Below are 57,671 nucleotides of genomic sequence, written 5' to 3' on the forward strand. Positions count from 1 at the left end.
GCAGCATGTCGCTGGTGTTGTTGGCAATGTTGCGTACCATTTCATAGTGACTGACGGTCACCGCGCCGCGCGCGTGCAGCTGCTTGGCGGTGCGGGCGATCTTGGTGGCCTCGTCGCCGATGCGCTCCAGGTCGGTGATGACCTTGATCGTCGCCATGATGGTGCGCAGGTCGTTGGCGGCCGGCTGGCGGCGCACGATCAGGTGGCTGCATTGGTCGTCCAGCTGCACTTCCAGCTGGTTGACGGCGTCGTCCTCGCGCATCACGCGCTCAGCGCGCTCGGCGTTGCCGATGCGGAAGCAGGTCATGGCGTCGAGGAATTGGGTCTCGACGATACCGCCCATCAGCAACACCTTGCTGCGAATGGCTTCCAGTTCGTTGTCGTACTGTTTGGATGAATGCTCACCGATCATGCTGCTCTCCAGTTGCGAATTTGTATTATAAGGTCGATCAGCCGAAACGGCCGGTGATGTAATCCTGGGTCTCTTTACGAGCCGGATTCATGAAGATCTGGTCGGTCTCGCCGAATTCCACCAGCTCGCCCAGGTACATATACGCGGTGTAGTCCGAACAACGGGCCGCCTGCTGCATGTTGTGGGTGACGATGGCGATGGTGTAGTCCTGCTTCAACTCGGAGATCAGTTCCTCCACTTTCGAGGTCGAGATCGGGTCCAGCGCCGAGGTCGGCTCATCCAGCAGCAGCACGTCCGGCTTGACGGCGACGCCGCGGGCGATGCACAGACGCTGCTGCTGGCCGCCGGACAGCGACAGGCCACTCTTGCTCAGCTTGTCCTTGACCTCGGTCCACAGCGCGGCCTTCTTCAGCGCCCATTCGACGCGCTCGTCCATCTCACCTTTCGACAGGTCTTCGTACAGGCGCACGCCGAAGGCGATGTTGTCGTAGATCGACATCGGGAACGGGGTCGGCTTCTGGAACACCATGCCCACCTTGGCGCGCAGCATGTTCAAGTCCTGGCCTTGCTCCAGGATGTTGCGGCCGCGGTACATGATCGAGCCCTCGGCGCGCTGGCCCGGGTACAGGTCGTACATGCGGTTCAGCGTGCGCAGCAGCGTCGACTTGCCACAGCCCGACGGGCCGATGAAGGCGGTCACCTGGCGCTCGTGAATGTCGAGGTTGACGTTGTGCAGGCTCTGGGTTTTACCGTAGAAGAAATTGAGGCCCGAAATTTCGATGGTTTTGCGTTTGCCTTGTGGCATGGTGGCGACGTTCTCTTGGCTCAGTTGCGTGTTCATGTAGGGATTCGCTTTGTCTAATTAGTTCGGGGCTTTTTGGGCAAATACGGTGCGTGCGATGATGTTCAGTGCCAGCACGCTGAAGGTCACCAGCAGCGCGCCGCCCCAGGCCAGTTCGCGCCAGTTGTCATACGGGCTCATGGCAAAGCCGTAGATCACCACCGGCAGGTTGGCCATCGGCGCGTTCATGTCCGAGCTGAAGAACTGGTTGTTCAGCGCGGTGAACAGCAGCGGCGCGGTTTCACCCGACACGCGGGCCACCGCCAGCAGCACGCCGGTGATGACGCCGGCCTTGACCGCGCGCAGACGCACCATCATCGCCACTTTCCAGCGCGGCGCGCCCAGCGCGAAGGCGGCTTCCAGCAAGCTGTTCGGCACCAGGCGCAGCATGTTGTCGGTGGTGCGCACCACCACCGGGATGGCGATCAGCGCCAGCGCGATCGAGCCGGCATAGCCCGAATAGTGTTTGGAGGTGGCCACATACATGGCCCAGACGAACATGCCGATGACGATCGACGGCGCCGACAACATGATGTCGGTGACGAAGCGGGTCACCGCCGCGATCTTGTTTTCTTCGCCGTACTCGGCCAGGTACATGCCGGCCAGGATGCCGATCGGGGTCGAGATCAGCGTCGACAGCGACACGATCAGGAAGCTGCCGAAAATCGCATTCAGCAGGCCGCCGCCCTCGCTGCCCGGCGCCGGCGTGTTCTGCGTGAACATATTGATGCTCAGCGCGCCGAAGCCCTTGATGATCAGCGTGACCAGAATCCAGGCCAGCGCGATCAGGCCGATCGACATGGCCAGCACCGACAGCGCGATGCCGACACGGTGCATCAACAGGCGTTTGCGATAAACCGGGTTCATCGCCGCTTTTTCCAGAGTTGCGCTCATTATTTGACGCCTTCCTTGCGAGACATGCCGGCCAGCATCAGCTTGGCGGCGGACAGAACGATAAAGGTGATGACGAACAGGATCAGCGCCAGCGCGAACAGCGACGAGGTGTGCAGCGCGGTATCCGATTCGGCGAATTCATTGGCCAGCGTCGAGGCGATCGAGTTGCCCGCCGCGAACAGCGACCACGACAGCTTGTTGGCGTTGCCGATGACGAAGGTCACGGCCATCGTCTCGCCCAGCGCGCGGCCGAGGCCCAGCATGACGCCGCCGACCACGCCGGTCTTGGTGTACGGCAGCACGATCTTGCGCACCACTTCCCAGCGGGTGCAGCCGAGGCCGTAAGCGGATTCCTTCAGCACGGCCGGCACGATCTCGAACACGTCGCGCATCACCGAGGAGATGAAGGGGATGATCATCACCGCCAGGATCAGCGCGGCGGTGATCAGGCCCAGACCCATGGTCGGGCCGGTGAAGAACTGGCCGATCACCGGCATCTGGCCAAGGGTGGCTTTGAGGAAGGGCTGCACATAGTCGCCGAACAGCGGCGCGAACACGAACAGGCCCCACATGCCGTAGATAATCGACGGAATGCCGGCCAGCAGCTCGACCGCCGTGCCCAGCGGACGGCGCAGCGCGGCCGGGCAGATTTCGGTCAGGAACAGCGCGATGCCGAACGAGATCGGGAAGGCGATCAGCAGCGCGATGCCGGAGGTGGCCAGCGTGCCGACGATGGCGATCAGCGCGCCATACTGGTCATTGACCGGGTCCCATTCGACGCGGGTGATGAAGGCCGGGCCGAATTCCTTGAAGGCCGGCCAGGCGCCGACCATCAGCGAAAAGATAATCCCCAGCAGCACCGCCAGCACGGACAGCGCGAAGATCATCGTGGTTTTGTGGAAGAAGAAATCCTGAATGCGCTGCTTGCGCATGGTGCGGAGCATCGACTGCATGGCAGCCTGTTCCCCGGCGGACTGTGGTGCGGTGCTGGGCTGCATGGCCGGCTCTGTCTTGGATAGTGGCGTGGAAGTGATATCTGCGCTCATATTTTTTCTCGGTGGATGATAGCTAGCCTGCGGCGTCCGACTGGGCACCGCAGGCTAACCCCCTCGCCGCCCGACGGCGGCGGCGAAGGGAAGGTCCGGCTTAGTAGATCGCCTTGCCCGAAGCGTCTTTCAGGTTGGCTTTCCAGGATTCCTGCACCAGCTTGACGACGTTGGCCGGCATCGGCACGTAGTCCAGTTCGGTGGCAGCCTGGCCGCCGTTTTTAAAGGCCCAGTCGAAGAACTTGACGACTTCCTTGCCTTTGTTGGCATCTTGCTGCACTTTGTGCATCAGGATGAAGGACACACCGGTGATCGGCCACGAGTTTTTACCCGCCTGGTCGGTCAGTACCACGCCGAAGCCTGGGGTCTTGGTCCATTCGGCGTTGGCGGCGGCGGCTTTGAAGAACTCGTCGTCAGGCTGCAAGAAGTTGCCGTCCTTGTTTTTCAGCTGGGTGTGCGCCATTTTGTTCTTTTTGGCGTAGGCCCACTCGACGTAGCCGATCGAACCCTTGATACGCTGCACGTTGGCGGCGACGCCTTCGTTACCCTTGCCACCGACACCAACCACCCACTTCACGGCGGTAGCGGCGCCAACCTTGGTTTTGAATTCAGGGCTGGTTTTCGACAGGAAGTCGGTGAACAGGAACGAGGTGCCCGAACCGTCGGCGCGGTGCACCACGGTGATTTCTTCGGCTGGCAGCTTGACGCCTGGGTTCACAACGGCGATGGCCTGGTCATTCCACTTGGTGATCTTGCCCAGGTAGATGTCCGCCACGATCGGGCCGGTCAGTTTCAGTTGGCCTGGAGCGATGCCGTCCAGGTTGACCACCGTCACCACGCCGCCCATGATGGCCGGGAACTGCATCAGGCCTTCGGCGTCCAGGTCGGCGGCGCTCAACGGCGCGTCCGATGCGCCGAAGTCGACGGTCTTGGCCTTGATCTGCTTGATGCCAGCGCCGGAGCCGACGGACTGATAGTTCAGGCCGTTGCCGGTGGTGGCTTTGTACTGCTCTGCCCATTTAGCGTAGATTGGGTATGGGAAGGTGGCGCCGGCGCCGGTCATATCGGCGGCGTGAGCGGCCGACGAGAAAGCCATTACGGCCGCTGCGCCAACCATCAGGGAAGAGATCAATTGTTTCAGTCGCATTTCAAGTCCTTTGTTATGACAGGTTAGGATGCTGCGCAGTCTATCGGGCCAATATGACAGCTTTATGACATGGCCAAAATATTTCAAAAATAGCCGGCACACTACATCGCCCTATGAAACCAGGCCAAGTCGCGCCCGACTGTGACGCCCGTCTGTCATAATTGGCGGTCATTTATGACAGGATTTGTCACGAAGATGTCATATTTCTTCTTTACACTGTTGCAATCATTCTTGGCTTAAACACGCTAGAATGACCACAACTGCAAAGTGATTTAAAAGACATGAAGCCTGACTTGCATGCGGACGCAAATAAGAACTCGGCCTTTCTGGACCGGGAATTGTCTCAACTGATGTTCAACCGCCGCGTACTGGCGCAGGCGGAAGACCGCAACATCCCCTTATTGGAACGATTGCGCTACCTGTGCATCGCCAGCAGCAACCTCGATGAATTTTTTGAAGTGCGGGTGGCCAGCCTGCTGGCGGCCGGCGCCGCCGACGGCTCGCTGGCGCACCACCCCGCCCTGGTCGCCACGCTGTCGCGTATCAGTAATGAGTGCCACCTGCTGGTGGCGCATCAATATGACATCCTGAATAACGACATCCTGCCCCAGATGGCCGCCCATGGCATCCATCTGGTGCGCCACAACGAGCGCAACGACGCGCAGCGCGCCTGGGTCAAGGAATATTTCGACACCGAGGTGCGGCCGCTGCTGACGCCGATCGGCCTCGATCCGGCGCACCCGTTCCCGCAGGTGGTCAACAAGAGCCTGAACTTCATCGTCCAGCTGGGCGGCAAGGACGCCTTCGGCCGCGGCACCGGCATCGCCATCGTCAAGGCGCCGCGCGTGCTGCCGCGGGTGATCCGCCTGCCCGACCATCTGGCCGGCCATGGCGGCATTTCCTTCTGCCTGCTGTCGTCGGTGATACACGCCCACGTTTCCGATTTGTTCGCCGGCCGCGAGGTGATTGGCTATTCGCAGTTCCGCGTCACCCGCGACAGCGATCTGTGGGTTGACGAGGACGAGGTGAAGAACCTGCGCCAGGCCCTCAAGGGCGAGCTGGTCGGCCGTCAGTTCGGCGCCTCGGTGCGGCTGGAGGTGGCGATGAATTGCCCGCCGGAGCTGTCGCAATTCCTGCTCGACCAGTTTGGCCTGCACCAGAGCCGCCTGTACGCCGTCAACGGCCCGGTCAACCTGGTCCGTCTGAACGAGATCATGGACCATGTGCACAATCCGGAACTGCGTTTCCCGCCATTCTTCCCCGGCCTGGCGCACAAGCCGGGCAACCAGGACATTTTCGCCGCGCTGCGCAAGAACGACATCCTGCTGCACCACCCCTACCAGTCGTTCCAGACGGTGATCGATTTTGTCCGCAGCGCCGCGCTCGACCCGAATGTGGTGGCGATCAAGCAGACGATTTACCGTACCGGCATGAACTCGGACCTGATGGAATCGCTGATCGCCGCCGCCCGCGCCGGCAAGGAAGTCACCGTCATCGTTGAACTGAAGGCGCGCTTCGACGAGGAGGCCAACATCAACTGGGCGGACAAGCTGGAGCAGGCCGGCGCGCAGGTGGTGTACGGCGTGGTCGGCCTGAAGACGCACGCCAAGGTGGCGCTGGTGATCCGCCGCGAGGACAACAAGCTGCGCTATTACGCCCACCTCGGCACCGGCAACTATCACCCGACCACCACCAAGTTCTACACCGACTTCGGTCTGCTGACCTGCCATCCCGGCATCAGCCAGGAAGTCAACGAGGTGTTCATCCACCTGACCTCGCTGACCAAGCCGCACCGGCTGACCCATCTGTGGCTGGCGCCGTTCGCGCTGCAGAACGAAATCATCAAGGCCATCCGCAACGAGGCGCGCATCGCGCGCGCCGGGCGGCCCGGCCGGATTATTGTTAAAATCAATGCACTGGTGGACGAGTCGGTGATCCGCGCGCTGTACGCGGCGTCCAAGGACGGCGTCAAGATCGACCTGATCGTGCGCGGCGCCTGCATGCTGCGGCCGGGCGTGCCGGGGCTGTCGGAAAACATCAAGGTGCGCTCGATCATCGGCCGCTTCCTGGAGCACAGCCGCATCTACTACTTCCGCAACGACCTGGCGCACGACACCTATCTGGCCAGCGCCGACTGGATGAGCCGTAATCTGTTCCGCCGCATCGAAGTCGCCTTCCCGATTTTGGACAAGGTGCTGAAACGCCGGGTCATGACCGAAGGTCTAAGCCCGTACCTGAAGGACAATACCAATGCCTGGGAACTGGAGCCGGACGGCCACTACCAGCGCCGCCGGGCGCGCGGCAAGCAAGTCAGCTTCAGCGCCCAGCAACACCTGATGGACACGCTGGGCACGCCCAACGCGCATCTGGGGGATTGACGGCCGCTGTAGACACACATCACTGGGGAGAACGGCATGGATCTGATTTTATGGCGACACGCCGAGGCCGAAGAGGCGGCGCCCGGCATGACCGATCTGGAACGGGCGCTGACCGGCAAGGGGCAGAAGCAGGCGCGCCGCATGGGGCAATGGCTGAACTCGCAATTGCCGGACAGTTGCCGGATTCTATCCAGCCCCGCCGTGCGCACCTTGCAGACGGTCGAGGCGCTGGGACGCAAATTCAAGATCCACACCGACCTGGCCCCGGGCGCCGATCCGGCCGACATTCTGAAGGCGGTCAACTGGCCGGGCAACAAGGATTCGGTACTGGTGGTCGGCCATCAGCCCACGCTGGGCCAAGTGGCCTCGCTGCTGCTGACCGGCGACGACCTCGAATGGGACATCCGCAAAGCCAGCGCGTGGTGGTTCGCGCAGCGCGAACCGGGTGAGCCGATGAGTGTGTATCTCAAAGCGGTGATGGCGGCGGACCTGGTGGTGAAATAGCTTGTAAAGCGAAGGCCTTCTGCTAGAGTTTAATTGTGTCAACTCGGAGGGGGAGTCCATCATGATGTTCACCTTGCTCACCATGGGGATTTTTGGCGGCATGATCACCCTGGTCGTCTACGAACTGGTCCAGGAAATGCGGGGCAGCAAACAGAAGCTCATCGATCGCTATCACGAATAGCGTCATGCCGGCGGACGCCGGCATCCATACTTGGCAAACGCTCCCGCTGACGCGGGAGCGGCATGCATCAGCATCAAACGCCGGTTTTAAACTTCGTATAGATGCGCGTGATGTGACGGCGAATATCGGCCGGCACCGCCTCCGGCGGCGTCATGCGTTTCTTGTCCTCTTCCGACAGGAACACCGATTTGTTGCCGGCGATATCCTTGCGCACGAACTTGATGCTGGCCGCGTTCGGGTTGGCGTAGAACACCTTGTTGGTCAGGCTGGCGTGCACTTCCGGACGCAGGATGTAGTTGATCCACAGGTGCGCGTTGTTCGGGTGCGGCGCGTCGGCCGGAATGGCCATGGTGTCGAACACCAGCGCGGCCGAGGTCTTCGGCACCAGCGCCTCGATCACATTGCCGTTCTTGGCGTCGATCGCGCGCTGACGGGCGATGTTGATGTCGCCCGACCAGCCCAGCGCCACGCAGACGGCGCCATTGGCCAGGTCATTGATGTAGCCCGACGAGCTGAACAGCGTGACGTAAGGACGGATCGCTTGCAGCACCTTGCCGGCCTCGGCATAGTCGGCGGCGTTCTTCGAGAAGGCCGGCTTGCCGGCGTAGATCAGCGCCGGCGGCAGCACTTCCGATGGCGAATCGAGGAAGGACACACCGCACGATTTGAGCTTGGACGCGTACTTCGGATTGAAGATCAGCTCCCACGCGTTGTCCGGCATCGGCAGATTGCCCAAGGCGGCCTTGACCTTGTTCACATTGATGCCGACCGTGGTGTAGCCCCACATCCAGTCGACCAGGTAGTCGTTGCCCGGATCGATGGCGGCCAGCTTGGCCTGGATGGCCGGGTCGAGGTTTTTCAGGTTCGGCAGCTTGGACTTGTCCAGCTTGCGCAGCAGCTTGCCATCGATCTGCAACCGCGCCCACTGGGCGGTCGGCACCACGATGTCATAGCCGGACTTGCCGGCCACCAGCTTGGAATTCAGGATTTCGTTGTTATCGAACAGGTCGTAGCGGACCTTGATACCGGTTTCTTTTTCAAAATTCTTAACCGTATCCTCGGCGATATAGTCCGACCAGTTGTAGATATTGAGGACTTTTTCCTCTTGCGCCGCAGCTCCCTGCACCGCGCCTACCATCAAACCAGCAGCCAACAGCGCCGCGCCAACGAACTTACCTGCCATAACACCTCCAGAATGTGGATTTCAGACACAAGCCGTGATGATCGGGCATCCATCGCCCGGATGCAAGGGATTCGTTGAGAAATCTCAGCCCAGCATGTCGAACAAAGTGCCGGTGCCGCCCTTGCCATTGAGGGCGCTGCCGGCGCCGGTCTGGGCCTGGGCGGTGTACAGCGCGGCCAGGGCCGTGGCTTGCGCGGTCATGGCCTTGGTCATGCTGGCCTTCTTGGTGTTCAGGCTGGCGATTTCGTTGGTGGTCAGCGAGGTTTGCTTGTTCAGCACGCTGTTGGTCGAGGTCAGCGACGCGGCTTTCGCCGACAGCAGGTCGGCCAGACCGCGCTTGTCGTCCGTGGTGAACAGCTTGGCCACGGCGGATGAATCGGCGCTCAGGGCGGCTTGCAGTTTTTTGTCGTCCAGTTGCAGATTGCCGTCCTTGTCCTGGCTCAGGCCAATCGCCGCCATCTTGGTCACCGACACGCTGCCGCCACCGGTTTTCAGCAGCAATCCCATCTGGCCGATCGCCTGGTTGAGCGCGGTGTCGGACTTCAGTTCGCCCTTTTGCAGCTTTTGCATCTTGGCGTTGAGATCGTTGTAGGCGGAGACGAAGGCCTTCAGGTTGTCGCCGATCTGGCTGGACGACTGGGTGATGGCGATATCGCTCTTGCCCTTGCCCACCAGGTTCAGCGTGGCGCCGCCGATGGCGGTGTCCTTGATGCTGTTGTTGCTGCTTTTGATTTCCTTGCCGTCCACCAGCAGGATGGCGTCCTGCGCGGCGGTGGTCTGCTTGAGCTTTTGCGTGCCGGCCGGATCGTAGGTCAGCAGGTTCTTCAGCGTGGCGTCGCCGCTGACGCTGATGCGCATGCTGTTGTCCGCGCCCGCCTTGCCGGAAAGCGACAGCGCATACTGGCCGTTGTCACCGTTGACCACGGTAACGTCCACGCCGGCGGCCTTGAACGCGGCGGCGATGCCTTCCGGCGTGTTGTTGCTGCCGTCGATGGTGACGCTCTTGCTGCTGCCAACGGTATTGAAGGACTTGCCGTCGGTATTGCCAAAGTCGATCTTGATGGTGGTGGTGGCGCCGGCGCCAACCTTGCCATCCTTGCCGGGGATGAATTCGTCACTGGTCAGGAACTGCCCCTGCGCCAGTTGCTTGACGTCGATGGCGTAGGTGCCGGCCTTGGCCGCGCCGGTCGAACTGGCGGTCAGCACGGTCTTGGCCGAGCTGGCGGCGCTGGTGCTCAGGCCGTCGCCGGTGAGGCTGGCGGCGATCTGCTGGAAGTTGGCCAGCGCGCTTTGCAATTGCCCCAGCGCCGACAGCTTGGTCTGGTCCTTGGTGATGGACGCGTTGAGCTTGGCCGCCGCGTTGGCTTGCGGGGTCATGGTTTGCAGGACGCGGTTGTAGACGTCCGTCGAAACGCCCTGGCTGGTCGAGCCGGTCGTGGAAGTGATTGTCGCCATAATGATGATTCCGCCCTGTTGGTACTTACATAGTATGCAACATGGATGCTTGCACCAAAGCCGTGAATAAAGGGGGATTCTACCCCTTATCCGCCGGCCAGCACGCCGGCGAGGCGCCGAGGCTGCCTGCCGGGCGGTCCCAGCACATCGGCGCGCCGTCTATGGTCGCCGGTGGACGGTAGCGACGCGCAGGGCCCCACTCGGTGGATTCCCGTGGCGCAGCGAAGTCCGCCGGGCCCGCCGGCGCCAGTCCGCCATCATCGGCTACCGAGTCGCCCGCGCCGGCATCCATCAGCAGCTTCGCGGTGCGCGCCAGCGACAGCCGGGCGCGCAGCGTGCGGCCTTCCGTCAGCCGGGCGATCAGCGCGCGCACCACGGCGGCCGCCATCAGGTAGCCGGTGGCGTGGTCGAGCGCCTGCACCGGCAGCGGCAGCGGCTTGTCCGCACTCCGCATCCGCATGCCGTGATCGGCGATGCCACAACTCATTTGCACCAGGCTGTCGAAGCCGCGCCGCCCGGCCAGCGGGCCGCTCCAGCCGTAGGCGTTCAGCGCAACGTCGATCAGCGATGGATTGCGCTGGCGCCGGAAGGCTTCGCCATACCCCAGCCGCTCAAGCGCGTCCGGCCGGTAGCCGTGGACCAGCACATCGGCCTGCGCCAGCAGGTTTTCAAAGACCAGGCGATCGGCGGCGACCGTCAGATCGAGCCGCGCGCAGCGCTTGCCCAGCGACACTTCCGGAATCACACCCGGCTCGTTCCAGCTGGGCGGATCGATGCGCAGCACGTCGGCGCCATAGCCGGCCAGCAAGCGCGTGGCCACCGGGCCGGCCAGCACCCGCGTCAGGTCCAGCACCTTGAGGCCGGCCAGCGGCCGTCCGGCCCGCCATGCCCAGTCGCCGCCGCTGAGCGCCGCGTCCGCCGCCGGCATGAACGCCATCAACGGCTCGGCGGCAACGCTTAATCCTTGCGGGTGCGCGTGCCACTCGGCGATTGAACGCATCGCCGCCGCGCAACCGCCGTGCGCGACCACCGCCTCTTCCAGCGCAAGCCCGCGCCAGCCGGCCACGGCACGCGCCACCGCCGCGCGATGATCGGCGCAGCCGAGCGCCGCCAGCGCGGCCGCGCGGTGATGCGGCGCGTTGGTGTGCAGACGTATCCAGCCATCGGCGGTGGCGTAGTCGCCCGCCATCGCATCCCACAGCGGTGGCCGCTCCCAGCCCACCGGATGGATCGACCAGCTGAACCACAGCGACGCCAGCCGGCGATCCACCTGCACGGACGCCGGCGGATGGCCCTGCGCCGCCATCAACTCACGCACCGCCAGCGCCGCCGCAGCGACCGAGGCCGTCGCCAGATCGGTGACCGCGAAATACGACGGCAACGCGCCCTCGCCCACGACCGTCACGGCATCCAGCGCCGCCTCCGGCAATCCCAACGCAGACCACACAGCGTTCAACATACCGACTCCAGATCAGTTAAGCTTGACCCTAGCTTAGGACTGCCGGTCCACGCTCGTCAATCTTGACTTGAAGTGTCAATATAGGAAATGGAAATGGTCTGGATGACCGCGGCAGAGGCCCTGCAAGTGCTCAACGTCCGCCCGCAAACGCTGTACGCCAACGTCAGCCGAGGAAAAATCCGCACCCGGCCCGATGATGACGATCCGCGCCGCAGCCGCTACCACGGCGACGACGTGCTGCGCATGGCTCGGCGCGCCAACGGGCGGCGCAAGGTCGAAGCGGTCAGCGCGCAGGCGATGCAGTATGGCGACCCGGTGCTGCCATCCGCCGTCTCCACCGCGCTCAACGGCCGCCTGCTCTATCGCGGCCACGACGCCGCCACGTTGGCCGAAACCGCCAGCCTTGAAGACATCGCCGCCCTGCTGTGGGAATGCTCGCCCGCCGAGGCCGGCGCCATCTGGCCGGCCGGCGCCAGCGGCGTCTCGCCCGTCGCCACGCACGACGGCGCGCTGACCGCCGCTCTGGTCGCCCTCGCCCGCCGCAGCGCGCTGGACCCGCCATCGCTGGGCCGCCCCGCCGCGGAACTCAGGGCGGAAGCGGCCAGCGTCCTCGCCACGCTGGTCGCCGCTCTGGCGGGAGCGCAGCCGGGCGGCCACGCCGCCGACACCATCAGCCGCCGCCTGGCCATCGCCTGGCGCGCCGAACAGCATGAAGACCTGATCCGCCGCACACTGGTGCTGATGGCCGATCACGAACTGAACGCCTCCACCTTCGCCACCCGCGTCGCCATCTCGACCGGCGCATCGCTGGCGGCCGGCGTGCTGGCCGGCCTGACCACGCTGACCGGCCCACTGCATGGCGGCGCCGCCGCCGAATTCGCCCTGTTGATCGTGCAGGCGCAAGCCTGTTCGGCCGAGGAAGCGGTACGCCGTTGGCGGGACAGCAAACGCCCGCTGCCCGCCTTCGGCCACCCGCTATACCCGGACGGCGACCCGCGCGCGGCGGCGCTGCTGAAGCGACTGCCGAAAATTTCACCGCATGCGGAACTGGCGCTGGCAGCCGAACAGCAGGCCGGCGAACTGCCCAGCATCGACTACGCCCTGTCCGTGCTCACCGCGGCCTGCGATTTGCCGGAAGACGCCCCATTGATTTTGTTTGCCACCGGTCGCTGCGTCGGCTGGCTGGCCCATGCGTTGGAGCAGGTGCAAGCCAACCGGCTGATACGGCCACGCGCCCGTTACACCGGGCCCGTCGCGCTCAGCGCAGGAATTTATTGATGGTGGCCATCGTGGCCATGTCCGGATTCATGAACTGGAAGCCGATTTTGAAGTGGTCGCCGCTGAAAATGCAGTAATTGACCCGCGAACGGCAGCTCAGCACTTGCGCCTTGCCCTCGACGAACAACTCGAACGACACCATGCCGATGTCGCCGGTCGACAGTTTATGGTCGAACGTGACCGTCAAGCCGCCGCCGCTGATATCGAGCGTGCGCGCCTGCATCGGCGGCATGCCATCCATCACCACGACCGCCTTGGAGCGCACAATTTTGCGTGCGCCTGACCTTTGATCCACTAACACTTTGTTATCCTTTAGTTACAATTACGCAATTTTCCATGTTGACGATTGCAGCACGTAACAATACAACGTTATTGGATTTCGCGCAGCTTATTGAACGCATCATCGATGCGATCCACCGCGATTATTGTCATCCCTTCAATTGGCTGCTTGGGCGCGTTGGCGGTTGGAATCATCGCCATCGAGAAGCCCAGCTTGGCCGCCTCGCGCAGGCGCTCCTGTCCGCGCGGCGCCGGTCGGATCTCACCGGCCAGGCCCACCTCGCCAAACACCACGAAGCCGCTCGGCAGCGCCTTGTTGCGCATCGATGAATTAATCGCCAACAACACCGCCAGGTCGACCGCCGGCTCGCTGATCTTGACGCCGCCCACCGCGTTGATGAACACGTCCTGATCGAAGGCCGCAATACCCGCATGCCGGTGCAGCACCGCCAACAGCATCGCCAGCCGATTCTGCTCCAGACCGACGGACAGACGGCGCGCGTTAGGCAGATGGCTGGCATCGACCAACGCCTGGATTTCCACCAGCAGCGGCCGCGTGCCCTCCTGTGTCACCATCACGCAGGAACCCGGCACCTGATTGTCGTGTTGCGACAAGAACAAGGCCGATGGATTCGACACGCCCTTCAGGCCCTTCTCGGTCATGGCGAACACGCCCAGCTCATTGACCGCGCCGAAACGGTTCTTGATCGCCCGCACCAGGCGGAAACTGGAATGGTTGTCGCCCTCAAAATACAGCACGGTGTCGACGATGTGCTCCAGCACGCGCGGCCCGGCCAGCGCGCCCTCCTTGGTGACGTGGCCGACCAGAATGATGGTCACGCCGGTCTGCTTGGCCACGCGCGTCAGTTGCGCCGCGCACTCGCGCACCTGCGCCACCGAACCCGGCGCCGAGCTCAAGGCATCCGAATACACCGTCTGAATCGAATCGATGACCGCCACTTCCGGCTTCAGGTCCGCCAGCGTGCCGAGGATTTTCTCCAGCTGAATTTCCGCCTGCAACTTCAAGTCGCGCGCGTCGACCTGCAGCCGCTTGGCGCGCAACGCGATCTGCGCGCCGGATTCCTCGCCCGACACATACAACACCTTCTTCAGGTGCGACACATTGGCCAGCGCCTGCAACAGCAGGGTCGACTTGCCGATGCCGGGATCGCCGCCGATCAGCACCACGCCGCCAGCGACCAGGCCGCCACCCAGCACGCGGTCGAACTCCTCGATGCCGGTGCCGAAGCGCGGCACGTCGATGGCGTCGATATCGGCCAGCGACAGCACCGGCGCCGTCTGCGCCAGCGCCAGGTGGGCCGGCTGCGAGTAACGGTTGTTACCGCCGGCCTCGACCACCGTCTCGACCATCGTGTTCCACTGCTGGCAGGCGGCGCACTGGCCGGTCCACTTGGTGGCGCTGGCGCCGCACTCGTTGCAGGTGTAGTTGGTTTTTGCCTTCGCCATGCGTTCAGTCCTCAACCACCGGCACGCGTGGCGCCAGCGCGCACATCAGCTCATAGCCGATGGTGCCGGCCGCCGCCGCCACCTCATCGATCGGTAGACCCTTGCCCCAAAGTATCACTTTGCTGCCGATGCGCGCTTGCGGCAAATCAGTCAAGTCCACGGTCAGCATGTCCATCGACACGCGGCCAACCAGGCGGGTGCGCACGCCATCGACCAGCACCGGCGTGCCCAGCGGCGCCACGCGCGGATAACCGTCGGCGTAACCGCAGGCCACCACACCGATGCGCATCGGCGCCTCGGCCTGAAAGCGGCTGCCGTAGCCGACCGCCTCACCGGCGCCGATCTCCTGCACGCCGATGATTTCGCTGCTCAAGGTCATGGTCGGCTGCAGGCCGAATTGCTCGGCGCCGCCACCACCCGGCGAGCCGCCGTACAGCATGATGCCGGGACGAATCCAATCGTTGCGCAATGCGTGATGCAGCAGCACGCCGGCCGAATTCGACAGGCTGCGCGGGCCCGGCAGGCCGGCCGCGCCCAGCTCGAAGCGGCGGATCTGCTCGGCGATCGGCAGCAGCGGGTGTTCGATGTCGTCGGCATTGGCGAAGTGCGTCATCATGGTGATGCCGCCGACGCAGGCCATCGCGCTCAGACGCGCGTGCGCGGCGGCGAACGCCTCCGGCTTGAAGCCGAGCCGGTTCATGCCGGTATTCATTTTGAGATGCAGGTCGAAGCGGATGCCGCGCTCGCTCAGTTGCGGCGCCACCTGCTCCAGCCATGCCAGCTGCGCGTCGCAATGCACGGCCGCCTGGATGTCGTAACCGGCCATGGTGTGCAGGTCGGACAAACTGAAGAAACCCTCCAATAAAAGTATCGGCTTCTTCCAGCCCAGTTCGCGCAGCTTGACCGCGTTGTCGACTTCGATCAGCGCCAGGCCATCGGCCTCGGCGAAACCGCGCATGGCGCGCTCCAGACCGTGACCATAGCCGTTTGCCTTGAGCACGCCCCAAGCCTTGGCGCCAGGAGAAAGGGACTTGGCCTTGGCCAAGTTTTGCTTCATGGAATCAACATGAATAGTTGCTAATATCGGCCTCGGCATACATCTCATTTCGGCGGGTTCAACGAAGGCGTTATTTTAACGCCTGAGCGTTAAAACGGGGCTCCAGCACACCGCTCATTTCTTGGGGATACGAACAAAGCGTGGTATAAAGCAAGCCAGATAAGTTTTCCAGGCTATCCCAGAATGAATCGTGGTTTCTACACCATCATGGCGGCGCAGTTTTTTTCGTCCCTCGCGGACATCTCGCTGCTGTTTGTCGCGATCGACCTCCTGACAACGATGAACTCGCCAGGGTGGCTCACTCCCCTCCTCAAGCTGTCCTTTATCCTGTTTTATGTGCTGTTGGCGCCCTTTGTCGGCGCGTTCGCCGATTCGATGCCCAAGGGCAAGGTCATGTTCATCTCCAACCTGATCAAGGTTGTTGGTTGTCTGCTGATTTTCGCCCACGTTCACCCGCTGATTGCCTACGCCGTGGTCGGTTTTGGCGCGGCCGTGTATTCGCCGGCCAAGTACGGCATCCTCACCGAATTGCTGCCGGCGGAAAAACTGGTGGCGGCCAACGGTTGGGTCGAGGGCCTGACCGTGATCTCGATTATTCTCGGCACCGTGCTGGGCGGCGCGCTGGTCGGCGACCGCATCTCGGCCATGCTGCTGAGCATCGATGTGCCGATGATCGATACCGGCATCAACAGTCCGGTGCAGGCGGCGCTGTGCGTGGTGGTCGGCATCTACGCGGTGGCGGCGCTGTTCAACACGCGCATTCCGGACACCGGCTGCGTCTACGGTCATCAGGAAACCAATCCGGCAAAGCTGATCAGCGAATTCGCCAACTGCAACAGCATGCTGTGGAAAGACAAGCTGGGCCAGATTTCGCTGGGTGTGACCACGCTGTTCTGGGGTGCGGCGCAGACGCTGCAATTCATCGTGCTGGAATGGGCCAGCCGCGCGCTGCACCTAAGCTATGAAAAGTCGACCAGCCTGGTGGGCGTGGTGGCGATCGGCGTGGCGGTGGGCGCGATTATTTCGGCGCGCTTCATCACCTTGCGCAAGTCGATGAGCGTGATTCCGGTTGGCATCGCCATGGGTGTGGTGGTGATGAGCGTGGTCCTGATTAACTCGGTGACGCTGGCCTATCCGATGCTGATCCTGGTCGGCCTGATGGGCGGCTTCTTCCTGGTGCCGATGAACGCGCTGCTGCAACACCGCGGCCACGTACTGATGAGCGCGGGCCATTCGATCGCGGTGCAAAACTTCAACGAGAACCTGTCGATCCTGACCATGTTGGCGGTGTACTCGCTGATGCTGCGCGCCCATCTGAATCTGAACCTGATTATTCTGGCGTTCGGCTTGTTCCTGGCGGGCACCATGCTGTACATCCTGCGCCGGCACATGGCCAACCAGCGCGAGTTCGATTCGGTTGCGCTGATCGGCGAAGCCAAGCACTAAGACTTAAACCGGCAGCGCCCCGTCCAGGCGGCGCTGCGCGGCCTGCGCGCGCCAGCCGTCGGGCACGATAAAGCCGCGCCGCTCCTCCACCAGCCACGCCCCTTGCCGCCGCAATGCGGCGATCATCACCGGCGCGGTGTGCGCCGACAATTCCGCCAGCAGTTCAGCAAGCGGCATGCTGGCATTCGCATCGTCTGCCAGCTTGAGCGGCGCCAGCCATTGCAAGCGTGGCATGATGCCGTACTGCTGATCCGGCAAGCTTCGCGCCTGTGTCTGCGTCATCCAGAAGCCGTGACAGTGCTGCGGCGAGATGCCGGGCATCGGCTGCGCGCCGTCCGGGTAAAACAGCCAGCCCTTGACCAGCGCCTGGGCGCGGACGATCGGCAACGACACCAACGCCTGCGCGGCCGGGTGTTGCGACAGCGACAGTTGCTTGTCGAAGATCTTGCGCATTTTGACGCCCAGCGTGTCGGCCAGGTTGGGGCCGATCAGGCCGTTGAAACCATCGGCATTGTCCAGCAGGTAGAACTTGGTGGCGAACTCGATGTGGACCAGATGGTCTGCCTCGTGCAGCAGGAAGTCGAATTCGCCGATGGTGTCGGTGCGGTCGGCGCGCACTTGCAGGCCGTGCGCGTACAGTTGACCGTGTTCGGCGAAGTGGAAGGCCATCAGCTTCTCGGCGTACAGACCGAGGCGGGAGTAGTGCTTGTCGCCGAGGGCGGCCAGCAGCGGCGTCTGATCGCGCTCCAGCGCGGCCAGCCAGTCGGCGGTGGCGCTCGTCACCGCGCCCAGCGAGGCGATGCGGCCTTGCCAGTGCGGCGCTTGCGGGTCCAGCAAATCGGGCGCGTCCAGCAGCCACGCCAGTGCACGCACATGCGGATGGTTCAGGCGCGGCCAGCGGCCTTCAAACAAGGTTTGACAGGTGGCGGCGGGCGGCCGCTCAGGCATGGCTGGCTTTCGCCAGACACAAATCGCCCCAGGCCTTGGGCTTGTCTTCCGGCTTGCGCAGCAAGTCGTCCGGATGATAGGTCGCCACCACGGACAGCTGGTTGTAGCGCATGACCTTGCCGCGCGAGGCCGGGCCCATCATCAAACCACGGGCGGCGAACTGGCCAAAGGTGATCGCCATGGTGGCGCCGGTCAGCGCCAGTTCGCGATCCAGGAACGGACGGCAGGCGATGACTTCCTCGGCGCTGGGATGGCGTTCCGGCGGCCGGCACTTGACCACGTTGGTCACGTAGACGTCGGACTCCGGCTTCAGCTCGATGGCCTTGAGCATGTTGTCCAGCAATTGGCCGGCCTCGCCACTAACCGCTTGCGGGGCCTGCTCGTCGGCTGGCGACGGTGTGCCGGCGATGGCGATCCAGGTCGCGTGCTCGGCGCCACGGCCGTTGACGGCGGCGTGGCGCGTCTCGCACAGCATGCAGCGGGTGCAGGACGACACGGCGGCTTGCAAGGCGGGCCAATCCATTTGCGCGATGGCCTCGTCGCTGAGCGGCGCGGACGCCGGCTCAGCTGGCGCTGGCACGGGAGTGGCCGGGCGCACAGGCGCCGGCACGGGCGCATCATCGAACCAAGCGGTGTCCTCACCGGCAGGCGCGGGCGACGGCGAAGCCGGGCGCGGCGCGATGGCTGGAGGGAGCTCGCCTGGTGGTTCAACTGCTGGCGGTGGCGCGACAACGGACGGCGCGGCCAGCGCTGGGGCGACCGGGTCCGACGGGACCTCGGCCGGCGCGAGCGACTTCGCCGCCACTGGCACATCAACCGTTCCGGGAGCATCGCGCAACGTCCACTGTACGCCGATCCCCATCTCCTGCAAAAACACCGTGTTCCGTGCCGACGACTGACTCATAGCTCAAACCGCATAACGACTGCGTCCTCGCGTTGCTGGTTGGCCGCCGGATAGTAACCCTTGCGCCGGCCGATCTGTTTAAACCCATAGCGCGCATAAATATCCAGCGCGCGCGTATTCGACGGCCGCACCTCCAGCAACACCGACGTCATGCCCAAGCCGCGCGCGCAGGCCACCGACTGGTTCAGCAGCAAGCGGCCGAGGCCCTGCCGCTGCTTCTCCGCCGACACCGCCACGTTCAGCAAATGCGCCTCATCGACCGCCGCCATCAGCAGAAAATAGCCGAGCAGCGAACCATCACCGTCACGCAGCACCCAAGCCTGATAGCCGCTATTGAGCGAATCGACAAAATTGGCCATGCGCCACGGATGTGGATAGACGCTCTGCTCCAGCGCGAACACCTGATCCAGATCGGCGGCCTGCATCGGCTCATAATTGAGCCGGGCCAGATCCCACACCGGTGCCGTCATGCGCCGCCTTCCTTGGACGCGGCCATGTCGCGGCGCTCGGCCTGCGTGTAGGCCACCTTATTGCGCAGATACAAAGGCTGCGCCTCGGCCGCCGTCACCGTGCGGCCGGCGGCGAAGGCGACCGCCGCCAATTGCGCGATCTGCTCCGCATGCGGCATCACCTCGGCAAAACCGCCGGCCGGGAACGCCTCCGCATACGCCGAAAGACCGTTGCCGCACATCACCGGCGCACCTTGCGGCCGCACGTCCGCCGGGGCCGACAACGCCGGCGGCGACACCGCCACCGGCGCGCCGTTATCAAACCGATACTGCGCCCAGTAGACCTCGCCCATGCGCGCATCCAGCACCACCAGCACCGCCTCGGCGCCGTGCCGCTGATGGCAGGCCAGCGCCATCGCATCGAGCGTCACCACCGGCACGGCCGGCAGCTTGGCGCCGAAAGCCAGGCCCTGGGCCACGCCGCAGGCGGTGCGCACGCCGGTGAACGAGCCCGGGCCGGCGCCAAACGCCACCGCATCGCAATCGGCCAGCGCGATGCCGGCCTCGGCCAGCAGCGCCTGAATCATCGGCAACACGGCCTGGGAATGGGTACGGACGCCGCTGGAGAGGCGGCTCAAGACGGCATCGCCCCGCAGCAGCGCGCAGGAAGCGGTTTCGGACGAGGTTTCAATGGCAAGAATAATAGGCATCCCATATTTTAACCCGCCGCGCCCACAGGCGCGACCCCGCGCGGAGAGGTAGAATACGCGCTTTGACGCTGAGCGCGCTATTTAACCTGATCTATGGCTAGTCTGACCCTGAATTCCGCCAACCGTGCAGAAGTGGCCGCCGCGCTGGCCGGCGACCGCTGGCTGGTGGCCTGCCTGTGCGCCGCCTGGTGCGGCACCTGCGGCGGCTACCGCGCCACCTTCGACGAGTTGGCGGCGCGCCACCCGGACAAAGTGTTCGTCTGGATCGACATCGAAGACCAGGCCGACGTGGTGGGCGACCTGGACGTGGAAAACTTCCCGACATTGCTAATCCAGCACCACGAACTGGTGGCTTTCTTCGGCACCATGCTGCCGGACGCCGGCGTGGCGCACCGCTTGGTGCAATCGACCGCCGCGCAGAGCGACGACGAGCTACGCGAACGCATCACCAACAACGCCGAGCGCGCCGCCTGGCAGCGCGACTGCAATCTGCAAACGCTGCTGCGCGCCGCAGCGTAACCCCCGGTGTCAAAACCCCGGTGTCAGGTCTGACACCGGGGTTTTAGATGTTGCGGGTGTAGTCGGTGACCCACTCGATGGCGGCCAGCTGGATGTTGTACAGCTCTGCCGGGCGCAGTTGTAGCTGGTGCAGCATCTGCGCCAGCACTTCGCCGTCGCGGCCGCGCTCGATGTGTTCGATCAGGCTGAGCATGCTGCCGTAGTCGCCGGCGCGGTGCAGCAACGCGGCACGCACGTCGTCCAGCACGTTGACACTCTCCAGCACGTCGCGCATGTGGATCGACAGCAAGGTGTCCATCAGCGACATCACGCCGACCGTGAAGCCGATGTCGGCGCTGACCCGCTGCCCCGGCCGGCGGTACTCGACCATCAGTTCGATCGTCTTGCCGCGCGTGGTGGCCAGTTGCAGCAGCGGCGAGGTGAATTCGCGCGTGTCGCCATTGTTCACGTACAGCAGGATCTGCAGCCAGCGGCGCAGCTGGCGCCGCCCCAGCACCATCAGCGCGTGGCCGATGGAGTTGATGCGCTGCCGCGCGCCGACCACCGGCGTGTTCACCAGCCGCAGCAAGTTCAGCGAGATCAGCGCGTCGTGCTTGACGCTGCTTTCGATTTCCTGGCTGCTGGCGTCACGGTCCAGCAAGTCCAGCAGATGCAGCACACTCATCTGCGATGGCGCGATTTTTTTGCCGCTCAGGATCACCGGCCGCGCAAAATAATAGCCCTGGAAGTATTCAAACCCGAGGTCCATGCACTGCTGGAATTCCTCGACCGTCTCGACCTTTTCCGCCAGCAGCTTCTGTCCGGGGTTCTTCAGCACCCGCGCCAGCGCCGGCAACGTGCCCGGCCGCATTTCCTTGATGTCGACCTTGACCACGTCGCACAGCGGCATGAATTGCCGCACATCGTCCGACTGGCCGATCACGTCGTCGAGCGCGAACTTGAAACCGACCGCCTTCAGCTCGCGTATCCGCGCCAGCACCTCCGGCGTGGCCTGGACCGTTTCGAGAATTTCGAGGATGACTTTGTCGTGCGGCAGAAAGCGGATGAAGTCGCTCATCAGCCCCACCGCGTCGACGTTGACGAAGGCCATCTGGTCGCCTACCACCTGCGCCATGCCCAGCTCGGCGGCGTGGGCGATGACGGTGGCGGTCGCTTCGGTGTCGTCGGTGACGTGGGCGCCGTTGTAGGCGCCGGCGTCGCGGAACAGCAGTTCGTAGGCCACCAGCCGCTGTCCCCGATTCAGGATGGGCTGGCGCGCGAGGAAGAAATGGTCAGCCAGGCTGGCCGATGCCGGTGACGAGGCTAACATCATGGGGCGCTCCCCTGGTCGATCTGCTTGCCACCAGCCTATACCGAATCACGGGCGCTTGCCTATGTTTTTCTGACGAATCGGCGGGCGGCGCTCGGCACTGTTGCGCGTACCCGTCGTCTGCGTGCCGGTCTCCAGCGTAAAGCGCGCGCCGGCGTCCTCGCCCAGCGCTTTCACCAGCCACGGCATGACCTGTTTCAGCATCGGCTCCAGCGTGTACGGCGGGTTCAGGATGAACATGCCGCTGCTGTGCAGGCCGCCGATCCCGTCGGGCATCGGCTGCTTGATGGTCAGCACCACGTTGAGCCACTGCGCGGCCGGCAACTGCTTGAGCTTGTCCGCGAACTGGCGCGATTCCATGCGCTGCAGCAGCGGATACCAGACGGCGTAGGTGCCGCTGGGGAAGCGGCCCAGCGATTCGGCCAGCGCGTCCTTGGTCTTCTTGTAATCCAGCTTGTCCTCGTAGGGCGGATCGATCAGCACCAGCGCACGGCGCGATGGCGGCGGCAGCAGCGCCTTCAGCGACGCGAAACCGTCGCTGCGGGTGACCAGCACGCGCTTGCCGCGCACGGTCGGGCGGATGCCTTGCGCCGCCGCGTGATCGTCCAGCTTGCGGAAATTGTCGGCCAGCAGTTTGGCGTCGGCCGGGTGCATTTCGAACAGGCGCAGGCGGTCATGCTCGCGCGCCACCCGCTCGGCGATGTACGGCGAACCGGGATAGAAGCGCATCTTGCCGCTCGGGTTCATCGCGCGGATCAGGTCGACATATTCCTGGATCGCCGGCGGCAGGTCGTCCAGCGTCCACAGGCGGCCGATGCCGGTGTCGTACTCGGCGTTCTTGGACGCGAACGCGCTGTCGAGTTCGTAGACGCCGGCGCCCGAGTGCGTATCGATATAGGTGTACGCCACCTCTTTCTGATTCAGATACTGCAGCAACTGGATGGTGATGAAGTGCTTGAGCACGTCGGCGTGGTTACCCGCGTGAAAAGCGTGGCGGTAAGAGAACATAAGCTGGCGATCCTGAATGATTCAATCCGACATTATCCCTCAGAACGCCCGCGCCACCAAAAAAGCGCGCGCATCCTTTGGATCAACGTGTGGGCCGATGCGCTGGCGAAGATGGAACTGCCGCGTCGGCTCGGCTTACCCCAGCTTGTGCCGCGCCACCACGATCCCATCCGCATCGGCGTACAGCCAGTCGCCCGGATGGACCGGCACGCCGGCGATCTGCACGCGCAGATCGCGCGCGCCCACGCCCTGCTTGGCAGGCTTGCGCGGATGGGTGCCCAGGGCGCGCACGCCGATGTCGAGCGCGTTGATTTCGTCGGTGTCGCGGATACAACCGTCGACAACGATGCCGGCCCAGCCATTGTCACGCACCAGCAAGCCCAACTGCCCGCCGACCAGCGCGCACCGCAGACTGCCGCCGCCATCGACCACCAGCACATGGCCGTCGCCCGGCGTTTCCAGCGTGGCGCGCACCAGCGCATTGTCTTCATGCACCTTCAGCGTGACCACGCGGCCGGCAAAGCACAGGCGCTGGCCGTAGTGGCGAAATACCGGCGGCAACACGGCCAGCCGACCGTCATCGAGCAGGTTGGCGTGGTCGTCGCATAAGTCGGCGGTGGCAAAACGCATCATCATCCTCGGGCATGGCGGTGGGCAATCACCGCATACTACGCGGTTTTGGCGGGCGCCGTCACGCGGGTGCTGCCGCCCACGCCGACCGCCGTCAGGATCACCAGCGCCTGGAAGATGCCGATGAACACAAACACGGCGGACGGACGATTGGCGTCCATCAGCGCGCCGAACAGCAGCGGACCGAGCGCCAGGCCGCTGTCCAGGCCGGAATACACGACGCCGAACACGCGGCCGGTGGCGTTGGCCGGCGCCGCCGCGCGAATCATCAGGTCGCGCGACGGGCCGGAAATGCCGGTCACCAGGCCAATCAGTCCCATCAGCACCACCGCCATCCAGGCCGGCAGCACGGCCGCCGCCAGCACCAGCGACAGCAGCGCCGCCGCGCCAAAGGCGAGCATGATGATGCGGTCATGGTTGCGGCTGCCCGCGCCGAGGAAGCCGCCATACGCCATGCCGGCCGCCGAGGCGAACATGAAGCAGGTATAGGCCGAGGTGGCCGTGCCCAGCGACATGCCGTACAGGCTGACCAGGCTGGTGGCGGCAAAGGTCTGGATGCCGGCCAGCGCCACCGCCGAAATCAGGAAGAAGGCAAAGCACAGCCACACCACTTTCAGTTTGAGGAAGCCGAAAGCGCTCACGTCCGCCACCGCCGTGGCGCCGGCCGCCGGTATCACGGCCGGCTCGGGACGCAGCACGTGACGATTCCAGACCAGCAGCGCCAGCACGGCCAGCGGCAACCAGGCGGCACACAGCAGCGCGGTGCGCCAGTCGGTGCGCGCCGCCACAAAGGTCAGGAATAGCGGCGACAGCGCCCAGCCGATATTGCCGGCGATGCCGTGCACCGAAAAACCGTGCGCCAGCCGCGCCTTGGACACGCGCTGGTTCAGCAAGGTGTAGTCGGCCGGATGGAACACGCTGTTGCCGCAGCCGGCCAGGAACGCACCCAGCATCAGCTGCGCGTAGCTGTGCGCGCTCGACAGCATCACCGCCGACAGCCCCAGCAGCGCGATGCCGCTGAACAGCACGGTCCGCGCGCCCAGGCGGTCGACGACGAAGCCGGCCATCGCCTGCCCCACGCCGGAGACCACGAAAAACACCGTCATCAGCAGGCCCAGCTCGGAATAGCTGAGACCGAATTCCGGCTTCAGCCACGGAATCAGCGCCGCCAGGATCACGTGATAAAAATGCGAGGTGCCGTGCGCCAGCCCGACCAGCGCGATCACGCGGGCATCCTGGCGCCACAGGGTTGAGTCATGCATGCTGCTTTCTCCTTGGTTGATGGCTCAAGTGTAAGCAATTTGCGACCGTCTGATTTAAGATAGCAAGACAACATTTATCGCATTTCCGCCATGCCGATTCCCATCCTTAACGACACCAGCTTCCACTGGCGCCGTGACCAGCCCAGTCCACAACGTCCGATCACCATGGCCGGCCGCGACCTGCGCGCCACCGCCATGTTGCCGCCGCACAGCCACGACTGGGGCCAGTTCACCTACGCGCTGCAAGGCGTGATGCGGGTCGACGCCAACCACAGCAGCTGGATCGTGCCATCACAACGGGCGATCTGGATTCCACCCGGCGTGGTGCACGCGGTGACGGTGCTGGAAAACACCCATCTGCGGCCGATGTCGGTGCACCCCAGCCGCGCGCCCTTCGCCGGTCCGGAATGCAAGGTGATGGAACTGTCCGGCCTGCTGCGCGAGTTGCTGGCCGCCATGGAGCAGCACGACCGCGATGAGCAGTCGCCGCGCGAGCACCTGCTGATGGAAATGATTCTGGATGAAATCCCGCGCTGCGCGGTGCGCCCGGTGCGGGTGCCGCTGCCCGCCGACAAGCGGCTGAAGGCGCTGTGCGACGCCCTGATCGCCGCGCCCGGCGCGGAACTGACGCTGGCCGGCTGGGCGGCACAGGTCGGCGCGTCCGAACGCACCCTCGCCCGCCTGTTCGAGCGCGAACTGGGCATGGGCTTCGTCCAATGGCGCCAGCAAGTGCGGCTGGCGCACGCGGCGCCGCTGATCGCGCGCGGCGTGCCACTGTCACAGGTCGCGGCCGAGCTGGGCTATACGAGCCAGTCCGCCTTCTCAGCCATGTGCAAGAAAACCTTCGGCTGCTCACCCACAACATTTTTCGGATTGCAACATTAATGACCGTTAGTCAAGTTTTCAGAAACGCTGCCGTTAATGCCAATGTGGACGAAAAAGTACGGTGCTGCAGTGAAAACTTATCAATTAGAACAACGATATCGGGTGGCGGACCCGGCCCTCTTCTCGCCCCAGCAGATCACCGCGCTGCTGGGGGCGCTGCCGGACCCCGCCTTCATTCTGACCCGCAGCGGCCGCTATGCGGCGCTGTTCGGTGGCGCGGACACGCGCTATTACCACGACGGCAGCGAGCTGGTCGGCAAGTCACTGGGCGATGTGCTGCAACCGGAGATGGTCGCCTGGTTCGAGGCGCAAATCGCGCTCGCGCTGGCCTCGCCGGGCTTGCATGTGGTGGAGTATCCGCTGGCGGCGAATGACGTCAAGGGCGTCAGCGGCGCCGGCCCGGTCGAGACGATCTGGTTCGAGGGCCGCGTGCAGCGGCTGCAATACGCGGTGCTGGGCGAGGACGCGGTGCTGTGGGTGGCCAGCAATATCAACGCCAGCAAGAAGCTGGAAACGCAGTTGCGCAAGCAGAGCGAGACCGACGCGCTGAGCGGCCTGCCCAACCGCCGCAAGCTGATGCGCAAGCTGACCGAGCACTTCGAGCTGTTCCTCCGCTACCAGACGCCGGCCTCGGTGCTGGTCTTCGATATCGACCATTTCAAGAGCCTCAACGACCGGCATGGCCATCTGGCCGGTGACAAGGCCATCGCGACGACGGCGGCGGTGTGCCGGCAGGCGTTGCGCGGCGCCGATTTTCCGGCACGGCTCGGCGGAGATGAGTTTGTGGTGCTGATGCCGCATACCACCCGCGCTCAGGCGCTGCCGATCGCCGAACGCTTGCGCCAGCACATGGTGGAACAGACCGGCACCACCATCAGCGGCGGCCTGAGCGAGATGTGGCCGGGTGACTGCTCCTATGAGGAAGTGCTGAAGCGGGCGGACGATGCGCTGTACCGCGCCAAGCGCGATGGCCGCAACCGCATCGCCGCCGAGCGTCGTTCCGGCGCACGCCGGAACCCATAGAACGCCAGCTCAGCATGGGTTCCGGCGTACGCCGGAACGACCAGCGCTTAGCTGAAGGTCAGCTCGCCGTCGCGCGTATCGACCTGGATCGTATCCTTCGGCCCGAACTTCCCTTGCAGGATCAGCTTGGACAGCGGATTTTCGATCTGCTGCTGTATCGCCCGCTTCAGCGGCCGCGCGCCATACACCGGATCGTAGCCGGCCTCGGCGATCTTGTGCAGCGCCGCGTCGGTCACCGTCAGCGTCATCTCCATCTTCGCCAGACGCCGCGCCAGAATCGCCAGCTGGATGCGGGCGATGGCGCCGATGTTCTTCTCGTCAAGGCCGTGGAACACCACGATCTCGTCGATCCGGTTGATGAACTCCGGACGGAAATGCGACCGCACCTCGGCCATCACCGACAGCTTGACCACGCCCGGGTCGGCATCCTCCATCGCCTGAATCTTGTGCGAGCCCAGATTCGAGGTCATGATGATGACGGTGTTCTTGAAGTCCACCGTGCGGCCCTGACCGTCGGTCATGCGGCCATCGTCGAGCGCCTGCAGCAGCACGTTGAACACGTCCGGATGCGCCTTCTCGACCTCATCGAGCAGAATCACGCTGTAGGGCTTGCGGCGCACGGCCTCGGTCAGGTAGCCGCCCTCGTCGTAGCCCACATAGCCGGGCGGCGCGCCGATCAGACGGGCCACCGAGTGCTTCTCCATGAACTCGCTCATGTCGATGCGGATCAGCGATTCCTCCGTATCGAACAGGAAGCCCGCCAGCGCCTTGGTCAGCTCGGTCTTGCCGACCCCGGTCGGGCCGAGGAACATGAACGAGCCATACGGACGGTTCGGATCGGCCAGCCCGGCGCGCGAACGGCGGATGGCGTCGGCCACGGCGGCAATCGCCTCATCCTGGCCCACCACGCGCTCATGCAGCTTTTCCTCGATGTGCAGCAGCTTGTCGCGTTCGCCCTGCATCATGCGCGACACCGGAATCCCGGTCGCGCGCGACACCACCTCGGCGATCTCCTCCGCGCCCACTTCGGTGCGCAGCAGCTTCGGCTTGGACGCATCGGCCGCCCCGCCAGCGGCGACGGCCTTCTCGGCCTGCTTCAGCTGCGCCTCCAGCTCCGGCAGACGGCCGTACTGCAACTCGGACACGCGCTGCCAGTTGCTTTCGCGCGTGGCCTGCTCCATCTGCTGCTTGATGCGGTCGATCTCTTCCTTGATGTGCGTGCTGCCCTGCACCACCGCTTTCTCGGCCTTCAGAATTTCCTCGTAGTCGTTCAGCTCGCGCGTCAGGCGCACGATTTCCTCGTCGATCAGTTCCAGGCGCTTGCGCGAGCCCTCGTCCTTCTCCTTCTTGACGGCTTCCTTCTCGATCTTCAGCTGAATCAGGCGGCGTTCCAGCTTGTCCATGACCTCCGGCTTGGAATCGATCTCGATCTTGATCTTGGCCGCCGCCTCGTCGATCAGGTCGATCGCCTTGTCGGGCAGGAAGCGGTCGGTGATGTAGCGGTGCGACAGCTCCGCCGCCGCGATGATCGCCGCGTCCGAAATCGCCACCTGGTGGTGCAGCTCGTACTTGTCCTGCAAGCCGCGCAGGATGGCGATGGTGGCCTCGACGCTCGGCTCGTCGACCAGAATCTTCTGAAAGCGGCGCTCCAGCGCGGCGTCCTTCTCGATGTATTTGCGGTACTCGTCGAGCGTGGTCGCGCCGACGCAATGCAGCTCGCCGCGCGCCAAGGCCGGCTTCAGCATATTGCCGGCGTCCATCGCGCCATCGGCCTTGCCGGCGCCGACCATGGTGTGCATCTCGTCGATGAAGACGATGGTCTGGCCCTCGTCCATGGCCAGCTCTTTCAGCACGGCTTTCAGGCGTTCCTCGAACTCGCCGCGGTATTTGGCGCCGGCGATCAGCGCGGCCATATCCAGCGCCAGCACGCGCTTGCCCTTGAGCGAATCCGGCACCTCGTTGTTGACGATGCGCTGCGCCAGGCCTTCGACGATGGCGGTTTTACCCACGCCCGGTTCGCCGATCAGCACCGGATTGTTCTTGGAACGGCGTTGCAGCACCTGGATGGCGCGGCGGATTTCATCGTCGCGGCCGATCACCGGGTCGAGCTTGCCCTGACGGGCGCGTTCGGTCAGGTCGAGCGTGTATTTTTTCAGCGCCTCGCGCTGGCCTTCGGCGTCGGCGTTGTCCACCTTGGCGCCGCCGCGCACGGCGTCGATCGCCGCCGCCAGCGACTTGCGGGTCAGGCCGTTTTCGCGCGCCAGCGTGCCGGCGTCCGACTTGTCCTCGGTCAGCGCCAACAGCACCATTTCACTGGAAATGAACTGGTCGACGCGTTTCTGGGCTTCCTTGTCGGCCAGGTTCAGCACGGCGACCAGGTCACGGCTGGCCTGCACATTGCCGCCGGCGCCGGACACCTTGGGCAGGCGCTCCAGCGCGGCCGTCAGCGCCTTGCTCAGGCCGCCGACGTTGACGCCGGCCCGCTGCAGCAACGAGCGGGCGCTGCCGTCGTCCTGGTTCAGCAGCGCCGTCAGCAGGTGGACCGGCTCGATGTATTGATTGTCACTGCCCACGGCCAGACTCTGCGAGTCCGACAAGGCTTCCTGCAGTTTGGTGGTGAGTTTGTCTTGACGCATGGTGATGCTCCGATATATTTAACTATCGCTAACATAGGGGCCACCCATAACATTTCAAGGAGTCACTGCCACTTATTCAACGCCTGATCGTCGCTGACGCGCGCGTCCACCCAGCGCGCGCCGGCCGGCGTCTGCTCCTTTTTCCAGAATGGCGCTGCGGTCTTCAGATAGTCGATGATGAACTCGCTCGCGGCGAAGGCCTCGCCGCGGTGCGCCGAGGTCACGGCCACCAGCACGATCTGGTCCCTCGGCCGCAGCGGGCCGACGCGGTGGATCACCAGCGCGCCGAAGATCGGCCAGCGCTGTTTTGCATGATCGACAATATCGCTGATCGACTGCTCGGTCATGCCCGGATAATGCTCCAGCTCCATCGCCGACACGGCGGCGCCCTCGTTCAGGTCGCGCACCGTGCCGACGAAGCTGACCACCCCGCCGACCTGGGGATGGTCGGCGCGCAGCCGGGCGATCTCCGTGCTCAGGTCGAAATCGTCGGTCTGGATGCGGACTTCGGACAGGCTCATGTGCGCTCCGCCGCGCCGATGCGCCGGAACAGCTGCTCGATGCGGCTGGCGGCGCGGGCGTCGGCCAGGGCCGGCATCGCGCACAGCTGCAGATAGGCGGCACTGGCCGACTGCGGCTTCTGGCCGGATTTCAGCGACGATTGCAGCACTTCCACCTGCATCTTCAGACGCTCGCGGGCGAACTCGGCGCCGCTGTCGACGCCGGCGACGATTTCCAGACGCAGGATTTCATCCAGCAACCGGGCGCGGTTGCGCTCCAGTTGTGCCGCGTACTCGCGGCGCTGGCCGTCCACCGCCGCCAGCGCGGCATGGAAACGGCCTTGCAGCGCGCGCTCGTAATCATTACCCAGCGACGGCAGCTCGGCCCAGCGGGCTTGCCAGCCGGCCACGTCGATGGCGGCGTCGGTGACCAGTTCGGTTTCCAGCGCCTGCGTCAGGCGCAGCTTGTCGCGCAGCGCGTTGGCCTGGGCGGCACCGGCGCGGCGCTTGATCGCCTCGGCTTGGGCCTGTACCTTGCCGGTGGCGTTGTGGTAGCGCTGGCTGATGCGCGCCTCGGCCGCGCGCGGCACCGTGCCGCTGGCGTTCCAGGCGGTGGCGGCGTCCTTCAGCGCCTTGGCGATGGCGGCCAGCTGGGCCTTGTCATCACCGCTGAAGGTGGCTTCCTCCAGTTGCTGGCAGATCGCCTCGCGCGCGTGCAGATGGGCCTTGCGCTCGTGGTCGGCGGCGTGGGCGCTTTCCTTGCGCTTGGCAAAGATGGCGTCGCAGGCGGCGCGGAAGCGCTGCCACAGCGCCTGTTCGGTCTTGCGCTCCAGTGGCAGCGCCTTGGCCTGCTCCTGCCAGCGTTCCTGCAGACGGCGCAGCTGGTCCAGCGTGTGACGCTCGGCCGGGTCCAGCGCCTCGGCTTCGACGATCAGTTCCTCGCGCTTGGCGGCCTCCAGCTTGCGCTGCTCGGAAAGCGGCGACAGCATGTGCGCCAGCACCTTGTCGAAGGTGTGGTCGAGCTTGCGTTTCTCCTTGCGGTCGATGGTGCCCAGACGGCCCCACATCTGGCGCAGGCGCTGACCGGCGGCGGCGACGTTTTTCAGGTCCGCGCCGCCGGCCGCGACCGTTTCGGCCAAGGCTTGCGTTTCGGCGATCAGCGCGTGCGCCTTGGCGGCGTTGGCGTGACGCTCGTCGGCCAGTTGCTTGAAGTGGGCGGCGGCCGGCGCGTAGGCCGTGGTGCAGGCGGCGTCGAAGCGCTCCCACAGCGATTTCGGCGCGTGGCCGGAGACGGCGTCCAGCGCCTTCCAGCGGTCGCGCATGCTGCCGACCTTCTTGGCCAGCTCGCTCATCGCCAGTTTCTGGCCGGGCAATTCCTCCACCGCCTTGACCAGCTCCTCGCGCGAGACGTTGCCGCCCCAGCGCGCCCAGTCACCCAGGCGCTTGAGTTCGGCGCGGACGTGGTTCAGATGGTCGGTCTGGGCCGGGCTCAGGCGGGTTTTGTGTTCGCGCAGCCATTTGTCGTGCTCGGCGGCGGTGTGCAGCTGGCCTTGCTCCAGCGCGGCTTCCAGCGCATCCATGATTTCCAGGAATTTCTTGTCGGTTTCCTTGGACGCCGGTTTCGGCTGTTTGGCGGGCTTGACCGGAGCGGCCCCGGCGGCGGGCGCGGCCGCGGTGACGGCGGCAACGGGCGTTGGCGCCGGGGCCGGGGCCGGCTCGGCCAACACGGCCTGTTTCTGCGGCGCGGTCAGCGCGGCGCGCGTCTGTTCCAGCACGGCGGCAAAGTCGCTCAGCAGGTGGCGCGGCAAGGCATGGTGTTCCGGCGCCTGCTGATACGCCGCCTGGTCGGCGGCGTGGCGCTCCAGCGCCAGCAGCGCCGCGTCCGCCGGCAAGCCGGCTTGCGGCAGCTTGCGCACCGCCGCCATGGCGTCGATGATGGTGCGTTGCAGCTTAACCTGCGCTTCCAGCCGTGCCGCCAACGCGGCGCGGGCGGCGGCGTAGTCGGCGGCCAAGGTTGGCACATCGGCCACCACCTGCCACTGGCGGTCCAGCTCGGCCACCTGGTTCGGCGTCAGCTTCTCGTCCGCCAACAGCCGTTGCGCCTGCTCCAGGCAGGCCTGGGCTTTTTGTTGCTCGGCCTGCTGATAGCGGATCGCGTCCAGCCGCCCCTGCATCAGCTTGGCGACGCGGCGGTCGGTGTTGCGCACGGCGGCGAGCACCTGCTCCAGCGCCGGGCGCGACGTCACATGCTCGGCGGCGCTCAGGCGCACACCGGCGAATTCGCTTTCCAGAATGAGGGCCACCGCGGCCGCTTCGTTGCCGTCCAGCGTGGCGGCGCGCCGGGTCTGCTCATCGCGACGGCTGGCGGTGGCGGCGCTGGCCGCGACCTGCTCCGGCGACGCGGCCGGGGCGGTGGGAACGGCCGAGGTTTCGGTCGCACGCTTAAAGAGGAAATCAAACATGGTGCGCTATGGTGATGGCTAAAACCACCATCATAGCAAAGCGGGCGACATTTGCCCCGCTAGCGCGATACGAGGGTGGTTATTTCATAATTGCATCATCGCGCGACGCTGGTCGCGCGGGCTTCGGCACCGGCCGCGTCAGCACCTCGTCCCGCCCGGCGAGCGGCAGCGCCTGCAGGCCGGGGATGGTGATCTGGGCGTCGTCGACCGCATCGCCCGGCAAGGCGCGCCGGCGCGCCGCCACCTGGGCCGCCTCCGCCGGCGGCAGGCCGGAGCGTTTCATTTCATGCAGGTGCTTGTCGTGCATCATCAGCTGGTTGGCGATGGAGAACCAGGTTTCGCCGGCGATCGCATTGCGCGCCAACACAAACAGTTCGCGCTCCTCTTTTTCCAGCCGCTTCAACAGCGCCGCACAGAACGTGTCGATGCTGTCGCACACCTCGCTGACCTGCTCGTCGCGAACATCGGCCAGCGCGCCCAGCTTGTCCTGCAGCAGGCGGATCGAGGTCAGCGCGGCCTGGTTCAGGCGGCTGAGTTCATCGAGCAGATGGTCGGCGCGTTCGGTGGCGTCGCGCAGCGCCGGGATCAGGTACATCTCGGTCTTGCGCCAATGGCAGGCCTGGTACAGGGTGTTCAGGCTTTCGCAGGCATATTCCAGCTGCGACAGGGTCATGCGGTTCTGCTGCATGAGCGTGGTGCGCACATACTTTTGGAACGATAGCAAACTGAGTCGAACGCTGGCTTGTTCGACGGACAGCGCGACCAGCGTGTATGTGGCGGTTAACATTCTGACGGACTCCCAGTGCTGGTATGGTGGAAGTAAAAGTGTAAAGTTTCCCGACAGCGGCGCTTTGCGCTAGCACAAACCCGCCCCGCGCTTTGCAGTACCCAATATATCTCAAGCCCGCCACGAATGCTATCGCAACGGCAATTGCAAACGCACCATGCCCGCCTCGGGATGCGGCAGCACCACACCGCCGAAGTGCCGTATCATTTTTTGCACGCCGGTGTTCTCGGACAGCGCGTCGCCGACGATCTCGCGCGTGCCCCTGGCGCGGAAATAATCCACCAGCTTCTGGAACAGAATGTAGCCCAGCCCCTTGCCTTTCAAGTCGGAACGCACGATGACGGCGAACTCGGCCGATTGATTGTCCGGGTCCAGCACCGCCCGCACCACGCCCAGCGTTTCGGCCTCGCCGCGGGCGTTGGGCCGGGTGGCGATGAAGGCCATGGCGCGGTCGTAATCGATTTGCGTCAGCCGCGCCAGCTGCGCCGGCGGCAGCTCGCGCATCGCCGAAAAGAAGCGCAGGCGGATGTCGTCCGGCGCCAGCGCGGCGAAAAATTGCTGATGCTGCGGGGCGTCCTCCGGCCGGATCGGCCGCAGCAGGATCTGGCCGCCGTTCCAGTCGAGCCGCTCCTCCAGTTCCTGCGGATACGGACGGATGGCCAGCTCGGCGCGCCGGCCGCGCGCCTTGGCCAGATGCAGCCGCGCGCCCAGCGCCACCACGCCGCCGCCGATGGCCAGCAGCGGATTAAGGTCCAGCTCGCTTAATTCCGGCAGATCGGCCACCATGTCGGCCACCTGCACCAGCGTGTGGATCAGCGCGTCGGCATCGGCCTCGGTCTGGCCTTGCGCCAGCAGCCGCGAGACACGCGTGCGGCTGACCATGTCGCGTGCCAGCGTCATGTTCAACGGCGGCAGGCCGGCGGCGCGGTCGGCCGCCACGTCGGCGGCGATGCCCCCCTGGCCGAAGAACACCACCGGCCCGAACACCGGATCGTGGCTGATCTGGATGCGCGCCGCCGCCAGCGTGGCGCCAGCCAGCGCGGCCTGCTGCGGCGTCGCCAGCGCGATGCCGTAGGCCGCCATCAGCGCGCGCGCGTCGGCGTCGGACAGCGCGCTGCGGCCGTCGTGCAGCGCCGCCTGCACCAGCTGGCGCGCCGTCGCGCGGCCGCCGGCGCTGGTGGTCGGCACACCGACCGGCACCTCCATCAGCAAGGCCTGATTGCGCCGGTACTGGGCGATCTGCAGGAAGCCGTGAATGGCCTTTTCCGGCGTGTCGTAGGTCGGCAAGCCGGCGTCGGCGAACACCCGGCGCGCCTGCGCCACCGAGTCACCGCCCAACCAGCACGACAGCACACTCTTGCCGGCCGCCCGCATCAACGGCGCCACCGCCTCGGCGATCCGGTGGCTCGGCAGCATGGCGGTGGGCGCGTGCAGGAACAGCAGCGCGTCGGCCTGCGGCTCCCGCAGCAAGGCCTGCACGGCGCTGGTGTAGCGCTCGACCTGCGCATCGGCCAGCAGCACCACCGGATTGTCGTGCGGCGCGCCGGCCTGCGTCAGCAGCTTTTGCGTCGCCGGCGACAGCGCCGCCAGTTGCGCGCCGCTGCCGGCCAGCGCGTCGCTGGCGATCAGCCGCAGGCCGCCGCCGTTGGTCAGCACCGCCAGCCGTTCGCCCCGCTGCGGCCGCTGACGCGCCAGCGTTTCGACGGCGTCGAACAGGTCGTCGGTGGAGTTCACGCGCAGCATGCCGGCGCGGCGGATGGCGGCGTCGAATACCAGATCGGCGCCGGGGGCGGCGTCGCGCCCCATTTTCAGCACGATGACCGGCTTGCCGCGCGCCGCCAGCCGTCCGGCCGACATGAATTTGCGCGCGCTGCTCACGTGCTCGATGCACAGCAGGATGGCTTCGGTTTCGCTATCGGCCGCCAGGTAGTCCAGCAAGTCGCCGAAATCGACATCGACGCCATCGCCCATGGCGACGAAGCGCGAGAAGCCGATGCCGCGCTGGCCGGCCCAGTCCAGCACCGCCGTCGCCAGCGCCGCCGATTGCGATACGAAAGCCAGCTTGCCTTTCTTAGCCGCCATCTGCGTGAAGCTGGCGTCCAGCCCCAGCGCCGGCGATTGCAGGCCGGCGCTGCCGGCGCCGAGCACGCGCAGCAGATACGGCCGCGCCGCTTCCAGCATCGGCTGGCGCAGGCCCCGGCCACCGTGGTGGCCCGGATCAGCCGTCATGACGATGGCGGCCTTGCCGCCGGCCTGCCCCAGCTCATGGATCAGGCCCGGCACCGTGGCCGGCGGCGTGCAGATGATGGCCAGGTCCGGCGCGCCCGGCAGCGCGCTGACGCGGCCAGCCGTCGCCAGTCCCTGCAATCGCTGGTGCTTGGGGTTGACCGGCCACACCATGCCGCCGTTGCGGGCAAAGTCGCCGGCCAGCAAATTGACCAGCACCCGCGTCCCGATGCGCTGCGGATTGTCCGAGGCGCCGATGACGGCGACCGAGCGGGGTTGGAACAGGCGGTCGAGATTGCGGATGCTCATGACAGGCTACCAGCGGGAGGAATGGTCTTCGGTCACGCCCATCAACTGCGAGACCATGCGTTTGGGTTGATCGGGCGCGGCGCGCACCCAGCCGCTGAAGGTGCCGACCGGCTGCAGGTAACGACTGGCCGCCAGCAGCATCTTGCGGTGGTCGCGGCGCGCGCCCTCGGGCGTGAAATACAGGTCCAGCATATCGTCTTCGGTGAAGATATGCCATGGCGACAGCGCGTCCTTTTTATCGTACAGGAAGTGCGCCGGGCCGAGCGCGATCAGGTCGCCGTCCAGCCACAGCGCGTTTTCGCGGTCGCCGAAGTAGCCGGCCTGCAGGTTGAAGCCCAGCTCCATATTGTGCGCCGAGGCCCAGCGCCACGCCGTGTTGCGCGCCAGCAGACCGTTGGAATAGTCGAAGCTGGCGACGCCGCCATCGAGCTTGAATTCATCGCGCCAGGTGCGCACCTCGCCGCGCAACGGCATGGCGGACGATTTCTGCGTCGCGTGCACCGAACCGTTGGCGACCGGGCCGCTGGCCAGCAGCAGCGGTGACGGTGACGGGCCGAAGCCGGCGTCCACCTCCAGATAGTCGCAACGCAGCGCCAGTTGGTAGCCGCCGGCGCCATCGGCGTCAAGGCGGATGTCGCAGGCGCGCGTTGTAAACCGGCTCGATCCGCCGGCGTGATCGGCCAGTGTGGCCGAGACCAGCGGCAGGCCATCCTCGGAAAAATTGGCCAGCATGTCGCCGTCCTTGCGATCGAAGGCGTAGGCGAAGGCGGTGCTGGTCCAGCCCAGATCGACGATGGCGACCGCGCAAAACACTTCCTCGGTGCACAGCGCGACGTAATGCCAGCGCTTGTGGTGGAAGCGCCGCCACAGCCGGCCGCGGGCGAACGGCGCGGCCAGCCGGCTCCAGTCGATGCCGCCGACCTGGCCGGCGTAGCGTCCAAACAGCGGTTGGCCATCGGCCGCCAGCAGGCTGGCGGGGGCGGCCGGCAGGCCTGATATCGGTTCGGTCATGGGCGCTATTCTAATCATGTTTTCAACATTGCCCGCGACAGAAGTGACGTTTTTTCGCATCGTTCACGCCAAAGGCGATATTTCCGTGCAGAATAACCTCAACCTCTCTCGCAACGCTAGACACCGATGCCCGACCTGCTCCGCCGCCTTTACCGCCGCCTCCTGCTGCCCGCCTTCGGCGCGGCGCTGCTGGCCCTGATGTGGGCCGCCGTCACCTATCAGGTGCGCCAGGAAAAGCGCACCGCCCGCCACGAGGCGGCGCTGCACAGCCAGTCGCTGGCGCGCACGCTGGCCGAACGCACCAACCAAATGCTGCGCCAGATCGATCATGCCACCCAACTGTTCAAGCTCAAATACGAGGAAAACGACGCCAGACTGCGCCTGTCGGAATTCACCCGCAAGCGCGGCCTGCTGGACTCGGTGCTGCCGTCCAGCCTCGATTTGCCGCTGGCGGTGCTGGACCGCGACGGCAACGTCATCGACAGCATGCACGGCTACTTCGCGCCCGACCTGAAACGCCAGCCGATCTTCCGCCAGCACGCCAACAGCAACGACGACACCGCGCTGGTGGCCACGCCGGTGGTCGACGGCCACACCAAGAAATGGCAGATCCAGATCTCGCGCCGGCTGAATCATCCCGACGGCAGCTTCGCCGGCGTGATCATGGTGATGATCGACCCGGCCAATTTCGTCGAGGACGCCGACCGCCTGAATGTCGATCCGGGCGGCGCGGTGATGCTGATCAGCGCCGAAAACGGCATGGCGGCGGCCCGCGTCGATGACCAGATGATCATCAGTGATGGCATCGATTTCAGCGTCGCCCAGCCGCCGGAGGAGTTCCTGCTCAAGCGCCGCTTCGACGCCATCGACCGCATTTACGGCTACGCCGAATTGCCGCGCTTCCTGCTGATGGCGGTGGTCGGCAATCCAAGCGCGTCGCAAATGGCGCGCTTCGAGCGCCGTCGCGATATGTACTACGCCGTCGCCACCGTGGCGTCGGCGCTGGTGCTGCTGTTCGTTTACCTGCTGATGCAGCAGGCGCAGCGGCTGCGCCGCAGCGCCAGCATGGTGATCGAGGCGCAATTGATGCTGCGCGCCGCCGCCAACGCCAGCCTGGACGCGGTCTATCTGTTCAAGGCCTGCCGCATGCGCGGCGCGCGGCGCGAAATCCTCGACTTCACCATCGCCGACCTGAATGAACGCGGCGCGCAGCTGATGGGCCAAAGCAGCGCCGCGCTCCAGGGCAAGCGGCTGCTGGAGGTGATGCCGGCGCTGCACGCCCAGGGCTTCGTCGAGAAATATCGCCATGTGCTGGAATCGCGCCAGCCGCTGGAAGAGGAATTCGAGGTCGACTTCCTGCCCGACAGCGAAGTGCGGTGGCTGCAGCACCAGATCGTGCCGATCACCGACGGCGTGGCCGTCAACGTGCGCGACATCACCTCGCGCAAGGCGATTGAACTGGCGGCCCGCCAGCACCAGGCCGAACTCACGGCGGTCAACGATGCCTCGCCACTGGGCTTGCTGCGCGCCGACGCCACCGGCCACTGCACCTACGTCAACCGCAGCTATGAACTGATCACCGGCCTGACGCGCGAGGAGGCGCTGGGCGACGCCTGGATGCGCGCCGTGCATCCGCAGGACCGCGCGGTGCTCAGGAAGGCACTGGCGCACATGGCGCACACCCGCTTGCCGTACCAGGACACGCTGCGCTGCGTGCATCCGGACGGCGCGATCATCTGGGTCTCGTTCAAGATCGCCGCCATGCTGGTGGACGGGAAGATTTACGGCTATGTCGGCACGGTGGACGACATCACCCATGTGCGCAAATCGGTGATGGCGCTGCGCGAAAGCGAGTCGCGCCTGCGCACCATCGCCGACACGCTGCCGGCCATGGTGGCCTACGTGGACGCGGAACTGGTCTACCGCTTCCACAATATCGCCTACGAGCGCGAGTTCAACCGCGACGATGCCACGGTGTTGGGCCGCAACCTCCGCGACACCATCAGCGAGGCGCGCTACGCCGCGCTGGAACCCTACGTGCGGCGCGCGCTGCAAGGCGAAACACTGACGTTCGAAGAGGACGACAACAGCGGCGCCGAGGAGCGCACCTATGAGGTGGTCTACATCCCGCAGCGCGATGAGGACGGCGTCAAGGTGATCGGCGTCCACGTCATGCGGCAGGACATCACTGAGCAAAAGCGCGAGCAGCTACGGCTGCTGCGCTTGTCGCAGGTCGACGCCCTGACCGGCCTGACCAACCGCGCCGGCTTCCTGCAAAAGCTGCAAGACGCGATGCTCGCCGCGCGCGCCAACAACCATCTGATGGCGGTGATGTACATGGATATCGACCGTTTCAAGCCGGTCAACGACACCTTCGGCCATGCCGTCGGCGACGCGCTGCTGAAGGCTTTCTCGGCGCGCCTGACGCACACCATGCGCGCCAGCGATACCATCGCCCGGCTTGGCGGCGACGAATTCACCATCATCATGGAGCGCATCCACCGGGTGGACGACGCGGCGGCGCTGGCGGCCAAGATCGTCGCCGCCATGCAGGCCGATTTCGACCTGGATGGCACGCTGGTGTCGATCTCGACCAGCATCGGCCTGACCTTCTACCGCAACGACGAGGTCAGCCCCGCCGAGTTGCTGAACCGCGCCGACATCCTGCTATACGAGGCCAAACAGGCCGGCCGCAACACCTTCCGCGCCGGCCAGATGCTGCACGCACCGGCGGTCAACCCGGCATAAATCAAACCGGAGCCCGGCCGCTTGCGCTATATTGGCGCTTTCCGGCTGTTTTGAACCCCTTTTTCCATGCGTTTGCTGCACACCTCCGACTGGCACCTCGGCCAATCCCTGCATAATTTCGAGCGTCATCACGAACACCAGTGCTTTCTGGACTGGCTGCTCGACGCCATTGTCGCCGAACAGGCCGACGCGCTGCTGATCGCCGGCGATATTTACGACAGCGCCAACCCGTCGGCGGCGTCGCAGAAGCAGTTGTATCGCTTCCTGCGCCAGGCGAAGGAGCGCGTGCCGCATCTGAACCTGATCATCATCGCCGGCAACCACGATTCGCCGGGACGGCTGGACGCCCCCGGCCCGCTGCTGGAAGCGCACGGCACGCGCGTGGTGGGCGCCGCGCAGCGCCAGGCCGATGGCGAGATTGATGTCGCGCCGCTGGTGCTGCCGCTGACCGGCCGTGGTGGCGAGGTGGAGGCGTGGTGCCTGGCCGTGCCATTCCTGCGTCCCGGCGACGTGCCGCGCGTGGCGCCCGAGGAGGGCGTCGATCCTTATCTGGCAGGTATCGCCCTGCTCTACCAGCAGGCGTTCGCGCTGGCGCAAAGCCAACGGCAGGACGGCCAGGCCATCGTCGCCATGGGACATTGCCACATGGTGGATGGCCAGATGTCCAGCGATTCCGAGCGCCGCATCGTCATCGGCGGCACCGAGATGCTGCCGGCGGGGATCTTCGATCCGGCCATTGCCTACGCGGCGCTGGGCCACCTGCATCTGGCGCAGCAGGTCGGCAAACAGGAACACATCCGCTACAGCGGCAGTCCGCTGCCGCTGTCGTTTGCCGAGGTCAATTACGCCCACCAGATTTTGCGCATCGATCTGGATGGCGCCGCCGTGCGCGAGATCGTCCCGGTGCCGGTGCCGCGCGCGGTCGAGCTGCTGCGGGTGCCGTCCAAACCGGCGCCGCTGACGCAGGTGCTGGAAGAACTGGCGGCGCTGGCACCACCGGAGGCACCGGCCGAGCAGCAGCCGTATCTGGAAGTGCGCGTGCTGCTGGAGCAGCCGGAGCCCGGCCTGCGCGCGCGCATCGAGGCGGCGCTGGACGGCAAACATGTGCGGCTGGCGAAAATCGAAACCTCGACCGCAGCCCGCACGTCCTCGATCGACAAGGAGGTGATGACGCTCGACCAGCTGGAAAAGCTCAAGCCCGACGACATCTTCAAACAGCTCTACGCGCAGCGCTTCGGCAATGAAGCGCCGGCCGATCAACTGAGCGCCTTCGCGGAGTTGATGCTGCCATGAGAATCCTGAAAATCAGCGGTAAGAACCTGGCCTCGCTGGCCGATGAATTCAGCGTCAATTTCGAGTCCGAGCCGCTGGCTTCCACCGGTCTGTTCGCCATCAGTGGTCCGACCGGCGCTGGCAAAAGCACGCTGCTGGACGCGCTGTGCCTGGCCCTGTACGACGCCACCCCGCGCCTGCTGCGCGTGGCCGGCCGCAACTACCTGGCCGACGTGGGCAGCGAAACCGTCTCCACGCAGGACCCGCGCACGCTGCTGCGCAGGGGTACCGCAGAAGGCTACGCCGAAGTCGATTTCGTCGGCAGTGACGGCGCCACCTATCGCGCGCGCTGGAGCGTGCGGCGCTCGCGCACCAAGGCGGAAGGCGCTTTGCAGCCGACCACCATGTCGCTCAAGCTGCTACCTTCGGAACAGCAGATCGGCGCCACCAAGACCGAGGTCAAAGCCGAAATCGAAAAGCGCATTGGCCTGTCGTTCGAACAGTTCACCCGTGCCGTGCTGCTGGCGCAGAACGAGTTCTCGGCCTTCCTCAAGGCCGAGGACAACGAGCGCGGCGAACTGCTGGAGACGCTGACCGGCAGCACCATCTATTCCGAAATCTCCATCCGCGCTTTCGAGCGCAACAAGCTGGAACAGGCCGCGCTGCAAAAACTTAACCTGCGGCTGGCGGACCAGAAACCGCTGACCGCCGACCAGCGCGCAGGGATCGAAGCGCAAAGCACGGACGCCGCCGTCGCGCTGCAAGCACTGGACCAGCAGAAGGCGACACTGGAACAGGAACTGCGCTGGCACCAGCAAGCCGACAAACTGGCGCAGGAAGAACACGCCGCGCAACAGGCCTGCGTGGCCGCGCAAACGGCGGTGGAAGAAGCCGCGCCACGCCATGCCGCCCTGTCGCGGATAGACGCGGTGCAGCCGGCGCGCCCGCTGGACGACGATATCCGCCGCATCGACGCCGACATCGCCGCCACGCAGAACGCCATTGCCGCCAGCACGCAGTATGCGCAACAGGCGGCGGACGCGCTCGCGCAAGCCAACGCCGCCCAGGCGCAAGCCGCCGCCAGTCAGCAGGAAGCCGAAGCCGCGCAACGCGCCGCCGCGCCGCAACTGGACCAGGCCAAAGCACTGGACGCCCGCATCGAAGCCATGCTGCCCGCCTGGCGTCAGGCATCCGCCGCCAGCGAGAAGGCCGACCAGGCCAACGCCGGCGCCAAAGCCGCGCTGCAAGCGCGCCAGAACGGGCACGCCCGTCTGGCGGCGCAGCAGCAGGCCGGCGCGACATGGCTGGAGCAGCACACCCAATGGAAGACGCTCGCCCAACAATGGGAGCGCTGGGACGTGCTGTTCGTGCAGGCCGGCCAGGCCGCCGCGCAGGCTGAGCGCCTGCACGGCGGCCTGGCGCGCGTTCAGCGCAACGCGCAATTGCACCGCGACGAGGAAGCCGACGCCAGCGCCAAGCTGGCCGGTGCGGCGCAAGCCCTGCAAACGCTGGACCTCCAGCGCCAGCAAGCGGCGCAGGAAATGGCCCTGTATCCGGTGGAACAGCTGCGCGAATCGCGCACCGGGTGGGAGCGGCATCGCGACCTGCTGACCAGCGCGGAAAAAATCTGGCTGGACCTCGAAGCCCGCCAGACCCGCCACGCGCAAATTGAAGCGCAATCGGCGCAGCTGCGCCAGACCATGGCCGCCGCCGAGGCGCAACTGGCCGCCGCGCAGCAGCAAGGCATCGCCATCATGGCCACCTTCTCGCAGGCCGAGCGCTCGCTCAAACTGGCGGAAGCCGCCACCGCCGCCAGCGTCGAATCGCTGCGCCAGACGCTGGAAGACGACACGCCCTGCCCGGTCTGTGGCGCGAAAGACCATCCATACCGCCACGCCGACGACAGCCTGCAAACCATGCTGCGCGAACTGCAAGGCGATGTGGCGCGCAGCCGCCAGCAGATGGAGGCCAACGTCAAGCATCAAGCAGCGCAAAGCGCCACCGCGCAAACCAGCGCCGATCAGTTGAACGTGCTGGCCGCCGAACAGCGTTCGGTGCAGCAGCACCTGGAGCGCGTGCGCGCCGCGTGGTCGGCGCATCCGCTGGTCGCCGGCAGCGAGCTGCCGCCGGAGGCCGAGCGCACCGCGTGGTTCACCGCGCAACTGCACGAGGCATACAACGCCCTGCAGATGGTCGAGCAGCAGGAGCGCGCCTTGCACGCCGCCCGCGTCGCGCGCGATCAAGCGCAAGCCGCCTACGAGCGCGCCGCCGCCGAGCATACGCGCCTGCAAACCGTGGCGGCCACCGCCAAGACCGCGCTGGCGCAAGCCAATACCGAATACAAAGGGCTGGAAGACCAGCGCATAGAAGTGGCGCTGGTGTTGAGCGGGCTGCTGTCCGATCTGGACGCGGCCTTCAGCGGCGGCGACATTCCAAGCGAAGAGTGGAAGGAAGACTGGAAATCCGGCCCGGCGCGGTTCTACGAAGCGCGTCAGGCCGAGAGCAAGCAATGGCTGGCGCAACGCGCCGGCTACGACCAGCGCGCCGCCGCGCTGGCCGGCTTTGAGGTCGAGCTGAAGGCGCTGGGCGACGCCTGGTACGTCACCAGCCAGCATGCCCTCGCCGCCCGCGAGACTTTCGCCGCCGCCGACGCCGCGCTCAAGGCCAGTCAGGAACAGCGCATGGCCATGTGGGGTGGCAAGGAAGTGCGCGATGTCGAAACCGCGCTGCAAGCGGCCATCGACGCCGCCAAGGCGCGCCACGCCGCCAGCCAGCAGGCCGCCCAACAAGCCACGCAGGCACGCACGCGGGCCGACGAAGCGCTGGTGCAGGCCAACCAGCGACTGACGGCGCTGCAAACCGCCGCCACCGCCGCCGCCGAACGCCTGGCCGCGTGGCTGGCCGCATTTCAGCAAAGCCAACCCGACGCCGGCCTGCGCGACCTGGAGCAACTGCGCGAGCTGCTCGCTGTTCCGGCCGACGACATCGCCGCCGAACGCAACGCCTTGCAGTCGCTGGCGCGCGTCGTCGATCAGGCCACCACAGTACTGCAGGAGCGCCGGCGCCAGCGCGAACAGCACCAGTTGAGCGCCCCACCTTCGCGGGCCACGACTGCACCAGCCGAGGAAAGCCAAGCCGCACCGGCCGATCTGTTGTCCGAAGCCGAGCCGCCGCCAGCGCCGGCCGAATCGCCGATCGACGCCGTGGTGGCGGCGCTCAACGCCCTGCAGGCCGAGCGCAAAACCGCCAGCGATCACGCCGCAGCCTTGCAGCTCACACTGGCGCAGGACGACGACAAGCGCCGCCGCTCGCACGCCATGCTGGCCGACATCGAGCAGCAGGAAGCCATCGCCCAGCGCTGGGCGCGGATGGACGACTTGATCGGCTCCGCCGACGGCAAACGCTTCCGCAACTACGCCCAGCAGTTCACGCTGGACGTCCTGCTGGGCTACGCCAACGCCCACCTCAACCACCTGTCGCGCCGCTACCAGCTGGAACGCATCCCGAACAACGCCGCGCCATCGCTCGCGCTGCTGGTGCGCGACCAGGACATGGGCGGCGAAATGCGCTCGGTGCACTCGCTATCCGGCGGCGAATCGTTCCTGGTGTCGCTGGCGCTGGCGCTGGGACTGGCCTCGCTGTCCTCCAACCGCGTGCGCGTTGAATCGCTGTTCATCGACGAAGGCTTCGGCAGCCTGGATGCCGACACCCTGCGCGTGGCCATGGACGCCCTCGATGGGCTACAGGCGATGGGCCGCAAAGTCGGCGTCATCTCCCACGTGCAGGAAATGACGGAGCGGATATCGGCCCGGATTCTGGTCCAGCCGGCGGCCGGCGGTCGCAGCACAATTAGCGTCATGTAAGCCGCGCCGGTGCTATGATTGGGTCTCCAGCGAGGCCACAACATGAGCATCGGCGCCATCCTACCGAGTTCCGCCAGTCTGTCTCCGGGGTACAGCGTGCCGCCGGTGTCTTCCTCTGCGCCGGCAGAAAAAGCCACGCCATCCGCTTCCGCCATCACCGAACTATCGCCCGAAGCGCAAGCCATGCTCCAACAGCTCAAGGCGCGCGACCTTGAAGTGCGCCAGCACGAACAGGCGCACCTGGCCGCCGCCGGTGGACTGGCGACCTCCGGGGCTTCCTACACCTATCAGCGCGGCCCGAATGGCGTGAACTACGCCATCGGCGGCGAGGTCAGTATCGACACCTCGCCCGGCGCAACGCCGGAGGAAACCGCCACGCGCGCGCGCACCATCCAGGCGGCGGCGCTGGCCCCGGCCGAACCGTCGGGTCCCGACCGCGCAGCGGCGGCGCAGGCGCAGCAAATGGAAATGCAGGCCCGCGCCGAAATGGCGAAGCGCGCCTACCAGAGCGGGCCCGCCAACCGCCCCGGCCTCGACCTCTTTGCGTGAATGATAAAATCCCGCCTTTGAATTTTTACGCAATCAGGCAATCATGTTAAAAGCACCACGCACCCTCACCTTCAAATGCGCAAAGTGCGCCAAAGCCGTGCAGGTCCGCCTGCAAAAGGTCTCGGCCTGCTCGCACATCCAGCCTTACGTTGGCGTTTGCACGTGTGGCGAAGTGCGTCACCACGCCATCGGGCAGAAAGACGCCGTGGCATCCTATCTGGCCGCGCCGGAAGGCTGGACCCACCACCACTAAATTGCACGCGGGCCCTCAAGTATTGAAATGATAGACCGTTAAAGAGTTGTAGAAGTATTATCGAACGGGATCCATCATGTCTATCATCTCCAATCTGGGCAACCGCCTGCCGTCGCTGTACACCGGCAGCCAGACCAACGACAGCAAGGCGACGGCTTTGCAAAAAACGCAAGCCGGTACGCCGGCCAAGGTCTCCGGCAACCCGCTAGACCTGAGCAGCCGCGTGGCCTCGGTCGGCAACGCCACGGTGGATTTCGCCCAGGACTTCGTCAACAGCTTCGCGCAGACGCTGTTCGGCGATAACGCCAAGGGCGCGGTGATCGACTTTGACTCCGCCAGCCTGGAAACCAGCTCCAGCTTCGCCGCCGGCGTGCAGCAGACGCGCAGCGGCGGCAACGTCACCAACGCGGCGGCCTTCAGCTTGACCGACAGCTCGCACTTCATCGGCAAAGGCACCATCACCACCGCCGACGGTCGCAAGTTCGATTTTGAAGTGGAAGTGCAGTACAACGCCGAACTGAGTGCGGCGGCCAGCCAGACCAGCAAGACCGACAACCTGCAGAAGCCGGATCAAGCCACCGATACCAAGGACCTGCCGGTGATGCAACTGCCGAATCTCGACTTCCCCGGCACGCTGGCGGACCTGTTCCAGCTGATCGGCCGCAACCTGCAAACCGCCCTCGCCAGCAACGGTCAAGGCGGCAGCAACAAGTCCGACGACAGCATCGACCGCGGCACGCTGCGCAATCTGTCCTTGCGCTTGCTGAATCTGGTCGACAGCAAGGACGCCAACACCTACAGCCAACCAACCGCCGCCGACAAGGCCAAGGCGGCAGCCGGCGTCACCGACGCCGAGCCGAAAGCGCCAGCGGCAGCCGACACCGACGCCGGCGCCGAAGCGGCCAAGCCAGCATCCGACAGCGCATCGGTATAATAGCGGCTCCGCGCCACGCAACTTCGCGTGGCGCCTCCCTATTTTACCGATCGCCCTCCATGCCCGAACAGACCTCCTCTCCGCTTCCACCGCACATTCACTGGGAGGAGAACGGCGAACAGCGCTCCGCGCGCTGGCGTTCCGAAGCCGGCATGCCGCCGCCGAAACGCGTCGTCATCGCCGACGACACCACCAACGCCGACACCGCGTATCGACTCGCCTGCGAAGGCACCGCGCTGCTGTGGCGCGGCGACTTCCAGAACGCCCGCCAATTGCTCCAGGCGCTGGCACGCCGCGCCGACCACAAAGGCAAGTCGGGCAAAAAAGCCAAAGCACCAAAAGTGCCGGCCTCGCCGACCGAAGCCTTCCATCTGCACCGTCAGGCGCAATCGCAGCGCGCCCGCACGCTGGCCATGTTGCTGATTCCTTTCGACGACGGCTACACCATTCCGCTGCGCCGCGCGCCGGACGTCAAGCTGGCCTGCAATGAAGCGTATGGCCGCTACGAAGCACCGTTCATCGCCTCGCTGCGCGAGCTGCTTGGGTTGATCGGCGCGCATGAATGGCGCCGCAGCGGCGTCGAGATTCCGGCGCTGGGCGCGCGCATCCACCCGCACTACGGCGTGTTCTCGCCGGTGCGCGGCGAATATGTGCAACTGGTGGCCGATGCGCAGCTGCCGGCAGGCGCCAATCTGGCGTTCGACATCGGCGTCGGCACCGGCGTGCTGTCGGCGGTGCTGGCCAAGCGCGGCATCGCCCGCGTGGTCGCCACCGACCAGGACCAACGCGCGCTGAGCTGCGCGCGCGAAAACCTGGCGCTACTGGGTCTCGACGGCAAAGTCGAGCTGCAAGTGACCGATCTGTTCCCCGAAGGCCGGGCGCCGCTGGTGGTCTGTAATCCGCCCTGGGTGCCGGCGCGGCCAAGCTCGCCGATCGAATACGCCGTGTACGATCCGGACAGCCGCATGCTACGCGGCTTCCTGGCCGGTCTGGCGTCACACCTGACGCCGGGCGGCGAAGGTTGGCTGATCCTGTCCGACCTGGCCGAGCACCTCGGCCTGCGTCCCCGCGAACAGCTGCTGGAATGGATCGCCGCCGCCGGCCTCAAAGTGCTGGACCGAACCGATGTCCGCCCGGTCCATCCGCGCGCCGCCGACGCCACCGATCCGCTGCACGCCGCCCGCGCCGCCGAGGTCACATCGCTGTGGAGATTGGGGGCAGCGTAAGTAGCTGAAAAACCGCCGAAAAGCAGGACTTGCGCATCGCGGCAAAGCTCTATATAATACATGCCTCAGACGCGGGGTGGAGCAGTCTGGCAGCTCGTCGGGCTCATAACCCGAAGGTCACAGGTTCAAATCCTGTCCCCGCAACCAGAATACGATAAGCCGTTGATTCTCTTGAAGAATCAACGGCTTTTTCAATTGCTGCGACGTTGCAAAACGTGCTGCTGAGCATTACATATGCGACGGGAATTGCCGATCTTCTCCATTCGAGAGGCATTCTGTGTATCATGAACAGCGACAGCGCTTAGTGGCCCTCGTCCTCGCCCGCTCTAGCACGTGCTCTCAATTATTTGGCATAGACATAGCAAAAGGGCATTCACATGCTGGCGTCAGATCAAAAATTAAATCAGAACGGGCTATCGGCAACCTCGAAGCAAGTGCTGTCCATGCGCGACGCTGTATTCGCGGAGTGGGAAGCCCAGGTACGCCTGCTGATCAAAGGCGCGCAGCACATTTTGCACCCTACCCTGCTCAATACGCTGCCTGTTTTTTACGACAATATTGCAGAAGCGTTGACTCCGAACCATCCGCGCACGGATGCCACCAGTAACACCGATATCGCGGCGGCCCATGGCGACGAGCGCGCGCGCATGACGTCCTACGAGCCGGAACAGATCGTCCACGAGTATCAGCTGTTCAGGGACGCTTTTTCCCGTGTCGCGGACGAACAAGGCGTTACCTTGAGCCGTGCCGAGTGGAGCATTGTCAACAGCTCGATCGACAACGCGGTGCGCGAATCGATCCGCAAGTTCACCGAGATGCACAAGTCGTTCCGGCACAAGATGGCGGCCGCCTTATCGCATGACATGCGCAGCCCTTTGTCCGTGGTGGTCACCGCCGCGCACATTCTCACCATCGGGACCACGCCTGAAAAAACCCCGGGCATCGCCAGGAAGATTCTGGATAACGGCAAACGGCTAGGCACAATGATCGAGGAGTTGCTGGACGCCCTGAGTTTTAATCGCGGCCCAAAATTGCCGCTGGAATTGTCGGAGTTTGACGTGCTGAAATTGGCCAACGCGGTTTGCAGCGACGCCAGCGTCAGCAATGATGCCGCATGCTCCGTCATCGGTAGTTCGCTCACCGGCTACTGGTGCCAGAACTCCTTGCGCCGCGCGCTGGAAAACCTGGTTATCAACGCCGGCAAGTATGGCGACGGCAACGGCGTGCAGATCAAGATTGATGAAGCACATGGCCGCATGCTGCTTTCAGTGCATAACTCCGGCAACCCTATCCCCTCCGACAACCACGAACATATTTTTGAATACCTGTGGCGCGATGGCGGCATCCGTGACAAAAACGGCTGGGGCATTGGCCTGCCGTTTGTGAAGAGCGTTGCGGAAAGCCATGGCGGCAGCGTGGCGGTGGATAGTTCTGCGGCGAGCGGCACGACCTTCCTGATCGATATCCCGATCGACTGCCGTCCCTTTGTCGTTTAAGCTTTAAGCTGCACCCATACCCAATCTCACGCAAAGCTGGCACAATCGGATTTTTCGTTTAGCCAGGAGGCCCGCGTGAAGGATCAAGAACCAGTAGCAGAACAACAAGCGCAAGATGCTCCCGCCAATCCTTCGCGTCGCCGCATCTTCCAGGCTGCGGGCGCCGCCGGCCTGGCGTCCACCCTGCCGGCTCTGGCAGACGCCGCGCCAGCGAAAGCCGTAGCCAAAGGCTCGCTCGACGATAAGCTCAAAGCCAATATCAAGAACGTGGTGGTGATCTATCTGGAGAACCGCAGCTTCAACAACCTGTTCGCCAATTTCCCCGGCACCGCCAGCCCGCTGTCGGCAGCGCCGACCGCCGCCTGCGCACAGCGCGACCGCGATGGTTCGGTGCTGCCGTCGCTGCCGAAAGTCTGGGGCGGCATGGTGCCCAACACCCAGGACATCGGCGGTAAAAAATACGCCATCAAGGAAGACGACATCAAGAACCTGCCGAACGGCCCGTTCAAGCTGGTGGACACCGAAGGCAAGCCGCTGCCGGAAGCCGTCATCACGCGCGACCTGTGGCACCTGTTCTATCAGAACCAGATGCAGATAAACGGCGGCAAGAACGATGGTTTCGCCGCCTGGGGCAACACCGGCGGCATGGTGATGGGCTATTACGGCGAGACCAATAAAAACCTCGGCCTGTGGAAAATCGCCGAACAGTACACGCTGTGCGATAACTTCTTCATGGCGGCTTTCGGCGGCTCCTACCTGAACCACCAGTTCCTGATCAGCGGCCGCGTGCCGGAATACTTCGACGCCAAGGACACCGCGGCCAAGAAGAAGATCGTCGTGCTGGACGACGGCCCCACCGGCTACCGCCTGTCCGTCACCAAGGATTCGCCGGCATCGGCGATGGACGGCCACCCGCAATTCGTCAACAACGGCGCCATCACGCCGGACGGCTACGCGGTCAACACCATGGCGCCGCCGTATCAGCCAAGCTATATCCGTCCGGCCTACGACGGCGATCCGCTGCACGCCGATCCGAAGGACGCCAGCACGCTGCCGCCGCAAACCTACGACACCATCGGCGATTTGCTGTCGCGCAAGAAGATCAGTTGGGCGTGGTACGGCGGCGCGTGGCAGGCGGCGCTGGACGCGCGTGGTGGCGGCGAAAAGCCAAACTTCCAGTATCACCACCAGCCGTTCAACTATTTCAAGCAGTTCGCGCCCGGCACCAAGGAGCGCGAGGAGCACTTGCGCGACGGCGGCCTGGGTGACAGCCCGATCTCCAACAAATTCATCGCCGACGCGCTGGCGGGCAAGCTGCCGGCCGTGACCTTCTACAAGCCGCAGGGCAATCTGAATCTGCACGCCGGCTACTCGGACATCGAATCGGGCGACGCCCACATCGCCAACGTCGTCGAGCACCTGAAGAAGTCGCCGCAGTTCAAGAACATGCTGGTGGTGATCACCTTCGACGAAAACGGCGGCTGGTGGGATCACGTGGCGCCGCCGAAGGGCGACCGCTGGGGGCCGGGCTCGCGCATTCCGGCCATCGTCATTTCGCCGTTCGCGAAAAAAGGCCATGTGGACCACAACTTCTACGACACCACGTCGATCATGCGCTTCATCACCCGTCTGCACGACCTGCCGCTGCTGGAAGGCCTGAAGAAGCGCAACGAAGCCTTCGCCGTCCGCCACGCCACGCCGCCGGGCGACCTGACGGGGACCCTGAGCTTCCGTTGAGATTGCGCTTTGTGTTAAACTGCGCGCAATCAAAGTAAGTTACCAAGCCCGACTGATACAGCCGGGCTTTTGTTTTTCCCCGATGAGAGATAAAAAAGATAACGCGACGTTCGATCTGCCCGGCTTTGCTCCCGCCGCGCCGCTCGAACCGGAAACCAAGCGCTCGCCGCCGCCGCGCGCGCGCCGCGCCTCGCTCAAGCAGGAGCAACTGGAACTGCTGGAGCCGACCGACACCACCGGTCTGCCGCTCTGGGTCCGCGACGAGAATCTCGACCTTACCGGTTTGCCGGTATGGAAGCGTGACTGATACGGCACACGCGCTGTACACCTCACAAACACCGCCCGCACAGTGGGCCAGGCGACTGTTAGCCTGTTAGACTGTGCCCACATCCTTTTAGAACAGGGTCCACCACCATGACTTCCACCTCCTTTGCCAGCCTGCCGCTGAATTCCGCCTTCCTGGACAACCTCGACTCGCTCGGCTACAAGGAGATGACCACGATCCAGGCGCAAAGCCTGCCCTCGGTGCTGGAGGGACGCGACCTGATCGCCCAGGCCAAGACCGGCAGCGGCAAGACCGCCGCCTTCGGCATCGGCATCCTGGCCAAGCTGAATCCGGCGTGGTTCGCCGTGCAGGCGCTGGTGCTGTGCCCTACCCGCGAGCTGGCCGACCAGGTGGCCGGTGAGCTGCGCCGCCTGGCCCGCTCGACCGGCAACGTCAAGGTGCTGGTGCTGACCGGCGGCTCGCCGATGCGCCCGCAAATCGCCTCGCTGGAGCATGGCGCCCACATCGTGGTCGGCACGCCGGGCCGCGTGCGCGACCACCTGGGCCGCGAGACGCTGGACCTGTCCAAAGTCAGCACGCTGGTGCTGGACGAGGCGGACCGCATGACCGACATGGGCTTCTACGACGAAATCGCCGGCATCGTCAGCGCCTGCCCGAAACGCCGCCAGACCTTGCTGTTCTCGGCCACCTACCCGGACGATATCCGTCGCGCCACCGACGACTTCCTGGTCGATCCGGTCGAAGTCACCGTCGAGGCGCAGCACGACAACAGCCAGATCGAACAACTGTTCTTCGAGATCGGCTTCGACCAGCGCAACGAAGCGGTGGCGCGCCTGCTGGGCCATTACAAGCCGGTATCGGCCATCGCCTTCTGCAACACCAAGGTGCAGTGCCGTGAACTGGTCGAGCATCTGCAATCGAAGGGCTTCTCCGCACTGACACTGTACGGTGAACTGGAACAGCGTGAGCGCGACGAGATCCTGATTCTGTTCGCCAACCGTAGCTGCTCTGTACTGGTGGCCACCGACGTTGCCGCGCGTGGCCTGGACATCCCGAATCTGGAAGCGGTGATCAACGTCGACGTCTCCAAGGACACCGAGGTGCACATCCACCGCGTCGGCCGCACCGGCCGCGGCGGCGAACAAGGCCTGGCGTTGTCGCTGTGCGCGCCGAACGAGAAAAAATGGGTCAAGCTGATCGAAGAATATCAGGGCCAGCCGGTCAACTGGTTCGACTTGAGCAGCCTGGATGACAACGAATACGGCGTCGATCCGGCACCGATGATGACGCTGGTGATCTCCGGCGGCAAAAAGGACAAGCTGCGCCCAGGCGACGTGCTGGGCGCGCTGACCGGCGACGCTGGTCTGAGCAAGGAACAAGTCGGCAAGATCAACGTGACCGAGTTCCAGACCTACGTCGCCATCGACCGCCGCGTGGCCTACGACGCCTTTGCGCGGCTGAACAAAGGCAATCCTCTGGGCGGCGACTTCGGCGCCATCAAAGGCCGCAACTTCAAGATGCGCTTCATCGACGCCTGATCAACTCAACGGTGCTTCGGCTGCTCGATATGCGGCAGCAGCACCGTCAGGATGCCCAACAGCGGCAGGTAAGAGCACAGCTGATACACATAGGCGATGCCCTTGATGTCGGCGATGTGGCCCATGGCCGCCGCGCCGATGCCGCTGACGCCGAACATCAGGCCGAAGAAGATGCCGGCCACCATGCCAACCTTGCCCGGCATGAGCTCCTGCGCAAACACCACGATGGCCGAGAACGCGGACGAGATCACGAAGCCGATCACCACCGACAGCACCGCGGTCCAGAACAGCCCCACATACGGCAGCGCCAGCGTAAACGGCGCGGCGCCGAGAATCGACATCCAGATCACGCGCTTGCGGCCAATGCGATCACCGATCGGGCCACCCATGAAGGTGCCGGCGGCAACGGCGGCCAGGAACAGGAACAGGTACATCTGCGCGTTCGACACCGACACGCCGAATTTATCGATCAGGTAGAAGGTGTAATAGCTGGTCAGGCTGGACATGTAGATGTACTTGGAGAAGACCAGCAGCGCCAGCACCGTCATGGCGCCATACACCTTCGCCTTCGGCAGCGGCGACACGGCGGTGGCGGCAGCCTTCTTCGGCTGCGCCAGATGGTGGCTATGCCAGCGGCTCACGTACACCAGAACCACGATCGCGGCCAGCACCAGCAGCGCAAACCAGGCGATGTTGCCCTGACCGCGACCAATGATCACCGCCGCCGCCAGCACGGGCCCCAGCGCCGAACCGGCATTGCCGCCCACCTGGAACAGCGACTGCGCGAAGCCAAAACGGCCACCGGAGGCGGCACGCGCCACGCGCGAGGCTTCCGGGTGGAAGGTCGAGGAACCGACGCCGATCAGCGCCGCCGACACCAGCAGCGACGGGAAGGTGGAGGCGAAGGACATCATCAGCACGCCGATCAGCGTGGCCACCATCCCCATCGGCAGCAGGAACGGCATCGGACGCTTGTCGGTGTACAGGCCTATCCACGGCTGCAACAGGGAAGCGGTGCACTGGAAGGTCAGCGTGATCAGGCCGACCTGGGTGAAGCTCAGGCCAAACTCCGATTTCAGCATCGGGTAAATCGATGGCAGCATGGCCTGGGTAAGGTCGTTCAGCAGGTGCACCAGCGCGACCGCGCCGAGGATCTGCATGACCGTGTCGCCGTGAGGACGGCTGATTGCAGCGGTAGTCATGATGTAAAGCCTTGTTGTTTTGGGATGGTTTAAGTGTAATATGGCTTCAATCTCTGGATATTCCAATAATCGTCGACTAAGTGCCAAATGCCAGATCACTCACGCAGCAAGGACCATCGCGACTATCAACGCGTGCCGCGCGTCGTCACCGCCATCTCGCGTGACGAGGAACACGGCATCTCGGGCACGCCGCACCACCACGAGCGCGCGCAACTGCTCTACGCCACGCAAGGCATGATGCGCGTGCTGACCGACGCCGGCATGTGGATACTACCCCCGCGCCGCGCGCTGTGGATACCGCCGGGCGTAATGCACCACTGGACGGCGATCAGCAAGGTGTCGATGCGCTCGATCTACATCGAGCCGCAGACTGCGGCGGCCTTCGGCGACACCTGCCGCGTGATCGAAGTCAGTCCGCTGCTGCGGGAACTGATACTGGCGCTGCTGGAGGAGCCGATCGAATATCCGCTGCCGGGACGCGGCGAGCATCTGGCGATGCTGATCCTGTCCGAGCTGGCGGCGGCGACGACGGTGCCGATCGCCATTCCGTGGCCGCGCGACCGGCGCCTGCTGGCGGTGTGTTCGGCCATCATGGCCGATCCGGGCAGCGACAAGAATATCGAACAATGGGCCGACCAAGTGGGCGCCAGCGCGCGCACGCTGATTCGCCTGTTCCCGAAGGAGACCGGCCTGCATTACCGCCAGTGGGTACAGCAAGTGCATCTGGCCGAGGCTTTCGGCCGGCTGGCCCAAGGTCAGAGCGTGGGCGAAATCGCGGCGGCGCTGGGCTATGCGAGCGCCAGCGCGTTCAGCGCCATGTTCCGCCGCATCCTCGGCAAAACGCCGCAGCACTATCTGACCGAATGGCGTCAGCCGCTTACGCTGCATCCAGCGTAAAGCGGAAAACGGCGCCGACACCGGGCTCACTGACCAATTCGATTTTGCTGTGATGGAGTTGCAGGATGCGGTTGACCGTCAATAGTCCGAGTCCACCGACGCGGTATTCGCCTTGTAGCGCGACCGGCCGGCGGAACAGATTTTCGCGCATCACCGACGGCACACCGGGGCCGGTATCCTCGACCGTCACCGTGACTTGGGCGTTGACCACCGGCGCCACCGTCACTTCCACCTCGCCGCCAGCCGGCGTATGGCGGATCGCGTTATCCAGCAGATTGGTCAGCACCCGCTCCATCATGCCCAGGTCCGCGCGCACCATCGGCGCGGGATGCGGCAACGTCGCCATCAGCCGCACCTGGCGCTCGCCGGCTTGCAGCTCGAATTTCTGGAAGACGTCCTGTATCAGGTCGGACAGCGAGAAAGGCTCCAGTTCCGGCTGTACCGAGCCGTGTTCCAGGCGCGCCAGCTCAAACAGCGCCTGCGCCAAGCGCCCTACTTTTTGGCTTTGCGACAGGGCGATGCCGAGATAGTGCTGTCGCTCGGCCGCCGTCAGCGTGTCATCCTTCAGCGACAGCGTTTCCAGGTAGCCGTGCAGAGAACCCAACGGCGTGCGCAGGTCGTGCGAGATATTGGCCACCACCTCGCGGCGGTCGTGATCCAGCTGGCGCATGGTGTTCCACTGCTCGTTGATGCGCGCGGCCATGTCGCCGAAGGCGTGTTCCAGCACGGCGATTTCATCGCGCTGGCTGGCCGCGGCGGGCGCCGGCAGCGCCAGTTGATCGGCCTTGGTATCCAGCTGGCGCATGGTGGTCGTCAGGCGGCGCAGCGGACGGGTGATCAGGCGGAAGCCAATCAGGCCGGCGATCAGCACCAGCGCCGCCACCACCACCATCGACCACAAGGTGGTACGCAGCACGGAGCTGGCGGTGGCGCGCGCGGCGAGGCGGTCGTGTTCTTCGCTTTGCAGAATGACATAGATGTAGCCGACCTTTTTCTCGCCGGCGCGCAGCATGGCGGCACTGAACACTTTGCGGCCGTTGTCGCTGCGCGGGTCATCGCCCTGGATCGGCAACGGCTCGTTGGCCAGCAGGCGGCGAATCGGATCGAGGCTGACGTGGTTGCGTTTCAGGCTGCCCTCCGGCGCGGCATGGCCGACGATTTTGCCTTCCATGTCGAGCAGGTAGACTTCCACGTTGGGGTTGACGTCCATCAGGCGACTGAACAGCCGGCGCACCATCTCCGGACCCAGCGCTTGCGCGTCCTCGGCGCGCATCAACTGCGCGTCCAGCGCGATGCTGCGCGCCAGGCCGCGCGACAGGCCCTGTACCACTTCTTTCTCGTGCATGATGTTGGCGCGGATCTGCAGCCATGCGGACGCGCCGCAGCAGGCCAGCAGCAGCACCGAAAAGACCAGCGACAGGCGCTGCGACAACGTCAGGTTCATGCCGCCTCGCTGGCGTAGCGATAGCCCTTGCCCCACACGGTGAGGATGCGTTTCGGTTCGGCAGGATCAGCCTCGATCTTGGCGCGCAGGCGGTTGATGTGGGTGTTGACCGTGTGTTCGTAGCCGTCATGCTGGTAGCCCCAAACCTGATTCAACAGGTCCAGCCGCGAGAACACTTTTTCGGGATGCTTGATGAAGAAGTAGAGCAGGTCGAATTCGCGCGGCGTCAGGTCCAGCGCGGCGCCGTTCAACTGCGCCTGACGCGTGATCGGATCGACGCGCACACCGTTCAGCTCCAGCGCCCCGCCTTCTCCGCGCTGGTTGCGCGACATGGCGTCGGCCCGCCGCAGCAGCGCTTTGACGCGCGCCACCAGTTCCAGCACGGAGAATGGCTTGGGCAGATAGTCGTCCGCGCCCAGTTCCAGGCCGAGGATGCGATGCACTTCGCTGGAGCGCGCGCTGGTGATGATGATCGGCGTGTAGGTGGTCATCGCACGCGCCTGACGGCAGATCTCCAGTCCATCCACGCCCGGCAGCATGATGTCGAGGATGAGCGCATCCCAGCCGCCGGTGCGCACCTGGGCCAGGCCCTGCGTGCCGTCGGCACAATGCGTCACCTGATACCCTTCATCCTGAAGGTGCAGGCGCAGCAGGTCGGCGATATGCATATCGTCCTCGACGATGAGTACACGTTTGTTGTCCATGTCCGTCATTGTGCCGCAATACGCGGCGCGAAAGTGTCACAATTAGTTTAAGTTTACGTGAGGATTTCGTCAGCACTGCCGGCGCAGAATACGCTCCATCGTTATTCCCCATACGGAGGACCGCATGACATCGAGACGTTCTTTCATCCTGACCGGCGGCGCCGCGCTGTTGGCCGGCATCGCTTACCGCGGCGGCGTCGCCGCCCCCGCCGCCGCCTGGGAAGTCAGCCGCACCGACGCCGAATGGCGCGCCCAACTCACGCCCGCCCAGTACGACGTGCTGCGCAAGCATGGCACCGAGCGGCCTTTCAGCAGCCCGCTGTACAAGGAGCACCGCGCGGGCAAATTCCTGTGCGCCGGCTGCCAGAATCCGCTGTTCTCGTCGAAGCATAAATTCGACAGCGGCACTGGCTGGCCGAGCTTCTGGAAGCCGCTGGACCGTGGCGTCATCACCAGCAGGACCTCGTCGCTGGGCATGTACGGCGTGGAGGTGGTATGCCGCCGCTGCGGCAGCCATCTGGGCGACGTGTTTGACGACGGCCCGGAGCCGACCGGCCTGCGTTACTGCATCGATGGCGTGGCGCTCAGCTTCGTCCCCGGCGAGTCCTGAACGAGGAGAACGACAATGAACAGCATCAATGCAATGGGCGGCGTACTCGCCTTCTTCATCATCGTGGGCTGCCAACAGGCGGAATCGGCGACCGTGATCGCGCCGCCGGTTGTCGATGAACCGGCGGGTGGCGCGCAAACCGCCACCGCCATCTTCGCAGGCGGCTGCTTCTGGGGCGTACAAGGCGTGTTCCAGCACGTGAAGGGCGTGAGCAACGCCGTCTCCGGCTACTCCGGCGGCAATGAGCGCAACGCCAGCTATGAAGCGGTCGAAAGCGGCGACACCGGCCACGCGGAATCGGTGAAGA

General features: G+C 65.0%; 49 protein-coding genes and 1 tRNA gene (2 of these 50 only partly in view). 22 read left to right on the plus strand and 28 right to left on the minus strand.

Annotation, left to right across the window (positions count from 1 at the left end):
* The 5 genes from phoU to pstS all read right to left on the minus strand — a co-directional run.
* On the minus strand, positions 1-412 hold the 5' portion of the coding sequence (gene phoU, locus GTP44_RS08860; protein WP_160988612.1) for a phosphate signaling complex protein PhoU. Its footprint begins 299 nt before the window's first position; 412 of the gene's 711 nt are visible here — the first part of the coding sequence; it begins with the start codon at positions 410-412; the stop codon falls past the left edge of the window.
* A gap of 37 nt (positions 413-449) precedes the next feature.
* A complete protein-coding gene (pstB, locus tag GTP44_RS08865; RefSeq protein ID WP_202412626.1) occupies positions 450-1,253 on the minus strand; it encodes a phosphate ABC transporter ATP-binding protein PstB in 804 nt (267 codons plus the stop codon).
* A gap of 21 nt (positions 1,254-1,274) precedes the next feature.
* Positions 1,275-2,147, minus strand: a complete 873-nt coding sequence (gene pstA, locus GTP44_RS08870; protein WP_160988611.1) for a phosphate ABC transporter permease PstA — start codon at positions 2,145-2,147, stop codon at positions 1,275-1,277.
* Positions 2,147-3,145, minus strand: coding sequence for a phosphate ABC transporter permease subunit PstC (gene pstC / locus GTP44_RS08875; RefSeq protein WP_160988610.1), 999 nt, complete (start codon positions 3,143-3,145; stop codon positions 2,147-2,149). Before pstC ends, pstA begins: the two co-directional genes overlap by 1 nt.
* A 148-nt stretch (positions 3,146-3,293) precedes the next feature.
* On the minus strand, positions 3,294-4,340 hold the full coding sequence (gene pstS, locus GTP44_RS08880; protein WP_161019146.1) for a phosphate ABC transporter substrate-binding protein PstS: 1,047 nt from the start codon (positions 4,338-4,340) through the stop codon (positions 3,294-3,296).
* Positions 4,341-4,621: 281 nt separating this feature from the next.
* On the opposite strand from pstS, the gene ppk1 reads away from it, so the two are divergent.
* Both ppk1 and sixA read left to right on the plus strand, forming a co-directional pair.
* Positions 4,622-6,718: a polyphosphate kinase 1 gene (ppk1, locus tag GTP44_RS08885; RefSeq protein WP_161019147.1), complete on the plus strand. Its 2,097-nt coding sequence runs from the start codon at positions 4,622-4,624 to the stop codon at positions 6,716-6,718.
* A gap of 36 nt (positions 6,719-6,754) precedes the next feature.
* The gene (gene sixA, locus GTP44_RS08890; RefSeq protein WP_161019148.1) at positions 6,755-7,222 is read left to right on the plus strand and encodes a phosphohistidine phosphatase SixA; all 468 of its coding nucleotides are present in this window, start codon (positions 6,755-6,757) and stop codon (positions 7,220-7,222) included.
* 254 nt (positions 7,223-7,476) lie between these two features.
* Here sixA and GTP44_RS08895 read toward each other — a convergent pair whose 3' ends face one another.
* The 3 genes from GTP44_RS08895 to GTP44_RS08905 all read right to left on the minus strand — a co-directional run bounded on the left by GTP44_RS08895 (position 7,477) and on the right by GTP44_RS08905 (position 11,500).
* Complete coding sequence (locus tag GTP44_RS08895) at positions 7,477-8,586, minus strand: polyamine ABC transporter substrate-binding protein (protein WP_161019149.1); 1,110 nt, start codon at positions 8,584-8,586, stop codon at positions 7,477-7,479.
* 84 nt (positions 8,587-8,670) lie between these two features.
* Complete coding sequence (gene fliD / locus GTP44_RS08900) at positions 8,671-10,041, minus strand: flagellar filament capping protein FliD (protein WP_161019150.1); 1,371 nt, start codon at positions 10,039-10,041, stop codon at positions 8,671-8,673.
* 79 nt (positions 10,042-10,120) lie between these two features.
* Positions 10,121-11,500 (minus strand): CoA transferase, encoded by a 1,380-nt coding sequence (locus tag GTP44_RS08905; protein WP_161019151.1) that lies wholly within the window; start codon positions 11,498-11,500, stop codon positions 10,121-10,123.
* 93 nt (positions 11,501-11,593) lie between these two features.
* Here GTP44_RS08905 and GTP44_RS08910 point away from each other — a divergent pair, with 93 nt between their 5' ends.
* Entirely contained in the window at positions 11,594-12,778 is a 1,185-nt protein-coding gene (locus GTP44_RS08910; RefSeq protein ID WP_161019152.1) for a citrate synthase, read from the plus strand.
* Here GTP44_RS08910 and GTP44_RS08915 read toward each other — a convergent pair.
* The 3 genes from GTP44_RS08915 to alr all read right to left on the minus strand — a co-directional run bounded on the left by GTP44_RS08915 (position 12,759) and on the right by alr (position 15,620).
* A complete protein-coding gene (locus tag GTP44_RS08915) occupies positions 12,759-13,079 on the minus strand; it encodes a PilZ domain-containing protein (RefSeq protein WP_161019153.1) in 321 nt (106 codons plus the stop codon). The genes GTP44_RS08910 and GTP44_RS08915 overlap by 20 nt on opposite strands.
* A 68-nt stretch (positions 13,080-13,147) precedes the next feature.
* Positions 13,148-14,524 (minus strand): DNA repair protein RadA, encoded by a 1,377-nt coding sequence (gene radA, locus GTP44_RS08920; protein ID WP_160988601.1) that lies wholly within the window; start codon positions 14,522-14,524, stop codon positions 13,148-13,150.
* Between the two features lie 4 nt (positions 14,525-14,528).
* Positions 14,529-15,620, minus strand: coding sequence for an alanine racemase (alr, locus tag GTP44_RS08925; protein WP_161019154.1), 1,092 nt, complete (start codon positions 15,618-15,620; stop codon positions 14,529-14,531).
* Between the two features lie 144 nt (positions 15,621-15,764).
* Here alr and lplT point away from each other — a divergent pair, with 144 nt between their 5' ends.
* Positions 15,765-17,027: a lysophospholipid transporter LplT gene (gene lplT, locus GTP44_RS08930; RefSeq protein ID WP_160988599.1), complete on the plus strand. Its 1,263-nt coding sequence runs from the start codon at positions 15,765-15,767 to the stop codon at positions 17,025-17,027.
* A gap of 3 nt (positions 17,028-17,030) precedes the next feature.
* Here lplT and GTP44_RS08935 read toward each other — a convergent pair whose 3' ends face one another.
* Genes GTP44_RS08935 through tsaB form a run of 4 tightly spaced genes read right to left on the minus strand, consistent with a single transcriptional unit; the run spans position 17,031 to position 20,038 of the window.
* Positions 17,031-17,975: a DUF1853 family protein gene (locus GTP44_RS08935; protein ID WP_161019155.1), complete on the minus strand. Its 945-nt coding sequence runs from the start codon at positions 17,973-17,975 to the stop codon at positions 17,031-17,033.
* On the minus strand, positions 17,968-18,837 hold the full coding sequence (locus GTP44_RS08940; protein ID WP_229256845.1) for a uracil-DNA glycosylase: 870 nt from the start codon (positions 18,835-18,837) through the stop codon (positions 17,968-17,970). The genes GTP44_RS08935 and GTP44_RS08940 overlap by 8 nt, the downstream gene beginning before the upstream one ends.
* Before the next feature lie 38 nt (positions 18,838-18,875).
* Positions 18,876-19,349, minus strand: coding sequence for a ribosomal protein S18-alanine N-acetyltransferase (rimI, locus tag GTP44_RS08945; protein ID WP_161019157.1), 474 nt, complete (start codon positions 19,347-19,349; stop codon positions 18,876-18,878).
* On the minus strand, positions 19,346-20,038 hold the full coding sequence (gene tsaB / locus GTP44_RS08950) for a tRNA (adenosine(37)-N6)-threonylcarbamoyltransferase complex dimerization subunit type 1 TsaB (RefSeq protein WP_161019158.1): 693 nt from the start codon (positions 20,036-20,038) through the stop codon (positions 19,346-19,348). Before tsaB ends, rimI begins: the two co-directional genes overlap by 4 nt.
* A gap of 93 nt (positions 20,039-20,131) precedes the next feature.
* Between tsaB and GTP44_RS08955 the strand changes: the two genes are divergently transcribed.
* Complete coding sequence (locus tag GTP44_RS08955) at positions 20,132-20,557, plus strand: thioredoxin family protein (RefSeq protein WP_160988594.1); 426 nt, start codon at positions 20,132-20,134, stop codon at positions 20,555-20,557.
* Positions 20,558-20,600: 43 nt separating this feature from the next.
* Here GTP44_RS08955 and GTP44_RS08960 read toward each other — a convergent pair whose 3' ends face one another.
* The 4 genes from GTP44_RS08960 to GTP44_RS08975 all read right to left on the minus strand — a co-directional run bounded on the left by GTP44_RS08960 (position 20,601) and on the right by GTP44_RS08975 (position 24,766).
* Positions 20,601-21,866, minus strand: coding sequence for an EAL and HDOD domain-containing protein (locus tag GTP44_RS08960; protein WP_371867186.1), 1,266 nt, complete (start codon positions 21,864-21,866; stop codon positions 20,601-20,603).
* A gap of 48 nt (positions 21,867-21,914) precedes the next feature.
* Positions 21,915-22,874, minus strand: coding sequence for a 23S rRNA (adenine(2030)-N(6))-methyltransferase RlmJ (locus GTP44_RS08965; RefSeq protein WP_160992900.1), 960 nt, complete (start codon positions 22,872-22,874; stop codon positions 21,915-21,917).
* Positions 22,875-23,009: 135 nt separating this feature from the next.
* Entirely contained in the window at positions 23,010-23,504 is a 495-nt protein-coding gene (gene rraA, locus GTP44_RS08970) for a ribonuclease E activity regulator RraA (protein ID WP_160992909.1), read from the minus strand.
* Between the two features lie 38 nt (positions 23,505-23,542).
* Positions 23,543-24,766 carry an MFS transporter gene (locus GTP44_RS08975; RefSeq protein WP_161019159.1) on the minus strand — a complete coding sequence of 408 codons (1,224 nt, stop codon included), beginning with the start codon at positions 24,764-24,766 and terminating at the stop codon, positions 23,543-23,545.
* 90 nt (positions 24,767-24,856) lie between these two features.
* Between GTP44_RS08975 and GTP44_RS08980 the strand changes: the two genes are divergently transcribed.
* The gene (locus GTP44_RS08980; protein WP_160992902.1) at positions 24,857-25,651 is read left to right on the plus strand and encodes an AraC family transcriptional regulator; all 795 of its coding nucleotides are present in this window, start codon (positions 24,857-24,859) and stop codon (positions 25,649-25,651) included.
* A 69-nt stretch (positions 25,652-25,720) separates the two neighbouring features.
* Entirely contained in the window at positions 25,721-26,674 is a 954-nt protein-coding gene (locus tag GTP44_RS08985; protein ID WP_371867183.1) for a GGDEF domain-containing protein, read from the plus strand.
* A gap of 47 nt (positions 26,675-26,721) precedes the next feature.
* On the opposite strand, the gene clpB is transcribed toward GTP44_RS08985, so the two are convergent.
* From clpB to GTP44_RS09015, 6 genes are all read right to left on the minus strand, one after another.
* Positions 26,722-29,310 (minus strand): ATP-dependent chaperone ClpB, encoded by a 2,589-nt coding sequence (clpB, locus tag GTP44_RS08990; protein WP_161019161.1) that lies wholly within the window; start codon positions 29,308-29,310, stop codon positions 26,722-26,724.
* A gap of 62 nt (positions 29,311-29,372) precedes the next feature.
* Positions 29,373-29,831 carry a molybdopterin synthase catalytic subunit MoaE gene (gene moaE / locus GTP44_RS08995; protein WP_161019162.1) on the minus strand — a complete coding sequence of 153 codons (459 nt, stop codon included), beginning with the start codon at positions 29,829-29,831 and terminating at the stop codon, positions 29,373-29,375.
* Positions 29,828-32,272, minus strand: coding sequence for a DUF349 domain-containing protein (locus tag GTP44_RS09000; protein WP_161019163.1), 2,445 nt, complete (start codon positions 32,270-32,272; stop codon positions 29,828-29,830). The genes moaE and GTP44_RS09000 overlap by 4 nt, the downstream gene beginning before the upstream one ends.
* Before the next feature lie 79 nt (positions 32,273-32,351).
* Positions 32,352-33,059: a hemerythrin domain-containing protein gene (locus tag GTP44_RS09005; protein WP_161019164.1), complete on the minus strand. Its 708-nt coding sequence runs from the start codon at positions 33,057-33,059 to the stop codon at positions 32,352-32,354.
* 129 nt (positions 33,060-33,188) lie between these two features.
* Entirely contained in the window at positions 33,189-35,594 is a 2,406-nt protein-coding gene (locus GTP44_RS09010) for a bifunctional acetate--CoA ligase family protein/GNAT family N-acetyltransferase (protein WP_161019165.1), read from the minus strand.
* A 6-nt stretch (positions 35,595-35,600) separates the two neighbouring features.
* Positions 35,601-36,605 carry a DUF2804 domain-containing protein gene (locus GTP44_RS09015; protein ID WP_161019166.1) on the minus strand — a complete coding sequence of 335 codons (1,005 nt, stop codon included), beginning with the start codon at positions 36,603-36,605 and terminating at the stop codon, positions 35,601-35,603.
* 126 nt (positions 36,606-36,731) lie between these two features.
* Between GTP44_RS09015 and GTP44_RS09020 the strand changes: the two genes are divergently transcribed.
* The 12 genes from GTP44_RS09020 (at position 36,732) to dbpA (ending at position 52,507) form a co-directional block, all read left to right on the plus strand.
* Entirely contained in the window at positions 36,732-39,353 is a 2,622-nt protein-coding gene (locus GTP44_RS09020; RefSeq protein WP_161019167.1) for a PAS domain-containing protein, read from the plus strand.
* Positions 39,354-39,419: 66 nt separating this feature from the next.
* The gene (locus tag GTP44_RS09025; RefSeq protein WP_161019168.1) at positions 39,420-40,646 is read left to right on the plus strand and encodes an exonuclease SbcCD subunit D C-terminal domain-containing protein; all 1,227 of its coding nucleotides are present in this window, start codon (positions 39,420-39,422) and stop codon (positions 40,644-40,646) included.
* A complete protein-coding gene (locus GTP44_RS09030; protein ID WP_161019169.1) occupies positions 40,643-44,488 on the plus strand; it encodes an AAA family ATPase in 3,846 nt (1,281 codons plus the stop codon). The genes GTP44_RS09025 and GTP44_RS09030 overlap by 4 nt, the downstream gene beginning before the upstream one ends.
* Positions 44,489-44,530: 42 nt before the next feature.
* Complete coding sequence (locus GTP44_RS09035; protein WP_161019170.1) at positions 44,531-45,037, plus strand: putative metalloprotease CJM1_0395 family protein; 507 nt, start codon at positions 44,531-44,533, stop codon at positions 45,035-45,037.
* A gap of 43 nt (positions 45,038-45,080) precedes the next feature.
* Positions 45,081-45,290: a hypothetical protein gene (locus tag GTP44_RS09040; protein WP_160992892.1), complete on the plus strand. Its 210-nt coding sequence runs from the start codon at positions 45,081-45,083 to the stop codon at positions 45,288-45,290.
* A 76-nt stretch (positions 45,291-45,366) separates the two neighbouring features.
* On the plus strand, positions 45,367-46,224 hold the full coding sequence (locus GTP44_RS09045) for a hypothetical protein (protein WP_161019171.1): 858 nt from the start codon (positions 45,367-45,369) through the stop codon (positions 46,222-46,224).
* Positions 46,225-46,283: 59 nt separating this feature from the next.
* Positions 46,284-47,450, plus strand: coding sequence for a methyltransferase (locus tag GTP44_RS09050; RefSeq protein WP_161019172.1), 1,167 nt, complete (start codon positions 46,284-46,286; stop codon positions 47,448-47,450).
* A 70-nt stretch (positions 47,451-47,520) separates the two neighbouring features.
* Positions 47,521-47,597: transfer RNA gene (locus GTP44_RS09055), tRNA-Met, on the plus strand.
* Positions 47,598-47,827: 230 nt separating this feature from the next.
* Entirely contained in the window at positions 47,828-48,946 is a 1,119-nt protein-coding gene (locus GTP44_RS09060; RefSeq protein ID WP_161019173.1) for a sensor histidine kinase, read from the plus strand.
* Positions 48,947-49,021: 75 nt separating this feature from the next.
* Entirely contained in the window at positions 49,022-50,683 is a 1,662-nt protein-coding gene (locus GTP44_RS09065; RefSeq protein ID WP_161019174.1) for an acid phosphatase, read from the plus strand.
* Positions 50,684-50,765: 82 nt separating this feature from the next.
* On the plus strand, positions 50,766-50,990 hold the full coding sequence (locus tag GTP44_RS09070; protein ID WP_161019175.1) for a hypothetical protein: 225 nt from the start codon (positions 50,766-50,768) through the stop codon (positions 50,988-50,990).
* A gap of 107 nt (positions 50,991-51,097) precedes the next feature.
* Entirely contained in the window at positions 51,098-52,507 is a 1,410-nt protein-coding gene (gene dbpA / locus GTP44_RS09075; protein WP_161019176.1) for an ATP-dependent RNA helicase DbpA, read from the plus strand.
* Positions 52,508-52,512: 5 nt separating this feature from the next.
* Here dbpA and GTP44_RS09080 read toward each other — a convergent pair whose 3' ends face one another.
* Positions 52,513-53,667 (minus strand): MFS transporter, encoded by a 1,155-nt coding sequence (locus GTP44_RS09080; protein WP_161019194.1) that lies wholly within the window; start codon positions 53,665-53,667, stop codon positions 52,513-52,515.
* A 129-nt stretch (positions 53,668-53,796) separates the two neighbouring features.
* On the opposite strand from GTP44_RS09080, the gene GTP44_RS09085 reads away from it, so the two are divergent.
* Complete coding sequence (locus tag GTP44_RS09085; RefSeq protein WP_160992769.1) at positions 53,797-54,606, plus strand: AraC family transcriptional regulator; 810 nt, start codon at positions 53,797-53,799, stop codon at positions 54,604-54,606.
* Here GTP44_RS09085 and GTP44_RS09090 read toward each other — a convergent pair.
* Entirely contained in the window at positions 54,587-56,050 is a 1,464-nt protein-coding gene (locus tag GTP44_RS09090; protein ID WP_161019177.1) for a HAMP domain-containing sensor histidine kinase, read from the minus strand. The genes GTP44_RS09085 and GTP44_RS09090 overlap by 20 nt on opposite strands.
* Positions 56,047-56,763 (minus strand): response regulator transcription factor, encoded by a 717-nt coding sequence (locus GTP44_RS09095; protein WP_371867184.1) that lies wholly within the window; start codon positions 56,761-56,763, stop codon positions 56,047-56,049. The genes GTP44_RS09090 and GTP44_RS09095 overlap by 4 nt, the downstream gene beginning before the upstream one ends.
* A gap of 115 nt (positions 56,764-56,878) precedes the next feature.
* Here GTP44_RS09095 and msrB point away from each other — a divergent pair, with 115 nt between their 5' ends.
* Together msrB and msrA are read left to right on the plus strand one after the other, a co-directional pair.
* Positions 56,879-57,364 (plus strand): peptide-methionine (R)-S-oxide reductase MsrB, encoded by a 486-nt coding sequence (msrB, locus tag GTP44_RS09100; RefSeq protein WP_161019178.1) that lies wholly within the window; start codon positions 56,879-56,881, stop codon positions 57,362-57,364.
* 15 nt (positions 57,365-57,379) lie between these two features.
* Positions 57,380-57,671: the 5' end (the start) of a peptide-methionine (S)-S-oxide reductase MsrA gene (gene msrA / locus GTP44_RS09105; RefSeq protein WP_161019179.1), read on the plus strand. 392 nt of this gene lie beyond the right edge of the window; only the first 292 of its 684 coding nucleotides appear in the window; the start codon lies at positions 57,380-57,382; its stop codon lies beyond the right edge, outside the window.

The sequence above is a fragment of the Duganella lactea genome (assembly GCF_009857505.1).
Lineage (GTDB): Bacteria > Pseudomonadota > Gammaproteobacteria > Burkholderiales > Burkholderiaceae_D > Rugamonas > Rugamonas lactea.

What these genes read in the sequence shown, in the direction of transcription:
- pstB (WP_202412626.1), bottom strand. Translation starts at nt 1,253, where the DNA reads ATGAACACGCAACTGAGCCAAGAGAACGTCGCCACCATGCCACAAGGC.
- pstA (WP_160988611.1), bottom strand. Translation starts at nt 2,147, where the DNA reads ATGAGCGCAACTCTGGAAAAAGCGGCGATGAACCCGGTTTATCGCAAA.
- pstC (WP_160988610.1), bottom strand. Translation starts at nt 3,145, where the DNA reads ATGCAGCCCAGCACCGCACCACAGTCCGCCGGGGAACAGGCTGCCATG.
- pstS (WP_161019146.1), bottom strand. Translation starts at nt 4,340, where the DNA reads ATGCGACTGAAACAATTGATCTCTTCCCTGATGGTTGGCGCAGCGGCC.
- ppk1 (WP_161019147.1), top strand. Translation starts at nt 4,622, where the DNA reads ATGAAGCCTGACTTGCATGCGGACGCAAATAAGAACTCGGCCTTTCTG.
- sixA (WP_161019148.1), top strand. Translation starts at nt 6,755, where the DNA reads ATGGATCTGATTTTATGGCGACACGCCGAGGCCGAAGAGGCGGCGCCC.
- GTP44_RS08895 (WP_161019149.1), bottom strand. Translation starts at nt 8,586, where the DNA reads ATGGCAGGTAAGTTCGTTGGCGCGGCGCTGTTGGCTGCTGGTTTGATG.
- fliD (WP_161019150.1), bottom strand. Translation starts at nt 10,041, where the DNA reads ATGGCGACAATCACTTCCACGACCGGCTCGACCAGCCAGGGCGTTTCG.
- GTP44_RS08905 (WP_161019151.1), bottom strand. Translation starts at nt 11,500, where the DNA reads ATGTTGAACGCTGTGTGGTCTGCGTTGGGATTGCCGGAGGCGGCGCTG.
- GTP44_RS08910 (WP_161019152.1), top strand. Translation starts at nt 11,594, where the DNA reads ATGGTCTGGATGACCGCGGCAGAGGCCCTGCAAGTGCTCAACGTCCGC.
- radA (WP_160988601.1), bottom strand. Translation starts at nt 14,524, where the DNA reads ATGGCGAAGGCAAAAACCAACTACACCTGCAACGAGTGCGGCGCCAGC.
- alr (WP_161019154.1), bottom strand. Translation starts at nt 15,620, where the DNA reads ATGCCGAGGCCGATATTAGCAACTATTCATGTTGATTCCATGAAGCAA.
- lplT (WP_160988599.1), top strand. Translation starts at nt 15,765, where the DNA reads ATGAATCGTGGTTTCTACACCATCATGGCGGCGCAGTTTTTTTCGTCC.
- GTP44_RS08935 (WP_161019155.1), bottom strand. Translation starts at nt 17,975, where the DNA reads ATGCCTGAGCGGCCGCCCGCCGCCACCTGTCAAACCTTGTTTGAAGGC.
- GTP44_RS08940 (WP_229256845.1), bottom strand. Translation starts at nt 18,837, where the DNA reads ATGGGGATCGGCGTACAGTGGACGTTGCGCGATGCTCCCGGAACGGTT.
- rimI (WP_161019157.1), bottom strand. Translation starts at nt 19,349, where the DNA reads ATGACGGCACCGGTGTGGGATCTGGCCCGGCTCAATTATGAGCCGATG.
- tsaB (WP_161019158.1), bottom strand. Translation starts at nt 20,038, where the DNA reads ATGCCTATTATTCTTGCCATTGAAACCTCGTCCGAAACCGCTTCCTGC.
- GTP44_RS08955 (WP_160988594.1), top strand. Translation starts at nt 20,132, where the DNA reads ATGGCTAGTCTGACCCTGAATTCCGCCAACCGTGCAGAAGTGGCCGCC.
- GTP44_RS08960 (WP_371867186.1), bottom strand. Translation starts at nt 21,866, where the DNA reads ATGTTAGCCTCGTCACCGGCATCGGCCAGCCTGGCTGACCATTTCTTC.
- GTP44_RS08965 (WP_160992900.1), bottom strand. Translation starts at nt 22,874, where the DNA reads ATGTTCTCTTACCGCCACGCTTTTCACGCGGGTAACCACGCCGACGTG.
- rraA (WP_160992909.1), bottom strand. Translation starts at nt 23,504, where the DNA reads ATGCGTTTTGCCACCGCCGACTTATGCGACGACCACGCCAACCTGCTC.
- GTP44_RS08975 (WP_161019159.1), bottom strand. Translation starts at nt 24,766, where the DNA reads ATGCATGACTCAACCCTGTGGCGCCAGGATGCCCGCGTGATCGCGCTG.
- GTP44_RS08980 (WP_160992902.1), top strand. Translation starts at nt 24,857, where the DNA reads ATGCCGATTCCCATCCTTAACGACACCAGCTTCCACTGGCGCCGTGAC.
- clpB (WP_161019161.1), bottom strand. Translation starts at nt 29,310, where the DNA reads ATGCGTCAAGACAAACTCACCACCAAACTGCAGGAAGCCTTGTCGGAC.
- moaE (WP_161019162.1), bottom strand. Translation starts at nt 29,831, where the DNA reads ATGAGCCTGTCCGAAGTCCGCATCCAGACCGACGATTTCGACCTGAGC.
- GTP44_RS09000 (WP_161019163.1), bottom strand. Translation starts at nt 32,272, where the DNA reads ATGTTTGATTTCCTCTTTAAGCGTGCGACCGAAACCTCGGCCGTTCCC.
- GTP44_RS09005 (WP_161019164.1), bottom strand. Translation starts at nt 33,059, where the DNA reads ATGTTAACCGCCACATACACGCTGGTCGCGCTGTCCGTCGAACAAGCC.
- GTP44_RS09010 (WP_161019165.1), bottom strand. Translation starts at nt 35,594, where the DNA reads ATGAGCATCCGCAATCTCGACCGCCTGTTCCAACCCCGCTCGGTCGCC.
- GTP44_RS09015 (WP_161019166.1), bottom strand. Translation starts at nt 36,605, where the DNA reads ATGACCGAACCGATATCAGGCCTGCCGGCCGCCCCCGCCAGCCTGCTG.
- GTP44_RS09020 (WP_161019167.1), top strand. Translation starts at nt 36,732, where the DNA reads ATGCCCGACCTGCTCCGCCGCCTTTACCGCCGCCTCCTGCTGCCCGCC.
- GTP44_RS09025 (WP_161019168.1), top strand. Translation starts at nt 39,420, where the DNA reads ATGCGTTTGCTGCACACCTCCGACTGGCACCTCGGCCAATCCCTGCAT.
- GTP44_RS09030 (WP_161019169.1), top strand. Translation starts at nt 40,643, where the DNA reads ATGAGAATCCTGAAAATCAGCGGTAAGAACCTGGCCTCGCTGGCCGAT.
- GTP44_RS09035 (WP_161019170.1), top strand. Translation starts at nt 44,531, where the DNA reads ATGAGCATCGGCGCCATCCTACCGAGTTCCGCCAGTCTGTCTCCGGGG.
- GTP44_RS09040 (WP_160992892.1), top strand. Translation starts at nt 45,081, where the DNA reads ATGTTAAAAGCACCACGCACCCTCACCTTCAAATGCGCAAAGTGCGCC.
- GTP44_RS09045 (WP_161019171.1), top strand. Translation starts at nt 45,367, where the DNA reads ATGTCTATCATCTCCAATCTGGGCAACCGCCTGCCGTCGCTGTACACC.
- GTP44_RS09050 (WP_161019172.1), top strand. Translation starts at nt 46,284, where the DNA reads ATGCCCGAACAGACCTCCTCTCCGCTTCCACCGCACATTCACTGGGAG.
- GTP44_RS09060 (WP_161019173.1), top strand. Translation starts at nt 47,828, where the DNA reads ATGCTGGCGTCAGATCAAAAATTAAATCAGAACGGGCTATCGGCAACC.
- GTP44_RS09070 (WP_161019175.1), top strand. Translation starts at nt 50,766, where the DNA reads ATGAGAGATAAAAAAGATAACGCGACGTTCGATCTGCCCGGCTTTGCT.
- dbpA (WP_161019176.1), top strand. Translation starts at nt 51,098, where the DNA reads ATGACTTCCACCTCCTTTGCCAGCCTGCCGCTGAATTCCGCCTTCCTG.
- GTP44_RS09080 (WP_161019194.1), bottom strand. Translation starts at nt 53,667, where the DNA reads ATGCAGATCCTCGGCGCGGTCGCGCTGGTGCACCTGCTGAACGACCTT.
- GTP44_RS09085 (WP_160992769.1), top strand. Translation starts at nt 53,797, where the DNA reads ATGCCAGATCACTCACGCAGCAAGGACCATCGCGACTATCAACGCGTG.
- GTP44_RS09090 (WP_161019177.1), bottom strand. Translation starts at nt 56,050, where the DNA reads ATGAACCTGACGTTGTCGCAGCGCCTGTCGCTGGTCTTTTCGGTGCTG.
- GTP44_RS09095 (WP_371867184.1), bottom strand. Translation starts at nt 56,763, where the DNA reads ATGACGGACATGGACAACAAACGTGTACTCATCGTCGAGGACGATATG.
- msrB (WP_161019178.1), top strand. Translation starts at nt 56,879, where the DNA reads ATGACATCGAGACGTTCTTTCATCCTGACCGGCGGCGCCGCGCTGTTG.